Source organism: Jejuibacter sp. L23, from assembly GCF_050815825.1.
In the GTDB taxonomy this organism is placed as follows: Bacteria; Pseudomonadota; Gammaproteobacteria; order Enterobacterales; family Enterobacteriaceae; genus Jejubacter; species Jejubacter calystegiae.
The window spans coordinates 2,239,777-2,297,447 of record NZ_CP138199.1 but is presented as its reverse complement, the minus strand read 5'-3'; the positions used below and the strand labels follow the sequence as shown (position 1 = coordinate 2,297,447).

53 protein-coding genes, 1 other RNA gene and 12 pseudogenes (1 of these 66 running past the window's edge) are annotated in these 57,671 nt (G+C 50.5%); 9 read left to right on the top strand and 57 right to left on the bottom strand.

Going from position 1 to position 57,671, the window contains the following annotated elements:
* Both sufA and zigA read right to left on the bottom strand, forming a co-directional pair.
* Window positions 1-278, bottom strand: partial view of a Fe-S cluster assembly scaffold SufA gene (gene sufA / locus SCU88_RS10620; RefSeq protein WP_138097248.1) — the 5' portion only. The gene continues 100 nt to the left of window position 1, outside the view; the window shows 278 of its 378 coding nt (coding positions 1-278); it begins with the start codon at window positions 276-278; the stop codon falls past the left edge of the window.
* Window positions 279-599: 321 nt separating this feature from the next.
* Window positions 600-1,829: a zinc metallochaperone GTPase ZigA gene (gene zigA / locus SCU88_RS10615; RefSeq protein ID WP_175342177.1), complete on the bottom strand. Its 1,230-nt coding sequence runs from the start codon at window positions 1,827-1,829 to the stop codon at window positions 600-602.
* Between the two features lie 115 nt (window positions 1,830-1,944).
* Here zigA and SCU88_RS10610 point away from each other — a divergent pair, with 115 nt between their 5' ends.
* Genes SCU88_RS10610 through SCU88_RS10600 form a run of 3 tightly spaced genes read left to right on the top strand, consistent with a single transcriptional unit; the run spans window position 1,945 to window position 4,741 of the window.
* Window positions 1,945-2,952, top strand: coding sequence for an ABC transporter substrate-binding protein (locus SCU88_RS10610; protein ID WP_175342178.1), 1,008 nt, complete (start codon window positions 1,945-1,947; stop codon window positions 2,950-2,952).
* Window positions 2,949-3,968, top strand: coding sequence for an iron chelate uptake ABC transporter family permease subunit (locus tag SCU88_RS10605; RefSeq protein WP_175342179.1), 1,020 nt, complete (start codon window positions 2,949-2,951; stop codon window positions 3,966-3,968). Before SCU88_RS10610 ends, SCU88_RS10605 begins: the two co-directional genes overlap by 4 nt.
* Window positions 3,965-4,741, top strand: a complete 777-nt coding sequence (locus tag SCU88_RS10600; protein ID WP_175342180.1) for an ATP-binding cassette domain-containing protein — start codon at window positions 3,965-3,967, stop codon at window positions 4,739-4,741. The genes SCU88_RS10605 and SCU88_RS10600 overlap by 4 nt, the downstream gene beginning before the upstream one ends.
* 52 nt (window positions 4,742-4,793) lie before the next feature.
* On the opposite strand, the gene sra is transcribed toward SCU88_RS10600, so the two are convergent.
* The 3 genes from sra to ydiJ form a co-directional block, all read right to left on the bottom strand.
* Window positions 4,794-4,919 (bottom strand): stationary-phase-induced ribosome-associated protein, encoded by a 126-nt coding sequence (sra, locus tag SCU88_RS10595; RefSeq protein ID WP_138097244.1) that lies wholly within the window; start codon window positions 4,917-4,919, stop codon window positions 4,794-4,796.
* Between the two features lie 98 nt (window positions 4,920-5,017).
* Complete coding sequence (menI, locus tag SCU88_RS10590) at window positions 5,018-5,428, bottom strand: 1,4-dihydroxy-2-naphthoyl-CoA hydrolase (protein ID WP_138097243.1); 411 nt, start codon at window positions 5,426-5,428, stop codon at window positions 5,018-5,020.
* Complete coding sequence (gene ydiJ / locus SCU88_RS10585; RefSeq protein WP_138097242.1) at window positions 5,425-8,481, bottom strand: D-2-hydroxyglutarate dehydrogenase YdiJ; 3,057 nt, start codon at window positions 8,479-8,481, stop codon at window positions 5,425-5,427. Before ydiJ ends, menI begins: the two co-directional genes overlap by 4 nt.
* Window positions 8,482-8,683: 202 nt before the next feature.
* On the opposite strand from ydiJ, the gene ydiK reads away from it, so the two are divergent.
* Window positions 8,684-9,808, top strand: a complete 1,125-nt coding sequence (gene ydiK, locus SCU88_RS10580; protein ID WP_175342181.1) for an AI-2E family transporter YdiK — start codon at window positions 8,684-8,686, stop codon at window positions 9,806-9,808.
* Between the two features lie 176 nt (window positions 9,809-9,984).
* Window positions 9,985-10,091, top strand: an RNA gene (gene rprA, locus SCU88_RS10575) — antisense sRNA RprA.
* A gap of 63 nt (window positions 10,092-10,154) precedes the next feature.
* On the opposite strand, the gene SCU88_RS10570 is transcribed toward rprA, so the two are convergent.
* The 20 genes from SCU88_RS10570 to ppsA form a co-directional block, all read right to left on the bottom strand.
* Complete coding sequence (locus SCU88_RS10570) at window positions 10,155-12,533, bottom strand: glycoside hydrolase family 3 N-terminal domain-containing protein (RefSeq protein ID WP_175342182.1); 2,379 nt, start codon at window positions 12,531-12,533, stop codon at window positions 10,155-10,157.
* The gene (locus SCU88_RS10565; protein WP_175342183.1) at window positions 12,517-13,926 is read right to left on the bottom strand and encodes a glycoside-pentoside-hexuronide (GPH):cation symporter; all 1,410 of its coding nucleotides are present in this window, start codon (window positions 13,924-13,926) and stop codon (window positions 12,517-12,519) included. The genes SCU88_RS10570 and SCU88_RS10565 overlap by 17 nt, the downstream gene beginning before the upstream one ends.
* A gap of 235 nt (window positions 13,927-14,161) precedes the next feature.
* A complete protein-coding gene (locus SCU88_RS10560) occupies window positions 14,162-14,788 on the bottom strand; it encodes a transglycosylase SLT domain-containing protein (RefSeq protein ID WP_175342184.1) in 627 nt (208 codons plus the stop codon).
* A gap of 34 nt (window positions 14,789-14,822) precedes the next feature.
* Complete coding sequence (locus SCU88_RS10555) at window positions 14,823-15,425, bottom strand: hypothetical protein (RefSeq protein ID WP_175342185.1); 603 nt, start codon at window positions 15,423-15,425, stop codon at window positions 14,823-14,825.
* Between the two features lie 44 nt (window positions 15,426-15,469).
* Window positions 15,470-17,218: a VWA domain-containing protein gene (locus SCU88_RS10550; protein WP_175342186.1), complete on the bottom strand. Its 1,749-nt coding sequence runs from the start codon at window positions 17,216-17,218 to the stop codon at window positions 15,470-15,472.
* 34 nt (window positions 17,219-17,252) lie between these two features.
* Complete coding sequence (gene tadF / locus SCU88_RS10545) at window positions 17,253-17,873, bottom strand: tight adherence pilus pseudopilin TadF (protein ID WP_175342187.1); 621 nt, start codon at window positions 17,871-17,873, stop codon at window positions 17,253-17,255.
* Window positions 17,848-18,327 carry a hypothetical protein gene (locus SCU88_RS10540; protein WP_175342188.1) on the bottom strand — a complete coding sequence of 160 codons (480 nt, stop codon included), beginning with the start codon at window positions 18,325-18,327 and terminating at the stop codon, window positions 17,848-17,850. The genes tadF and SCU88_RS10540 overlap by 26 nt, the downstream gene beginning before the upstream one ends.
* Before the next feature lie 24 nt (window positions 18,328-18,351).
* Window positions 18,352-18,780, bottom strand: coding sequence for a prepilin peptidase (locus tag SCU88_RS10535; protein WP_175342189.1), 429 nt, complete (start codon window positions 18,778-18,780; stop codon window positions 18,352-18,354).
* A 58-nt stretch (window positions 18,781-18,838) separates the two neighbouring features.
* Complete coding sequence (locus SCU88_RS10530) at window positions 18,839-19,333, bottom strand: hypothetical protein (protein WP_175342190.1); 495 nt, start codon at window positions 19,331-19,333, stop codon at window positions 18,839-18,841.
* A 17-nt stretch (window positions 19,334-19,350) separates the two neighbouring features.
* Window positions 19,351-20,103 carry a roadblock/LC7 domain-containing protein gene (locus tag SCU88_RS10525; RefSeq protein ID WP_175342191.1) on the bottom strand — a complete coding sequence of 251 codons (753 nt, stop codon included), beginning with the start codon at window positions 20,101-20,103 and terminating at the stop codon, window positions 19,351-19,353.
* A 122-nt stretch (window positions 20,104-20,225) separates the two neighbouring features.
* Entirely contained in the window at window positions 20,226-20,588 is a 363-nt protein-coding gene (locus SCU88_RS10520) for a hypothetical protein (RefSeq protein WP_175342192.1), read from the bottom strand.
* 74 nt (window positions 20,589-20,662) lie between these two features.
* The gene (locus tag SCU88_RS10515) at window positions 20,663-21,949 is read right to left on the bottom strand and encodes a tetratricopeptide repeat protein (protein WP_175342193.1); all 1,287 of its coding nucleotides are present in this window, start codon (window positions 21,947-21,949) and stop codon (window positions 20,663-20,665) included.
* Complete coding sequence (locus SCU88_RS10510) at window positions 21,937-22,773, bottom strand: type II secretion system F family protein (protein ID WP_431810129.1); 837 nt, start codon at window positions 22,771-22,773, stop codon at window positions 21,937-21,939. The genes SCU88_RS10515 and SCU88_RS10510 overlap by 13 nt, the downstream gene beginning before the upstream one ends.
* A 7-nt stretch (window positions 22,774-22,780) precedes the next feature.
* Entirely contained in the window at window positions 22,781-23,686 is a 906-nt protein-coding gene (locus SCU88_RS10505) for a type II secretion system F family protein (RefSeq protein WP_175342195.1), read from the bottom strand.
* On the bottom strand, window positions 23,683-24,966 hold the full coding sequence (locus SCU88_RS10500) for an ATPase, T2SS/T4P/T4SS family (protein WP_175342196.1): 1,284 nt from the start codon (window positions 24,964-24,966) through the stop codon (window positions 23,683-23,685). Before SCU88_RS10500 ends, SCU88_RS10505 begins: the two co-directional genes overlap by 4 nt.
* Window positions 24,967-25,040: 74 nt before the next feature.
* Window positions 25,041-26,177 carry a hypothetical protein gene (locus SCU88_RS10495; protein WP_175342197.1) on the bottom strand — a complete coding sequence of 379 codons (1,137 nt, stop codon included), beginning with the start codon at window positions 26,175-26,177 and terminating at the stop codon, window positions 25,041-25,043.
* A 15-nt stretch (window positions 26,178-26,192) separates the two neighbouring features.
* Window positions 26,193-27,641, bottom strand: a complete 1,449-nt coding sequence (locus tag SCU88_RS10490; protein ID WP_431810128.1) for a type II and III secretion system protein family protein — start codon at window positions 27,639-27,641, stop codon at window positions 26,193-26,195.
* Between the two features lie 23 nt (window positions 27,642-27,664).
* Window positions 27,665-28,474, bottom strand: a complete 810-nt coding sequence (locus tag SCU88_RS10485; protein WP_175342198.1) for a hypothetical protein — start codon at window positions 28,472-28,474, stop codon at window positions 27,665-27,667.
* 126 nt (window positions 28,475-28,600) lie between these two features.
* Window positions 28,601-28,894 carry a Flp family type IVb pilin gene (locus SCU88_RS10480; protein WP_175342199.1) on the bottom strand — a complete coding sequence of 98 codons (294 nt, stop codon included), beginning with the start codon at window positions 28,892-28,894 and terminating at the stop codon, window positions 28,601-28,603.
* Between the two features lie 1,111 nt (window positions 28,895-30,005).
* Entirely contained in the window at window positions 30,006-32,384 is a 2,379-nt protein-coding gene (ppsA, locus tag SCU88_RS10475) for a phosphoenolpyruvate synthase (protein ID WP_175342200.1), read from the bottom strand.
* A gap of 330 nt (window positions 32,385-32,714) precedes the next feature.
* On the opposite strand from ppsA, the gene ppsR reads away from it, so the two are divergent.
* From ppsR to SCU88_RS10460, 3 genes are all read left to right on the top strand, one after another.
* Window positions 32,715-33,548, top strand: a complete 834-nt coding sequence (gene ppsR, locus SCU88_RS10470) for a posphoenolpyruvate synthetase regulatory kinase/phosphorylase PpsR (protein WP_138097237.1) — start codon at window positions 32,715-32,717, stop codon at window positions 33,546-33,548.
* A 207-nt stretch (window positions 33,549-33,755) separates the two neighbouring features.
* Window positions 33,756-34,802: a 3-deoxy-7-phosphoheptulonate synthase gene (locus SCU88_RS10465; RefSeq protein ID WP_175342201.1), complete on the top strand. Its 1,047-nt coding sequence runs from the start codon at window positions 33,756-33,758 to the stop codon at window positions 34,800-34,802.
* A 209-nt stretch (window positions 34,803-35,011) separates the two neighbouring features.
* Complete coding sequence (locus SCU88_RS10460) at window positions 35,012-36,058, top strand: 3-deoxy-7-phosphoheptulonate synthase (RefSeq protein WP_138097235.1); 1,047 nt, start codon at window positions 35,012-35,014, stop codon at window positions 36,056-36,058.
* Between the two features lie 33 nt (window positions 36,059-36,091).
* Here the strand turns inward: SCU88_RS10460 and SCU88_RS10455 are convergent, their stop codons facing one another.
* The 25 genes and pseudogenes from SCU88_RS10455 to SCU88_RS10335 form a co-directional block, all read right to left on the bottom strand.
* Window positions 36,092-37,537: a protein adenylyltransferase SelO family protein gene (locus SCU88_RS10455; protein WP_175342202.1), complete on the bottom strand. Its 1,446-nt coding sequence runs from the start codon at window positions 37,535-37,537 to the stop codon at window positions 36,092-36,094.
* Between the two features lie 81 nt (window positions 37,538-37,618).
* A complete protein-coding gene (locus tag SCU88_RS10450; RefSeq protein ID WP_138097233.1) occupies window positions 37,619-38,083 on the bottom strand; it encodes a C40 family peptidase in 465 nt (154 codons plus the stop codon).
* An 80-nt stretch (window positions 38,084-38,163) separates the two neighbouring features.
* The gene (btuD, locus tag SCU88_RS10445; RefSeq protein WP_175342203.1) at window positions 38,164-38,913 is read right to left on the bottom strand and encodes a vitamin B12 ABC transporter ATP-binding protein BtuD; all 750 of its coding nucleotides are present in this window, start codon (window positions 38,911-38,913) and stop codon (window positions 38,164-38,166) included.
* Window positions 38,910-39,461, bottom strand: coding sequence for a glutathione peroxidase (locus SCU88_RS10440; protein WP_175342204.1), 552 nt, complete (start codon window positions 39,459-39,461; stop codon window positions 38,910-38,912). The genes btuD and SCU88_RS10440 overlap by 4 nt, the downstream gene beginning before the upstream one ends.
* A gap of 17 nt (window positions 39,462-39,478) precedes the next feature.
* On the bottom strand, window positions 39,479-40,459 hold the full coding sequence (btuC, locus tag SCU88_RS10435) for a vitamin B12 ABC transporter permease BtuC (RefSeq protein ID WP_175342205.1): 981 nt from the start codon (window positions 40,457-40,459) through the stop codon (window positions 39,479-39,481).
* A gap of 363 nt (window positions 40,460-40,822) precedes the next feature.
* Window positions 40,823-41,515 carry a hypothetical protein gene (locus SCU88_RS10430; protein ID WP_175342206.1) on the bottom strand — a complete coding sequence of 231 codons (693 nt, stop codon included), beginning with the start codon at window positions 41,513-41,515 and terminating at the stop codon, window positions 40,823-40,825.
* A pseudogene (locus SCU88_RS10425) lies at window positions 41,515-42,588 on the bottom strand (RHS repeat domain-containing protein); the annotation flags it as partial. The pseudogene SCU88_RS10425 and the gene SCU88_RS10430, both read right to left, overlap by 1 nt.
* 254 nt (window positions 42,589-42,842) lie before the next feature.
* Window positions 42,843-43,094: a hypothetical protein gene (locus SCU88_RS10420; RefSeq protein WP_175342207.1), complete on the bottom strand. Its 252-nt coding sequence runs from the start codon at window positions 43,092-43,094 to the stop codon at window positions 42,843-42,845.
* 2 nt (window positions 43,095-43,096) lie between these two features.
* Entirely contained in the window at window positions 43,097-43,459 is a 363-nt protein-coding gene (locus SCU88_RS10415) for a hypothetical protein (protein ID WP_431810127.1), read from the bottom strand.
* A pseudogene (locus SCU88_RS10410) lies at window positions 43,432-43,585 on the bottom strand (RHS repeat-associated core domain-containing protein); the annotation flags it as partial. The pseudogene SCU88_RS10410 and the gene SCU88_RS10415, both read right to left, overlap by 28 nt.
* A gap of 66 nt (window positions 43,586-43,651) precedes the next feature.
* A complete protein-coding gene (locus SCU88_RS10405; RefSeq protein ID WP_175342208.1) occupies window positions 43,652-43,990 on the bottom strand; it encodes a hypothetical protein in 339 nt (112 codons plus the stop codon).
* 2 nt (window positions 43,991-43,992) lie between these two features.
* Window positions 43,993-44,940 (bottom strand): annotated as a pseudogene (locus tag SCU88_RS10400) (RHS repeat-associated core domain-containing protein); the annotation flags it as partial.
* A gap of 183 nt (window positions 44,941-45,123) precedes the next feature.
* The gene (locus tag SCU88_RS10395; RefSeq protein ID WP_175342210.1) at window positions 45,124-45,480 is read right to left on the bottom strand and encodes a hypothetical protein; all 357 of its coding nucleotides are present in this window, start codon (window positions 45,478-45,480) and stop codon (window positions 45,124-45,126) included.
* A 1-nt stretch (window position 45,481) separates the two neighbouring features.
* Window positions 45,482-46,495 (bottom strand): annotated as a pseudogene (locus SCU88_RS10390) (RHS repeat domain-containing protein); the annotation flags it as partial.
* A 412-nt stretch (window positions 46,496-46,907) separates the two neighbouring features.
* Window positions 46,908-47,516 (bottom strand): hypothetical protein, encoded by a 609-nt coding sequence (locus SCU88_RS10385; protein ID WP_175342211.1) that lies wholly within the window; start codon window positions 47,514-47,516, stop codon window positions 46,908-46,910.
* A 162-nt stretch (window positions 47,517-47,678) separates the two neighbouring features.
* On the bottom strand, window positions 47,679-48,062 hold the full coding sequence (locus SCU88_RS10380) for an Imm50 family immunity protein (protein ID WP_175342212.1): 384 nt from the start codon (window positions 48,060-48,062) through the stop codon (window positions 47,679-47,681).
* Between the two features lie 8 nt (window positions 48,063-48,070).
* Window positions 48,071-49,159, bottom strand: a pseudogene (locus SCU88_RS10375) (RHS repeat-associated core domain-containing protein); the annotation flags it as partial.
* A gap of 30 nt (window positions 49,160-49,189) precedes the next feature.
* Window positions 49,190-49,333, bottom strand: a pseudogene (locus tag SCU88_RS10370) (IS3 family transposase); the annotation flags it as partial.
* 235 nt (window positions 49,334-49,568) lie between these two features.
* A complete protein-coding gene (locus tag SCU88_RS10365) occupies window positions 49,569-50,048 on the bottom strand; it encodes a hypothetical protein (RefSeq protein ID WP_175342214.1) in 480 nt (159 codons plus the stop codon).
* A 268-nt stretch (window positions 50,049-50,316) separates the two neighbouring features.
* Window positions 50,317-50,745: a hypothetical protein gene (locus SCU88_RS10360; RefSeq protein WP_175342215.1), complete on the bottom strand. Its 429-nt coding sequence runs from the start codon at window positions 50,743-50,745 to the stop codon at window positions 50,317-50,319.
* 10 nt (window positions 50,746-50,755) lie between these two features.
* Window positions 50,756-51,415: pseudogene (locus SCU88_RS10355) on the bottom strand (RHS repeat-associated core domain-containing protein); the annotation flags it as partial.
* A 166-nt stretch (window positions 51,416-51,581) separates the two neighbouring features.
* A complete protein-coding gene (locus tag SCU88_RS10350; protein ID WP_175342216.1) occupies window positions 51,582-52,067 on the bottom strand; it encodes a hypothetical protein in 486 nt (161 codons plus the stop codon).
* Window positions 52,068-52,167: 100 nt separating this feature from the next.
* Window positions 52,168-52,418: pseudogene (locus SCU88_RS10345) on the bottom strand (iron chelate uptake ABC transporter family permease subunit); the annotation flags it as partial.
* A 239-nt stretch (window positions 52,419-52,657) separates the two neighbouring features.
* Window positions 52,658-52,975, bottom strand: coding sequence for a hypothetical protein (locus tag SCU88_RS10340; RefSeq protein ID WP_175342218.1), 318 nt, complete (start codon window positions 52,973-52,975; stop codon window positions 52,658-52,660).
* Window positions 52,976-52,978: 3 nt separating this feature from the next.
* Window positions 52,979-54,076 (bottom strand): annotated as a pseudogene (locus SCU88_RS10335) (RHS repeat domain-containing protein); the annotation flags it as partial.
* 119 nt (window positions 54,077-54,195) lie between these two features.
* Here SCU88_RS10335 and SCU88_RS10330 point away from each other — a divergent pair.
* Window positions 54,196-54,294: pseudogene (locus SCU88_RS10330) on the top strand (SymE family type I addiction module toxin); the annotation flags it as partial.
* A 60-nt stretch (window positions 54,295-54,354) separates the two neighbouring features.
* On the opposite strand, the gene SCU88_RS10325 reads toward SCU88_RS10330, so the two are convergent.
* From SCU88_RS10325 to SCU88_RS10295, 7 genes and pseudogenes are all read right to left on the bottom strand, one after another.
* A complete protein-coding gene (locus SCU88_RS10325; protein ID WP_175342335.1) occupies window positions 54,355-54,618 on the bottom strand; it encodes an immunity protein TriTu family protein in 264 nt (87 codons plus the stop codon).
* A complete protein-coding gene (locus tag SCU88_RS10320) occupies window positions 54,578-54,856 on the bottom strand; it encodes a hypothetical protein (RefSeq protein ID WP_431810126.1) in 279 nt (92 codons plus the stop codon). The genes SCU88_RS10325 and SCU88_RS10320 overlap by 41 nt, the downstream gene beginning before the upstream one ends.
* A complete protein-coding gene (locus SCU88_RS10315; protein ID WP_431810161.1) occupies window positions 54,813-54,926 on the bottom strand; it encodes a hypothetical protein in 114 nt (37 codons plus the stop codon). The genes SCU88_RS10320 and SCU88_RS10315 overlap by 44 nt, the downstream gene beginning before the upstream one ends.
* Before the next feature lie 27 nt (window positions 54,927-54,953).
* Window positions 54,954-55,093: pseudogene (locus SCU88_RS10310) on the bottom strand (RHS repeat-associated core domain-containing protein); the annotation flags it as partial.
* Window positions 55,094-55,852: 759 nt separating this feature from the next.
* Window positions 55,853-56,434 (bottom strand): hypothetical protein, encoded by a 582-nt coding sequence (locus SCU88_RS10305; protein WP_175342336.1) that lies wholly within the window; start codon window positions 56,432-56,434, stop codon window positions 55,853-55,855.
* Window positions 56,435-56,733: 299 nt separating this feature from the next.
* Window positions 56,734-57,180 (bottom strand): hypothetical protein, encoded by a 447-nt coding sequence (locus SCU88_RS10300; RefSeq protein ID WP_175342337.1) that lies wholly within the window; start codon window positions 57,178-57,180, stop codon window positions 56,734-56,736.
* Between the two features lie 347 nt (window positions 57,181-57,527).
* Window positions 57,528-57,646 (bottom strand): annotated as a pseudogene (locus SCU88_RS10295) (RHS repeat-associated core domain-containing protein); the annotation flags it as partial.
* Between the last annotated feature and the right edge of the window lie 25 nt (window positions 57,647-57,671).

The window sequence follows — 57,671 nt, the reverse complement described above, 5'->3', positions numbered from 1 at the left end:
TCCACTTCGGTACCGTCGATAAACGGCATCGCCTGGGTCGATACGTACAGCCGGGCGCCGTCGCGCTGATACAGGAGATCGTCAGCCTGGGGCTCGCTCACGGTATCCAGCACGTAGCCAAAACCCGCACAGCCGCTCTTTTTCACCCCCAACCGCAGGCCGAGTATGCCCGGCTCCCGTTGAGTTAACTGGCGAATCTGCTCCGCGGCCGCTGACGTCAGCGTCAGCCCCTGCCAGGCAAAGTCGCCGGGTTCAAATGTTCCTGCATGCAGTTCCATAGCTTCACCTCACTTTTGGCCCCATTAATGGGCCGATAACACTATGGTAGTGATAACGATTCTCACTTCAACCCAAGCTCCGCAGGGGCATTCACCGCTGGAGAGCTTTTACGGGGGTTTTTTATAAGGATAGACCCTGCAACCACGCTTGCCGTCATCACGACCTGCGTTCTATATAATTGATATCTATAGAATCAGTCACAATGCGCAAAAGGCTTTAGCAATCAGTGTTAAAGGTGCATAGGCAATGCCTATTTATCTGATAGCGGCAGAGGGAAATACAGACGCCGGAAAGATGAAGCGGCGTCTGAGGGGGGAATATCAGAGCGTTTCGGCAAACCAGGGGTCAAAGGGATCGCTGAACCGGCGCCAGGCTTCCGGCCCCATGACCATCCCATCATCGTTAAGCAGCGCGGCATCAAGCCGCTGCCGCAGCCCGTCCTCATCTATTTCACTGCCGATAAAGACCAGCTCCTGACGCGCATCGCCCACGCCATCCACCCAGTGACGGCGAATAAAATCCAGAGATTCCGGATCGGTCGGCCAGCGATTGCCCGGTACCGCCGCCCACCACATACCGCCCGGCTCCTGTCGCGCCACTCCGCCAGCCTGGGACCAGATACCGGCGTACATCGGGCGGCTCGCCAGCCAGAAATAGCCTTTGGAGCGAATCACGCCCGTAAGGTCATGCATCACCAGGTGATGGAAGCGTTTGGGATGAAACGGACGCCGCGCCCGCCAGACAAAACTGCTGATACCGTATTCTTCGGTTTCCGGAATATGCTCGCCCCGCAGCTCCTTAAGCCATCCCGGCGCCTGAGCGGCCTTGTCGAAATCGAACAGTCCGGTATCCAGCACATCTTCCAGCGCGACCTCACCGAAGCGGGTATACAGGATCCGCGCTTCCGGGTTCAGGGAGTGAAGAATCGCCACTATCTTACGTAACTGGCCTTCGCTGACCAGGTCGGTTTTATTCACCACCAGGACGTTGCAGAACTCAATCTGGTCAATCAGCAGATCCACCACCGTGCGGCTATCCTGATCTCCCAACGATTCACCGCGCGCATGCAGGCTTTCCCCTTCTTCGTAATCTCTCAGAAAGTTGCAGGCATCCACTACGGTGACCATGGTATCCAGCCGGGCGATATCCGCCAGGCAGTCGCCGTTTTCGTCGGCAAAGGTGAAGGTTTCCGCCACCGGTAGCGGTTCCGATATCCCGGTAGATTCAATCAACAGATAATCAAAGCGCCCTTCTCTGGCCAGCCGGTTAACCTCCAGCAGCAGATCCTCGCGTAGCGTGCAGCAGATACAGCCGTTGCTCATCTCTACCAGCTTTTCGTCGGTGCGCGACAGCGCCGCTTCGCCGCCCCTGACCAGTCCGGCATCGATATTCACTTCCGACATATCGTTCACAATCAGCGCCACGCGCAGCTGTTCGCGGTTGTTGAGGATATGGTTAAGCAGTGTGGTCTTACCCGCGCCGAGAAATCCCGACAGTACGGTAACAGGGAGTTTTTTCGCCTCACGGCGTCTGGTGAACGGCTCTGACATGGTGGCAACCCCTTATATCATTAAAAGTGAAGGTCTATTCTTTGCTGGTTTTGTTATGTTATAACATCAACAAATTAATTTTCCAGCCCCCGTTTTCAGGGGATAAGGGATACCCATGTTCAGAAAATCACTGCGATTACTGCCCGCACTGCTCTGCCTGACGGGCAGCGTTTATGCGCAAAGCCACGCGACACACTATCCGCTGACGGTGGAAAACTGCGGCCGTTCGCAGACCTTCCACCAGTCGCCGCAACGGGTGGTTACGCTTGGGCAACACGAAACCGAGCTGCTGCTGGCGCTGGGGTTAGGCAAGAGCATTGTCGGTACTGCGGTCTGGTTTGGCCGCCTGCCTCCGGCGCTGGCACCTGCAGGCCAGGGGCTGAAACGACTGGCGGATAACGCGCCAGGATTCGAAGCTGTCGCCGCCCAACGCCCCGATCTGGTGCTGGCGCAGTACAGTTGGCACCTGGGCCCCCGTGGCGAAGTCGCAACCCGGAAGCGCTTCGAAGATCTGGGTATCCACACCTGGGTAGCGCCGGCCGACTGTGTCGGTAAAGCCGTCACCGCCGACTCTAACGGCGACGGCGCCCGCACTACCCCCTTTACCCTGGAGAGCATTAACCGCGAGATCGACGAACTGGCGCGCATTTTTAACGTTACCGAACGGGGCCAGGCGCTGCGACACCAGCTTAAGCAACGTATTGGGCATGCCCGCCAGCAGGCAGCGCGCCCCGGCTCCGCCCCTCTTAAGGTAGTGTACTGGTTTTCCAGCCCCCGCCTGAACGGCGATCCCTGGGTCGCGGGCAGCGATGGCGCGCCGGGCTGGATCAGCCGCACCCTGGGCCTGCAAAATATTATCGATTCCCGGGAGGAGTGGCCGGCGGTCACCTGGGAGCATATTGCCCGCTCCCGGCCCGATATTATTGTTATCGCCAGTATGGAACGTCGACTCTATCCTGCCGATAACGCCGCGGCAAAAATCGCCTTTCTGAAAAAGGATCCGGTCACCCGGGAGATACCGGCAGTGAAACAGGGCCGTATCATCGTGGTTCCCGCCATGTCGCTGAACCCTTCATTGCGTAACGTCGATGCCGTGGAACAGATCGGTAAACAGCTCCCATGATGAAAAATCGTAACGCCCTGCTGATTCTGAGCGGCGCCCTCAGCCTTCCGCTAATGATGGTGGTCACCGCGGCCAGCGGCGATATGCCGATCGCTCCCGCTGACGTCGTGAGGGCCATCGCCAACGGCCTGGGCATCGGCCACTACCGCTTGTCGCCCATCGATGAAGGGATCGTCTGGCAGTACCGCATGAGCCGCGCGCTGATGGCGGCCTGTAGCGGCGGCGGCCTGGCGCTATGTGGCCTGATACTGCAAACCCTGCTGCGCAATCCCCTTGCGGAGCCGTGGCTACTGGGGATCTCGGCGGGCGCCTCCACCGGCGCGGTATGTATTATGCTGCTGGGCGTGGGCGGCGGGCTGCTCGGCGTCAGTGGTGGCGCCTTTCTCGGCGCCTGCTGCGCCTTCGGGCTGATTATGCTGTTGGCGGGAGGCCTGCGCGATGACGCCACGCGCATCATTCTGGCGGGCGTGGCGGGAACCCAGCTATTTAACGCGCTGACGGCCTGGGTGGTCAGCACCTCCGCCAATGCCGAGCAGTCACGCGGCGTCATGTTCTGGCTAATGGGTAGCCTGAGCGGGGTTCGCTGGCCGGAAGCGCTACTGGGGCTGGCAACCGCAGCGGCAGGTCTGGTCATCGCCCTGTGCTATGCCCGCTCGCTGGACGCCTTTGCCTTCGGCGAAGAGGTAGCCGCCACGCTCGGCATTCCGGTGATCCGGCTACGGGTCGTGCTGCTACTGGTCACCGCGCTGGTGACCGCCACGATCGTCAGCGCTATCGGCGCCGTGGGTTTCGTAGGGCTGGTTATTCCCCACGTGGCCAGAATGCTGACCCGTACCAGCCACCTGACGCTCATCCCCATCGTTTTTCTGATGGGCAGCCACTTTATGATTCTGGCCGATCTGGCATCACGTAGCCTGATCGCCCACCAGGTGCTGCCCGTCGGCGTGGTCACCGCCCTGATCGGCGCGCCGGCCTTCGCCATCATCCTGTACCGCACCCGGGAGAAGCCCCAATGAGACTCTGTGTCGAACGTCTGAGCGTAACGCTGAAAGGCCGTGCCATTCTGCGCGATGTGGCGTTTAGCGCCGCGCCGGGCCAGGCTGTCGGACTGCTGGGGCCAAACGGCTCCGGGAAGTCGACCCTGCTACGCTGCCTGGCCGGGCTAATAACCACGCACCCGCCATGCATTACCCTGGGCGCGACCCCGATGGCTGCGTTCCCGCACCGCGCCCTCGCCCGTCGGCTGGCCTTTGTTCCCCAGCACGCCAGCGCCGATCCCGACCTGCGAGTCGAACAGATCGTCCGCCTGGGCCGCACGCCGCATCGCGGCGCGTTTTCCGCCTGGCGCCGTGAGGATAGTGAAGCTGTGGAACGGGCTATTCGAATGACGCAGCTACAGGCGTTGGCCTATCGTCCGTGGCGTCAGCTATCCGGCGGCGAACGTCAGCGCTGCCAGATTGCCCGGGCGCTGGCGCAAAAGCCGCAGCTGTTATTACTGGATGAACCGACCAATCACCTTGATATCCGCCACCAGCTGGCGCTGATGCAGTTGATTCAGGAACTGCCGATCACGGTGATTATCGCCCTGCACGATCTCAACCTGGCTGCCCGCTACTGCCAGCATCTGGTATTGCTGAATCACGGCGCCGTAACTGCGCAGGGAGAACCCGAGCGGGTGCTGACGCCCGGCAACATTGCCCGTGCCTGGCAGGTGGAGGCCCGGGTGGAGCACCGCCCATCCGACGGCATGATGATTCATTTTCTGCCATCCCAGCCACAGGCCGGATAGCCGCCCAACAAAAAGCCCGCCGAATGGCGGGCTCAGGCTAAGGTTTGGAGGCTTATTTTCTGCCGCCTGCCTTACGGGCGACACTTTCGGTGCCATCCTCGCCGACGCGGACTTTGTACTTGTTCGAGGTCCAGTGGTCCATTTTCAGTAACTTACGGGCCTGACGATTGGTTTTCATTCATCATTCTCCTGCGTGGTTGATCTGAAAAAAGCCACTCAAGTGTGCAACATCCAGGCAACATTAGCAACCACCTCCGGCGATTTTGTGACCAGAATTCAGACCAGTGCCGTAGTCAGGCGCGCGCTACAGCACAGGCGCCCGGCCTCATCGGCGATCTCTATCTGCCACACCTGATGACGCCGCCCCAGATGTAGCGCCCGACAGCTGCCGCGCACCAGACCTTCCCGTACCGCCCGCAGATGGTTGGCGTTAACCTCCAGCCCCACCACCTTCTGCTCCCCCTCAGTACAAAGCCAGCCGGCCACCGACCCCAGGGTTTCCGCCAGCACCACCGAGGCGCCGCCGTGCAGCAGACCGAACGGCTGACGCGTGCGCTCATCCACCGGCATGGTGGCCTCGAGCACCTCATCGCCAAGGTGAACAAAGCGGATGCCGAGCAGCCCCACCATGTTGCCATTCCCCATCGCGTTCAGCGCCTCCAGCGAGGCTTCGCGTCGCCAAATCATCCCATTATCTCCAACAGAGCCTGCAACGGATGCCGAATGCCGCTGCCCTCCACGCGTTTAACCTGGCTGCGACAGGAATAGCCGGTCGCCAGGCAGCGGTTACGCGGTAACTTTTGCAGCGCCTGATGCCATGAAAGTTCATAAATCCCCAGCGAATTCGCCAGGTTGCTGGTTTCATGACCGTAGGTACCCGCCATGCCGCAGCAACCCACGCTGACGCTTTCGAGCTGCGCCCCCATCTGGCGGAAAATGGCCCCCCACTGCGCCGCCGCGCCGGGTAGCGCCGTCGATTCGGTACAGTGGCCGAACAGATACCAGGATTCACCGCAGGGCGCCAGTGCCTCTCGGGTCTTCAGCGCTGCGGTCAACCATTCATGCACCAGCAGGACCTGAAAGTCGCCGCGCTCTTCCCCCAGAGTCTGACGATACTCGTCGCGATAGCAGAGCACCAGCGCCGGATCGACCCCCACCATCGGCATGCCGAGTTGCGCGATACGATTAAGAAAATCGGCGGTCTTACGGGCGGTACGGGCAAAGCGCTGCAGGAAGCCCTTAATATGTTGCGCCTTACCGTTAGGTGAAAACGGCAACACCACCGGCTGCCAGCCCAGTTTTTCCGCCAGGCGCACCAGATCCGCCACCACCCGGGCATCATAGTAGCTGGTGAAGGGATCCTGGACTATCAGCAGCGTACGGCTGCGCTCCTCTACGCTGAGTTTTTCCAGCTGCTCCAGGGTCATTCCCGCCGAGCGATGTCCCACCAGTTGCTGCTGCAGAGAAGGCACCGATAGCGCAGGCAGATCCACCATACCAATGCGGTGACGCGCCAGATTGCGCACCCAGGGCTGGCCCATAAAGAAGTTAAAGGTACGCGGCGCCCGCGCCATAAGCGGCGCATAGCTTTCCACCGTCGCCACCAGGTGGTCACGCACCGGCCTCAGGTAACGGGTGTGATAAAGTTGCAGGAAACGGGAGCGAAATTCCGGAACGTCGATTTTGATCGGACACTGAGTGGAGCAGGCTTTACAGGCCAGGCAGCCCGACATCGCCGTTTTTACCTCGTGCGAAAAATCATACTCGCCCTTCTTTGCATGCCAGGTGTTACGGGTGCGCTCGATCAGGCTACGCAGCGTGGCGCGCTTGCCCGGCAGCTCTTTTTCCAGCGCCAGCGGATCGACGCCGCGCTCGGCCAGCAGACGTAGCCACTCCCGCACCAGGGTAGCGCGCCCTTTCGGAGAATGAATGCGCTGGCGGGTGATTTTCATCGAAGGGCACATCGGGCTCTTCGCATCAAAGTTAAAGCACAGGCCGTTGCCGTTACACTCCAGCGCGCCGCGCCAGGAGGTGCGTACCGCCAGCGGGATCTGGCGATCCCAAGTGCCGCGTTTTACCGCGTCCACCTTCATCATCGGCTCGTCCACCCCAAGCGGCGGGCAGATTTTACCGGGGTTCAACCGGTTATCCGGGTCGAAGGCGGCCTTGATACGGCGCAGCTCTTCATACAGGGTTTCGCCGAAGAAATCCGGGCTGTATTCGGCCCTAAAGCCTTTGCCATGTTCGCCCCACAGCAGACCGCCGTAGCGGGAGGTCAACGCGACCACCTCATCGGAAAGGTGCTTCATCAGCAACTCCTGCTGGGGATCGCACATATCCAGCGCCGGGCGTACGTGCAGCACCCCGGCATCTACGTGACCAAACATTCCATAGCTCAGGCCATGACTGTCGAGCAGTGCGCGAAATTCAACAATATAGTCCGCCAGATTTTCCGGCGGCACGCAGGTATCTTCCGCGAAAGGGATAGGCTTGGCCTGCCCCGGCGCATTACCCAACAGGCCGACCGCCTTCTTACGCATGGCGTAGATACGTTCGATATCGGCAAGATCGCAGCACAACTGCCAGCCGATCACTCCGCCTTCCCCCGCCGCCATCAGCGCGTCGAGCCGTTGACACAGTTGCTCAACCTGGCGGTCGATCTGGGCCTCATCATCACCGGCAAATTCGACGATATTCAGGCCCAGCAGGGTTTTATCCGGCACGTCGGTAATCAGCGCGCTCACCGAGTGCCAGACGATATCCTGACGCGCCAGATTCAGCACCTTCGAATCCACGGTCTCCACCGACAGCGCCTTTGCCTCGACCATAAAGGGGGCGTTACGCAACGCTGAGTCGAAGGAGTCATACTTGACGTTCACCAGACGGCGCACTTTAGGCAGCGGTGTGATATCCAGCTTCGCTTCGGTGATAAAGGCCAGGGTGCCCTCGGAGCCGGTCAGAATCCGGGTCAGATCGACGCGGGTCAGATCGTCATTGAACACATGACGCAGATCGTAACCGGTCAGGAAACGGTTAAGGGGCGGGAATTTGTCGAGGATCAGCTGGCGCTGGCTGCGGCAGCGTTCCAGCACGGTACGATAAATGCGCCCGGTTCGGGTCTCATCGTGCCCAAGCTCTTCCGCCAGCGCCGTGGGCATAGACCGGGTGTCGAGAATTTCGCCCCCCAGCAGTATCGCACGCACGCCCAAAACGTGATCGGAGGTTTTACCATAAACCAGCGAGCCCTGCCCGGAAGCATCGGTGTTAATCATGCCCCCCAGGGTAGCGCGGTTACTGGTGGAAAGCTCCGGTGAGAAAAAGTAGCCAAAGGGCTTCAGGTACTGATTAAGCTGATCCTTAATGACCCCGGCTTCGACCCGCACCCAGCCCTGCTCGGGATTAATCTCGATAATGCGGTTCATATAGCGCGACATATCGACAATGATGCCGCGGTTCAGGGACTGACCGTTGGTGCCGGTTCCTCCGCCGCGCGGAGTAAATATCAGACTCTTAAAGCGGCTATCGTCCGCCAGGCGGGCAATCAGCGCCACATCGGCGGTCGAGCGAGGAAACAGCACCGCATCCGGCATTAGCTGGTAAACGCTATTGTCGGTGGCCATCGTCAACCTGTCGGCATAGCTGGTGGTGGTATCGCCGGTATAGCCCTGTTGTTCCAGTTCCTGCAGAAAGCTGAGCACCAGTTGCACGAGGCCCGGTGCCTGAGAAATCTCTGGGATCATTAGTGGTGACCCTGTCTGTACATTGAGTGTTGTGAGTTATGTTTGCGCAGCCGCAGCCCTAGGTTGTATCACATTTTTTCCATCCGCGCTGCCGCCTGACAGGATAATGAGACTGTGCAAACTGGCTGAAATACATCATCATTATGTTAACCGCTCTTTTATTACAGTGCCCGCTGCCCGGGTGAAGAAAGGATACTCGTTTATGGTTATGAATCGACGGCCCGTGGATGTGCCTCAGATCCTGCTGTCCGTACTGTTTTTAATGGTGATGATCGTCGCCTGTCTGTGGATTGTGCAGCCCTTTATTCTGGGCTTTGCCTGGGCTGGTACGGTGGTTATCGCCACCTGGCCGCTGCTGATTAAGCTCCAGAAACTGCTGTGGGGACGGCGCTCGCTGGCCGTTCTGGTCATGATGCTGATTTTGATTCTGGTCTTTGTGCTGCCCTTCGCTCTGCTGGTCAATAGCGTAGTGGAAAGCAGCGGCCCGCTGGTGCACTGGGCGACGAGTGGCCATATGACGCTGCCAACCCTGGAGTGGCTGAAATCTATTCCGATGGCGGGCGATAAGCTCTATACCAGCTGGAATACCCTGGTGGAAAGCGGCGGCCATGCCATCATGGACAAGGTCCGTCCCTATATTGGCACCACCACCACCTGGTTTATTGGCCAGGCGGCCCATATCGGTCGCTTCCTGATGCACTGCGGCCTGATGCTGCTATTTAGCGTACTGCTTTACTGGCGCGGCGAACAGGTGGCTTACGGTTTGCGCCACTTTGCCTGCCGGCTGGCGGCGCGACGCGGCGATGCGGCGGTGATTCTGGCGGCCCAGGCCGTTCGTGCCGTCGCGCTGGGCGTGGTGGTTACCGCGCTGGTCCAGGGGGTGCTGGGCGGCGTTGGTCTGGCGCTCTCCGGCATTCCCTACGCCACCCTGCTGGCGGTTGTGATGATCCTCTCGTGCCTGATTCAGTTGGGTCCGCTGCCGGTGCTGATACCAGCCATTATCTGGCTCTACTGGAGCGGCGATACCACCTGGGGCACCGTATTGCTGGTGTGGAGCTGCGTGGTGGGCACCTTGGACAACGTGCTGCGTCCGGTCCTGATACGTATGGGCGCCGACCTGCCAATGGTGCTGATTCTCTCCGGGGTTATCGGTGGCATGATCGCCTTCGGCATGATCGGCCTGTTTATCGGTCCGGTGGTGCTGGCAGTTTCCTGGCGAGTGTACTCAGTCTGGGTCAGCGAAGCGCCACTGCCTGATGAGGATCCCGACAAGGTGGTGGAGATTCTGGAAGAGCCAGAACAAGAAGAGCCGTCTGCCGCTCAGTAACCTTAGGAAAAGGCGGGGAAAACCCGCCTATTGGTTAGAATATCTTATCTAATACGCGCACAATTTAATCAATTACCATCAGATTTATCTAATGCGAACCCGGATTTCTTCAAATTGATTAACGATTGAGAGGAATCCGATCGACGCCATCCCAGGCACTGCCTACTATTAGCCGCATATTATAGATCAACGCATTGATTTATAAGCATGGAAATCCCCTGAGTGAAACAACGAATTGCTGTGTGTAGTCTTTGCCCATCTCTTACGGTGGGCTTTTTTTTACCCGAATACACACGATGGTGGCGCGGTCCGCCGTCACCGCGCACACCACAACATTCCTTAACCGTTAAGCGAGCACCTCACACCGACTGAGCATCCGCCAGCGACTGGCGGGATGGCGTATATCACCCTCCAGATGTACTCTGACGCGCTGGCGAATATCGCCGCTGGAGGCGCCGACCATGATCTCAAAGGTTCCCGGCTCCACCACCCGTTCACCGTCCTGCCCGGTAAAGCTGAGCATATCTACGGGGATGGTAAAACGTAGCACCGCTTGTTCGTCAGGGGCCAGATGCACCCGCCCGAACGCCTTAAGCTCCATGACCGGACGCGCCAGCGACGCCAGTTCATCACGCACGTAAAGCTGCACCACTTCGCTGCCGGCGACGCTACCGCTGTTGCGTACCGTCAACTGAGCGACTATCTCGCTCGCCTCGTCATTCGCCACCCGTTCAGCGGCCAGGGTCAGTTCGCCGTAGTCGAAGGTGGTCCAGCTTTTACCATAACCAAAGGGATAACGGGCGCCGAAGTGAAATGCCAGCGGCGTACCGCCGCTCTTTAGCTTGTGGTTGTAGTAGTAAGGCATAGCGCCAGCGCTCTTCGGCGCCGACACCACCAGCCGCCCCTGCGGCTCCGCCGCGCCGGTCAGTACATCGGCAATGGCATAGCCCCCCTCCTGGCCCGGCGCCCAGACCATCAACAGTGCGGCAACCCGGCCTTCATAGCCGTTCAGATGGTAAGGCCGCCCGCCGGTCATCACCACCACCACCGGGGTACCGCTCCCGACCAACGCTTCCAGTAGCTGCTGCTGAACGCCGGGCAGCGCCAGGCTGTCGGTATCCGACCCTTCACCAACCGTACCGCTCTGGAACAGTCCGGCCAGATCGCCGACGCACAGCACCACCACATCACTGCTTTTCGCCAGCGTCACGGCCTGCGGAATTAACGAGGTATCCAGGGAGACCGGCGACTGCTGCTGGGGTTTGTCGGCGCTTTCACCCGGAAATACCGGCGCTCCTGCCATGCGCTGCTCAATAATATGGCAGCCTTTGGCATAGCTGACCTGGGCTTCCCCCAGCGTTTCACGCAGCGCCTGCAGCGGTGTGGTCACCTGGGGCGCCTGATCCAGCCAGTCACTGATAATCAGATGCACCGGAAAGCTGTAGCCGCTAAGCAAAGCCAGCGGATCGTCAGCCGTCGGTCCAATCACCGCTATCCGGGGCCTGTTGCGCAGCGGCAGAATGCCGTTATTTTCCAGCAGCGTCATCGAGCGGGTCGCCACCTCCCGCGCCAGGCGACGGCTCTCGTCCGACTGCAGTGCAATGGCGTTCTCGTCGACATAAGGCTGTTCGAACAGCCCCAGCCGGAACTTTTCGGTCAGAATACGGGCCACTATCTGATCCACCTTTTCCTGGCTTATCAGCCCGTACTCCAGCGCTTCGCCCAGATGCCGCGCACAGTCATCCTTCGGCAGTTCGATATCCAGTCCGGCATTCCAGGCCAGCGCGGCGGACTCAGCCGGCCCCGCCGACACGCCATGGTGCTGATGGAGCAGACTGACGCCGCCGTAATCCGCGACGATCAGTCCATCAAATCCCCAGCGTTCACGCAGTACTTCCGTCAGAAGAAAAGCATCCGAGTGAGCGGGTTGATTATCGATATCGTGATAGGCTGGCATCACCGATCCGGCATTCGCCAGTTTCACCGCCATCTCAAAAGGCAACAGGAAGGTATCATTCAGCTCGCGAAAGCCAATGTGTACCGGAGCATGATTGCGGGCCCCTTCACTAAACGAGTGGCCGACATAATGCTTCAGGGTCGCCAGCAGGGAGCGATCCGGTCCCTGTAAGCCCTGGACATAGCGGGTCGCCATCACGCCCACCAGCCAGGGATCCTCACCGAAGGTCTCCTCGGTACGGCCCCAGCGCACATCACGGGAGACATCCAGCACCGGCGCCAGCCCCTGGTGGCAGCCCACGGCGCGGGCTTCGGCGCCGATTGCGGCGGCCACGGCTTCCACCAGCGACGGGTCCCAGCTTGAAGCGTAATTCAGCGGCGAAGGAAACAGGGTCGCCTCCTTGCACAGCAGCCCCACCAGGCACTCTTCGTGAAACATTGCCGGGATACCAAGCCGGGTCTCCTCCACCAGGGTTTTCTGGAGCCGGTTGGCGGCGCGAACCCCATCCCTGGGGCTAACGATATGGGTTCCCAGTGGCCGGGTTATCTGCCCGACGCCCAGCTTCAGACGTTCCTGTAATGCCGCCTGTTCGCTGACGCCGGCGAAGGTATCGCTCAAATCGGTACGTTCACGGTGCTGACCGTCCGGCGACAAAATCAGCCAGAAGGCGTGCATCTGAGCGAATTTCTCCTCCGCCGTCATACGCGCCAGCAGATCGGCGACGCGTTCAGCGACAGGGCGAGCGGGATCCTTATAGATTGCGGTCATGCGTTAGCTCCTGGGTTACGGGTAGAGGTGACGCTGTCTCTGCGTCCGTCTGACGTCGGGCAGCCAGCAGATCGGCGATATCGGCCACCCGACGACTGTTGAGCTGGTAGAAACAGAGCAGAAGCGCCATGGATAAAAACAGCGCGGCAGGAATCAGCGTGAAGAGTCCATTAATGGTGGTCAGCACCAGAGGCGTTTGCTGCAGGGTATTGGGCAGATAATCCACCATCCCCAGTACCCATCCCACTACCGCACCGCCCAGCGCCAGCCCCATTTTGATGGCGAACAGCGCGCTGGAGAAGACCAGCCCGTCCAGCCGACGGCCGGTACGCTGCTCTTCGTAGTCGACCACATCGGAAAACATGCTCCACTGCAGCGGCGTGGTAAGATTCTGAATAAAACTGAAGATGAGATTCAGGGCGAAAATAAGCCACAGCGCCGTCGGGGGTAAAAAGAAGATGGAGCCGCCGATCGCCACAAAACATAAAATCGTCCACTGATAGGAGCGCACCCGATCAAATCTACCGAGCAGCCTCTCTGAGAGTAGCGCCCCCAGCATCGAAGCCACCATTCCCGAAACAATAAAGGCAAACACCAGCTCCGGACGCAGTAAAACATATTTTACGTAGTAGAGCGTGGCAGAGCCGCGGGTCACCACCGCGGTCAGCAGCAAAATATTAAACACAAAAACGATCCGCCACTGCGAATTAGCCACCAGCAGTTTGATATCGCCCCATATCGAACCACTGGAGTCGTTGCGCGGAGAATAGCGTTCCCGGGTCATGGCAAAGCAGCAGAAAAAGAGCGCAACCCCCAGCAGCCCCATCAGCCCCATGGCGAAGAAGTAACCCTCTTGCGCATTGCCCTGCCCCAGCCAGGCCACCAGCGGCAACGCAATCACGGTGACGACCAGTCCGCCGACAAACGATAACGCAAAGCGCCAGGATTGAAGTGAATGACGCTCGCGCGGATCCAGCGTCAGGGCGCCGGGCATGGCGCAGTAAGGGACATTAATGGCAGAATAGACCACACTTAACAGCGCGTAGGTGGCGCAGGCGTAAAGGGTTTTCCCGGTTGTACCGAGATCGGGCACATAGAAGGTGATCATACAGCTCACCCCGAACGGAATGGCAAACCACAACAGCCAGGGACGAAAGCGTCCGTAACGGGTTCGGGTGCGATCCACCATCGCGCCGATACAGGGATCCAGGCAGGCATCCAGCGCCCGTACCACCAGAAACATGGTGCCCATCACCGCGGCGGAAAGACCAAAGACATCGGTGTAAAAATAAGCCAGAAACAGCGTGGCCGTCTGCCAGACCAGCGCGCTGGCCATATCCCCCAGGCCATAGCCAATCTTGTCCCGGGTGGTTAATACTGAAACGGTCGTCATCGATTTTGTGCCTTATTCCATCAGCCAAAACGTTGCGACGTACCGCTCAGATATTCTGCCCGTCGCCCACTAAACGACCTTCAGTATTGTAAATCCCCCACCAGCCAACAATTGTCAAAATTGACAGCCGGATTATGTTTTTTATTTTTAGCGCGTAATTGTGATGATCCGCAAAATAGAACGATAACAAACTGTCTTTGCTAAAAAAACGACTAGCACGGGGAGCAGCCATCGTTCAGTTGCCCCGTAACTCCCGGACGCCCGTAGCGCCTGTCGCGCCATTCAGTCGCGATATCTTCCCCTGCCCCATTTCGGCTTTACGCGACTGTGGAGGTTTCCGGGGAGCGGCATTTGGAATAACGGTTATCGGGAGCGTCGCTTTCGCGACCGGAGAAGGCTCTACCGCCATGATTTTATCAACATAGCTTTGCTGCATTTTACCTTCCGGCTGGAATCCCCGGCTAAAGTTACCGCTGTAATAGCAGGAGTAGGCCGCCTTTAGCGCCTGTTCAGGTTCAGCGATCCTCTTGCTGGCCCGCTGTAAACAGTCGCTGAATATCAACGCCGTCACGCGGATATTGCTACAGGGCTCAAACGCCGTTTCGTAATCAAGATCGTAACGCTTGAGATTGTGACGATTGATCTGCCCCAGCCCCATAGAGAAATTCCAGCCACCGAGGTGTAAATAACGGGCTGTAGCAATGGCTTCGTCCCTGGTGACAGGTTGGCGCGCGAGACGCCCCCCGACCACGCCTATCGCCAGGGGATTAAATCCCGATTCTACGGTAACGATACGTTCCAGAACCTGTAACGTCACTTCAGAGCCGGTACACTGATGAACTAAAGTCGGAAAATCCAGCATCTTTACACTCCAGTTGCCAGGCCTTTCGATATCATTACACCCCCTCCAGTTCAGACAGGTTGCGTGAGAATCGCCACAGCAAATAGAGCGAGAGCTCATTGTTAATCCGCGTTCTGAGTTTTAAACGCCGTGATATCTGATAGTCGTTTTTTGTCATTGCGGCTGAATCCGGTTCTCCGTTTATCATATGACTCCAGCGCTCAAGTATATGTCTGTCGTTGCGAGTAAAAGCCACTGTTCCCTTTGATCTGTTATGAAAAACGGGAGTATCCCCTTTAATAATAGACAACAGTTCATCCTGCGTGATACTGGCGGATAGCAAGGCACAATTTTTACTTAACAGCAGCGGTCCATTCAGAATCTTCAGTCCAAAGATATCGGAAAATAGCAATATTTTTATGGGTACACGATATCCATTACGCACTAGAAATTTCAGCAGGTATTGAAGTCGGCAAAATGTAAGAGTACCAATAATTAATATTTCATCATAACATTGGCTACCAAATCGAATACGGCGCCGGGCCTCCGGAATATCTAAAACCTCGACTTCCTCATCGTCCTCGAAGAAGTCAAATAATATTTCACTCAAGGCCACAAAACGGAAATAATGCCTGTCATCAACAATAATTAATCGCATAAGAAAACTCCCTTTTCTGATCGCTGGTTAAGTAGATAACATTATCAATCACCTTTGTTTATATAGGACAAACTCCCATCCTGGGCGATGGCAAGCAGCACCTCCATTAAATCTTTATAGTTACTGGCAACAATGGATTTATCTGTCCCAACACAATTATCTGCCCAAAAACGCATTCTGTTGCTATCGTTAACGAGAGACAGGTAATATATTTCAGCGGAATTAGTCACCCCACCGGAGTAATCAACCAGACCTTTTTTTATTACACTACAGAGATTCATTCCGTCGTTCTTACTACCAATGAGCTTGTTTCTTAACGCAAGCGGCCCCGAAGAAGTTGTTCCGCTCTCTTCACCATCAGTTAGCATAATAATAACTTTTTTTTCATTGACTCCCTTCGCAATCACCGGCACTGCTCTGAGCAACCCATTAACAGAGTCCGTATAACCCGTGCCGTGCATAGTCATATCCTGGATTTTACTCAACTCCTCAACATCCCGGGTCAACTCTATAACATGGAAAGATGGCTGCCCTTTGGGGTCACTAAACTTAGAAGCGGTATAACTGGAAGCAGCATCACACATGTATGCGAAAGGCCTGTTGACGGATGTAGCATAAAGATGAGTAAAAGTGGTTACCGCGCCATCGTTAAAGAGATAATCTCCGGCCAGAGTTCCTTCAACATCAATAGTATCAATATTAACGATATTATAATGCCTATTTGCCTTATTGATTAAGGCAGCGAACCTCTCATATTCATCAATGAATTTCTTGCTATGCATTGATGCCTTATCAAAAATACCTATTTCCGGTTCAGTCTCACAACTATATGGGTAACGCCCTACTGTTCTTCCACTATTTCCATTTTTAATGCAGAATCGAGTCCGCATCGCACTCAATGTCAGGATGGGAGTATAGCTATACCCCACTATATATTGATGAAATATATGGCGATAATAATCAGCATCGTATGCAGCAAGTTTATAATTTGCATACGGATAACTTCTCATATTTTTATTATACCAGTAAGCATAATCAACTTGATACTCAGGCTTAAGCCTGGCCGCAAATGAACAACCAAGCTGAGCCCCACCGCGAAAATTCTTTGACGAAACAGTGACCGGTGTACCAATCGAATAGGGAACCATTCCTATGGTATTCTTTACATTATCATCATTAACCGGAAGGGCTTCTTTTACAAAGGCATCAAGGATTTTCTTTACAAGATTAAGACGAGCACCTCTCATTGACGACGAAAAATCAATAACAAAAAGAAAATCCGTGCCTTTATTAATAACGTTCATTGTTTTACGAATAATACCGGCATTGCTATCAGCAGATATCGTCACCTCGGGACTAAACCCTGAGCCACCGATATTCCTGGCGTATGGCAAAATTCTGGTTTTAATGTTCACTAATGATGATGCAGCACTATAATCAACATAGTCAAGAATGGCGTTATTGCCCGCTCGCTTAACGGCATTGACTTTAATTTTCAAATCATTATCAGAAAGCACCACCCTATCTCCCAGATAATATGAAATATATTTCCTCATAACTGACTTATTATAGCTAACATCTTCAACGGTAGCGTTACGATTATCGGTTAATGCAATCGCCAGCACACTCTGATTAATACTGTCCATTAGCCTGGCTCTCTTACTATTGAAATTAGCGCCATCCATTGCCAGGGAATAAAAGACTATCAACGCTGGAAAAACAAATGCAAACATTACGGTCACCGCTCCGGAGTCATCGGCGACTTTTTTTATTAGCTGGTTATTTAATTTCATGCTGCGTACCTGAATATAGTGTGGACAATCACCCTTAGCTAACACGTGGGACGACAACATTGCTGACAGAGAGATCGCCAACAGTAAAACCAATAAGATTCCCAAGCTGCATAAACAGACTGCTCTTCCCCTTCACGCAAAGTGTCACCTGATAAACTGGAAGCCAGCGCCCCTCGTCAGCACTCCAGGCTGATAGTTGAACAATATTGCCAACTGCAGGTTTATTTACCTGACAGCCTCCTTTTGACTTAGTAAAAGTATCTGTCTTTGCAACCTGAAGCACCTTATTATTATCAGAAAAATAGACTGCATCGATTGTGACAGAATAATCCCTGCCTGCAACCCGGCTATTTTTCATTAATTTTTCCGCCAGGTTAAATAACTCCTCGGCATTATCATCGCTAATCTCCTCCTGACCAGAGTATAATACATTGCGTTCTCGTAGCACTGTTGAAATCGAGTTATTTACTCGTTCAATCCGACTTTTATCAAGAAACACCACACTCCAGTCACTTAGAAATGCGCATAGCATAAAGAACACAATAAAGTAGCCCGCTGCTTCAACGGAGACGATACCAGACTCACTCTTTCTGAATGACGAAAACAAATTAATACTGAGGGTTGCTATTTTATTTATTATCTGTATCACTAACACGATGCGACTCCTGAACCAGTAATACATTGCGTGTTAAATCAATAGTCGGTAGCAATGGTGTAAACATCATAAACAATGTACTATATTTCACGTTAACGCTATAGAGCGCCAGGGGGTTATCTGCACTACCACTACATGTGCCAGCAAGAACCTCACTAATGTTGCGACAAAAATCTACTGCGACAGTCACTTCTACATCCTTGCCAAACAGCGGCCAACGATTAATGCGCCCTGCCAACTCTCTATTAAAAAAGTTCTGGTAATTACCCTGTGACTGTGCCGCTGATTGTGCCGATTCAGCAAGAATAAGATCAACGGCGGATGAAATATACGACACACGGCACATCTCAGCAATAAACAATATCGAAGCAAAAAAAGGGATAAATACCACAGAAAATTCTATCGCAGTGACCGCGCGGGTTTCAGATATAAATCCAGCAATGAATTTAAACACCGACAACTCCTGATAATAAATAACTCAGCGAAATACAAACAGAAGGAAGTAACCTCCAGCGATGGCAATGCCATAGGGAACAGATGCGTTTCTTCCTCGCCCTCTTATCCGATAATATAGCCATGCCACTAAAGATACGGGTACACCGACAAAGCCTGAGAGCAGTAAAAAGTCAAGGCCAGTCTGCGAGGGTAACCCCAACGCCAGAGCGCTCGCTAACTTTATATCTCCGGCCCCAATAACCCCCGCTGACGAGAGAAAAAAACCAACGATTAAAATACAACCCGCCACTGTCAGGGATATCGCCCCTTCATTCAGAAATGCTGCAATGAGTGAAAGCACCATGACTGACAGCGTAATGGTATTACTTATCCGGCGTTCAACAATATCGGTATAGCAAGCATAAAGTAATAACATGCTAATGATAACAAACAGAACAATATTGTAATCCACCCTCCCTCCCTGATAAGCCATTTATACTGCCCCAATAAACACCTTCAATATAAAGGGATTAACGTTTCTTTTTCTTTCTTTTTTTTCCCTTTACTACAGTTGAAGCTGGCGATGGAAACACCTTTCCCCTCATATTATCGGATACAGCGAGAAGCCCCTTCCTCTGTTCGTCATCGGATTGAGAGATTGCAGAGGCAACCTCATGCCCTTGATCAAACTGTTTATGGAGAAGGGAAAAATAGTGGCATAAATGCTCACCAATTTTTTCATCTCTGTCGTACAGAACCGGAGCAACAGAAATCACACCGCTCGCAATATCCATCCCGGTAAGTTCAGCAGCCAAAGGCAGAAGCGTATGGATCTCTCCAGCGTTAAAACCAGAATCCATAACCAGCCTGTCACTCACAGCCTGCAACTGTTCACAATAATGCTGCAGACGTATCTCTACCAGTTCGTTCCGATCGGCCATAACCGGATCCAGAGAAATGAATCCGCTAGTCATATCCGCACCACAAAGTTTAATAGCAGATGGCACCCATATATGGCGATTCATGATCCCCCCCAATCTGGTTAGCTGATATCAGCAACTGCTGTACAGATACCCAGGATTTCATCGTTCAACTGACGCAGCAGCCAGAACAGTTTTCCCAGTAGTTCTCCCGTCCGGGCCATGACCATCAAACTTAGTTCCAGGTCCCCCGTAGTCACTTTATGGATAAAGACATATCCATACTCGCCTTCCAACATGAGCACATTCTGCCCACCGGCATCCATCTCAGAAAGCATGTTCCCCGACAGAGCGAGCATTGAACCGGACATGATGGCCAGGCGCTGGATATTTTCTTTATTTTCGCCATTCACCACTGACGCAATATCGCTACCATCCGCAGTCGCCACCAGTATGCTCTCAAACTGCGGATATGTTTCCTGCCATTGATTCAGCATCTGCTGCATCTTATGCGTCAGTATCTCGGATGCCATCGGTGTTTCTGAACGCTCTTCGTGACTCTCAACCGGTTCCGCCAGTACCTCGGATGCCATCGGTGTTTCTGAACGCTCTTCGTGACCTTCAACCGGTTCCACATCCACAGAGTAAAGCGGCTCAAGGGTAACTTCTCTGGCAGAGATATCCGTCATGCTGTCTGATGCAGCCACCGGACTGTCGCTACGCCGTTCACCAGTATTGATAATACTGTCTGTAGCCTCTGCTACGATTTCACCGCTGAACAACGCAACTGTGTCTTCTGATATTTTTTCAACTTTGTTATCCGCCTGCTCTCTTCTAAGTTCATCAAGCGGGAAAGGGAGTGTTGTCAGTGCCATATAATCCTCCATAATTAATTTTCTGACATGGCGTACTACTGTGAACCATGTCATCAGTAAGACGTTGCCCACACTAAATCTTTACTGTTATACCAATTGATTTATCGGCATTCGGGCTAATTTTAAATACTGTCAATCAGGCCATCAATATCAGAGACCTTACGCCGGGCCAGAGCCAGATTCCCCCTCGATGAGTCCAGAACCAGATAAATAAATATACCACTGACTTTACTTAACGGACGTAAAATATGGTATTGTTTCTTTAATGTGATAAGAATATCGATAATCTCATCGTTATTTCTTAACAGGCTGGCAGTTTTCATCTCTGCGCGTACCAGCTGAGAACTACCAGCCGCAGCAATCTCAATATCGATACCCCGTCCCACTGATGCCAACAGCATACCGCTGTGACTATCCACCAGGGCAGCGCTTATCGCACCATCCAGCTCCAAAACATTATTCAAAATCAAAGACAGATCGGCCATTGTTATTCCTGTTAGGTTATTTTTGACAAAGTCACTCTTACTGACTGCGTTGTGTTCAACAGCCCGCTGCTTAACTAACCATGATAAAGATCAAATACCAGTCGCTCCTGGTTTTTTCCACTTTTGGCAATCCTGAATGTTTTGGTGCGCGTAATTTCCTTGTTGAAATCAATCTCCATCATCACAGTAACATCATTTTTCTGATAGAAATTTACTTTTTTCACATCAGAATTTCTAAGCGCTATGGCCTTCCCCACCCGCAACAAAAAATCATTCAACTTGATATTGTCAAGCTCGAAAACTCGCTTATTTTTTTGCGTCGACTTCAGCTCTCGATAATTGACTGCATAAGCGGATTCCAGCGTAATACGGAAATGATTGGTATGCTGCCCGGAACGAATGGCCGATATTTCACGCAAATTCCCAGTAACCGAGAGGACTGCATTTTCACTAACAACGCTCTTTTTTGCCACTTCAGTTTTTCCGTCTGGCAGCGTAATCTCTGAATTTTCCTTGAGCGAGGCTGATATCGATACCGGAGGCCTCTGCCGATGAGATTCAGTAACCACTGGCTCAGTGGCGGAAGGCATTTCCTTCAATGCGGTCCTATTATAGTGGCGCTGTAGCTGTTGCTGCGGACGCGGTGCCAGTGTGACCAAAGACTCCAGTATTCCTGAACGATTCTGATACATTTTATCCTGCCTCAGGATATTTTCTGCTCCCTGAAAATCCTGCAGCTTTACCAGTGCAAAGACCAGATTGTGCAGCGTCTTCTGACTGGTGTCTCCCCGGGTATAAAGCGGCATCAGGTAGTCTCTGGCAGCAGCATAGTTTTCCTGGAGAATGGCCAGCATGGCCATATTGTTCAGGACAATATTGTCACTTACAAATCGAGAGCGGGCCTCTTTAAATGCCTGCAAGGCGGCGGGGTAATCCCCTGTCTGGGCCAGTAAAATACCCTGTATATTGTGCGCTTCACCGCTTTTCGGATCCAGCTTCAGTGCCTGACGAATCGCGGCCAGTGCATCCAATAACTCTCCTGACTCCAGTAGATTCTTGCTCTCAAGAATCAGCGTTTTCTCGTCCGGATTATCCGCCAATAGCGGACTTAGATAGTGGCGTGAGGACTCATAATCTTCGACCTGATAATAGAGTTCCGCCAACTTATAACGCACAGCCGGATCCTCGCGACGATTCAGTTTACCCCGATAAAGCTGGATCATCCCCTGATAGTTATTTACTTTTGAAAGAATAAACTCCTTCTGCCGTTCATCAACGCTGCCATCATCCGAGTAATTATTATGACAGCCAGTAGCCATGACACAGAACAACAACGGAAGTAATTTAATTATTTTCCCCATAGTGATGCCATCCCTATTAATCCTGGCCCAGCAATGATCAGCAAAAGTGGTAGCATAATAAATCCGATCATTGGTAGCGTCATTTTTGCCGACAGGCTGGCTACCTTCTCCTCTACAGCCAATAGCTGAATAGCACGCATCTCTTTAGAGAGATCATTTAATACCAGATAAATGGATGAACCATGCTTAATACTTTGCTGAAGCGTCGTACATAGCATGCCTACTTCACTGGCCGGAACCTCTTCATACAACTGCTCCAGTGCAGCATTGATGCCGCTGACCTCACTCTTTAACATCACTCTTTCCAGCATCGTTGCGATATCAGGGTTAATATCAGAAGTATTCTCTGAAATATAGCGCAAAGAATTTTCCACCGTCATTCCTGATTGCACACAAACCGCCATAACATCAATAATAAAGGGTAAATCACGGCAGATACTTTTCACCCGCCGCTTAATAACATTTCGTTTTATTTGATCCGGCAATATAATAACCAGTGCTACAACCGCGAGAATAGCCAGCATTAGAACATCGCCACCCATAGCATACAGGCCGGATTTATCAATATAATAGATTGCATAACTCATTAGTACAATAGTAATAAATTTAGCAATGATATTTTTATCCAACAAGTCGCTAAATTGAACCATTTTGCTGTTTTTTTTCATCAACCGTTCGGTCGGATCAATGATCCTGGTATTCACCGAACGGCTAACGTTTAACTCAAGCCGTTTGCGCACCGTATCACGTCGAACCTGCTGTAACATCTGGTAACCGACGCCAGCGAGCCCAAGCACCAGCAGTAGTGATAATATATATATCATAACCCACCTAAATTTTGTTCATCATCATCCAGACTATAAGCAAACCAAACAAAATACTTCCGATGGCATAATAAAATATCAGCTGACCCGTGGAGTGATGTAGCAGAATATCGACACTATCTGGAGATGTATATTGCAAAAACAAAAAAAAGATCACTGGTATTATCGCCAGTATTTTTACCGACATTCTGGCTTCTGACGTCATGGCGTATCTCTTACGTTCCATAATTTTACTATCAGAGATTAGTACACCAAGCCTTTCCATCACCATTTTTATTTGACCTCCGCCTTTCATATTAACAAGAACGGTGACAATAAAAAAATAGTATTCCCGGTAAGGTAGTCTTTCCCAGGAGTCCATAAACACCTGCTGTGGCTCCTCACCAATTTCCAGTCGTTGGGCAACCTGACGAAACTCCTTACCCAAAAGCCCCCCCAACTTTTCACCACAGTGCTCAATTCCCTGCATCACCGAGTTCCCCCCGCGTAGCGAACTGGTAACGATGCTAATTGCCTCAGAGAATGAAGTTTCAAACTCCTGACGCATCTTTTTTTTACTTCTCAGATAGAGCGCATATAGAGTTATAATAAAGACCATTGGAAAAACTATAATGGCATTAAAGTTCAGGTAGTTACTGTTTATATAAGCAGCAGCCAACTGAATTAGTACAACGACAATGCTATGCGTCATAAAAACACTTCTCTCATGCCCTACCAAATGTGCGCGAATATCCTTCCCAGCATTACGAATATGACGCCCCAAAGGGTAGCGATTGATTTTTCTATTTAGTATCTGACGGGAATCTTGCACATCAGCAATCTGTAGCCGACTCATCCGCCGCCGCTGCCGCTGCCAGAGTAAAAGTTGAACAAGGCCTAAAAAGATAAGGAGCCCGGACAGGATAAATATCATTTCTGATGCCCCCCAAATAACTGCTTAAGCGGTTCGAACAGTCCATGCATCAGAGCATGGCGGTAAACGATCGAGCGCTGCAGCAGCCCAAATGAGGTAAATTTACCATCAATTCTTCCGTTTTCGTTGCGCTCTCCGCTGGCTGTAAAGCTAAAAATATCCTGCAGAACGATATTATCGCCTTCCATACCCATCACTTCGGTAATATTTAATACCTTACGTGAACCATCCGGCAAACGGGAAACCTGAACGATCAGATGCACGGCGGAAGCGATATTGCGGCGAATCGCGCTAAGCGGTAAGGCCGCGCTGGACATCATGACCATACTCTCAAGGCGGGCGAGTGCATCACGCGGGGAGTTAGCATGGAGCGTAGACATTGAGCCATCATGGCCGGTATTCATCGCCTGCAGCATCTCAAAAGCTTCTTCACCGCGGCACTCGCCAACGATGATACGATCGGGGCGCATACGTAATGCATTCACCACCAGATGGCGCATAGTAACCAGTCCCTGATTTTCCGAACTGGCCATACGCGTTTCCAGCCGTACCACATGAGGCTGCTGTAGCCGAAGCTCCGCGGCATCTTCCAGCGTCAGAACTCGTTCATTCTCGCCAATATACTGTGACATTGCGTTGAGCAGCGTGGTTTTTCCAGACCCCGTACCACCAGACACGATAATATTTATCCGGCAGCGGCTGGCAATAACCAGAAAATTGGCCATAAGTTCATTCATACTGCCAAATTCGATCAACTCCGCCAGAGTCTTCTTCCCTTTACCAAATTTTCGGATTGAAATCGAAGTGCCATCCAGGGCAATCGGTGAGATCACCACATTAAGTCGGCTACCGTCAGGCATCCGTGAATCAACCAAAGGTTGTGAATCATCAATTCGGCGCCCTACCCTGGCAACCAGGCGCCGGGCAATATCCGTAAGCTGAGCATTATTAACAAATTTCTTATCCGATAGTTCCAGTTGACCAAAGCGTTCAACAAATATCTGGGAAGGACCATTCACCAGAATATCGGAAATGGAGTCATCCTCCATCAGATCGCGTAATGGTCCATATCCAGATATTTCATCCGCAACCAGTTCGCATAATTCAGTGGCATTGCGCGCGGCAAGATATTGACCGCTCTCGGTTAATACCTGCGCCAACACGCCACCGATCTCTTTGATCAGTGCATCTCTGTCAGTCTTTAACGCATCGATTCGCTCCAGGTCAACATTTTTCAATATTTGTTCACGTAATGCGAGCAAGAATGATGAATCAATCATATTTGCAGCCACTCTTTAATAAGCAATTATTATAACCCAATGCTCAAACCATCATTTAAATAACAGCCAAACTGTCATTTCAACTTACGCCGCAACCTCCCAAAAATATTAGTTAGCGTAGGAGTTTCAATTATATCCTTACCTGTTAACAAAGCGGCAAGGTGATACAAAGGCGAATTCGTATCAGATTCCTGTTGATTGGGGTTATAGGGATTAACGATTAATTCCTCGCAGCCCAAATACTCTTTAATATCTATATTTTTCAGCTCATTACCTGTCGGAGGATGATTTTCATTAAGGCAAATCAAGATTCGGGCAACCCGGCCGGGACGGCTGTTCTCGATGCGCAGGTTTTCATCCAAAATTTTCTTTGCTGTCCGAATGGAAGATAGTTCCCGGGTAATCACCAGCACAATGGTGTTTGACATAGAGATCACCATCTCTAACTGCTCAATAGGCTGATAATGCAACATATGATCAAAAAAGATCAGGTTGTATTGTTCAAAGCGGATATCGTTATAGTTCCACATACTACCGTGAGGCTCCTGAATAACAGACAAGTGCTCACTAATTGGTAAACTGGCACCGTCCGACGGCAGCGTTTTCCCCAGTAATAAATCCAGATCCCGGCTGCCACTGGCACCCTGAATCAACAACACCGGAATTCGGGTCAGCATACCAACATAATGAAACAATCGGTTGGCGACCGTTGTTGTCCCTGCTCCACCTTTACACCCCAGCACGCTAATTTTTACTGATGGGCTTGACGCACGCATTGCCGCTTTGCCTTCAATGCACCCCATCAACTGCGTTAGCTGGGACCCTATATGAAGGTAGGGAAGACGGATATCACGCATCAGCTGTTGAGCGAAGGCAATAGAGTCATTGTCACCAACAATCAATATGTGCGACTGAACAGAGACCAATACGGTGATATGCTCACCAATCTTTCTGATATCGGAGGAAGCACCAATATCAACAATAACATTCTCTGCGCTATCAAGACCGTCAACACTCGGCGTCGTAAATAAATCAGCCTCCAGCTCAACAATATTTTTAATATTATTCATCCGCAAATAACTGGAGATTTCAGATAAAATATGAGCACGCGCCGACATAATAACCACAGACTTTCGGGAGTCATTTTTTTTACTCCGCTGCACAACCTTTTCAGTCATTGCACCTGTTTTAGCGCCAGAGAACAGATTCATATTCCTCACTCCAAATCATTTTGCAAAACCGCCCTGTTCCATAAACATATTGGCATCATTGGATAAACGGTTTTCCCGCATATCCTTATCGATTCCAACATTCAGGAATAGCTGTTCAATCGTACTTCGTCTGTAGATGGGTAAACGAATTCGTTTAGATGATGCCGGCACCGGCTTCACCAGATTAACCGTCGCAAAAACAACCAGCTCGCGTTTATTCCTTTCGGTATGTGCACTACGTGCAAGAGCCCCCAGAATCGGAATATCTCCCAGGAAGGGAATTTTTGTCAGAGCTTCCTTATCTTCCTCACTCAATAGCCCGCCGATGATGAAGCTATCACCATCGGCCAATTCGATAGTCGAACTGGAGCGGCGGGTACGCATGGTAGGAATATGATAATCATTATAGCCATAACTTCCGCTAGCGCTGCTTAATTCATTAAGAACCGCCAGGCGAATCTTATGCTGGCTATTGACTTTAGCTGCAATGTTGAGGCGGATTCCATACTCTTTATACTCAACCGTCACTGTGTCATTATCACGAATCATAATGGGAATCTCACCGCCGACCAAAAAACTCGCCTGCTCACCAGACAGCACCGTCAGATTTGGTTGCGCCAGTACTTTAGCAACTGAATCATTTTTTATGGCATTAATCACTGTGCTAATATTTGCTGCGTCAAACCCACCTTTAAAACCCAGCAAATTGAACATACCAGAACTATTGATTACAGAGCCTCTATTAATAATGCTATCCAGCGTCAGGCTGCTCCAGTCAATGCCCAGACTGTCGGAAAACTCTTTACTTACCTCAACCACGGTTAATTTTACATTGACCTGATTCGACGCAGGCGTTTTTAGTCGATTAATAATATTACTGTAACTATAGCCTCTAACAAATAGTTCATCACCACTGCCTTTTTCGCCTTCTGCCGATCTCAATTCCATTATTCTCTTTTCACTGTCTGTTCCTACCAAACTGCCGACCAGCTGGTGAACATTATCCAGCGTCTCTTCATCCGGAACTTCTCCTGACAAGATATAGGTTGCCTTTTCACCATCGACAAAGCGTGTAATCTGGACTTTACTGCCTGGATATGCTTCCTCTACGCGCAGATGCAAATCACCAAGAAAGGGGTCAACACTTATCTGAGAGGAAATTAAAGTTCGGGCCTTTTTACCATAGACCACCAGACTGGTATCACCCCGTTTTTTTGCATACAGCACCACGCTCTTACTTCCTACGATCCGGTAATCGGCAACTTCCGGATTAGAAATAAAAACCGTTGTAATTGGCTCCGCAAGCTGCAATGTCTTCGATTGTCCGGGCTTCATATAGGTTTGGCTGGCAGAGGCGGAAAAACATGCCAAAAAAGCTAGCGCCAGTAAAGGCTGAACCTTTTTGCAACAATTCAGAAAAAACATAATGACATCCACAGTTGTTATTGTATGAATATTTTTCATGACAAATCCACCGGCAATAAGATTCAACCCCTTAATTCATTTACCAGAGCTGGTGTTGGCATGGTGAATAGCGCATCATCGTTGACTGGCCAGGTGCTGTTATCTTCAGTCACATTAGAAACGGATTGATTTCCATTACCAGGAAAAACAAGTATCCGCGCATTATTTACTCTCAAGGTATTAATTATTTTCACATCACTGCGTTTAAGATCAAGCACCAATTCATTAATTTTATTTTTGTTTCGTTCATTAGCACTCTCAGCAGCGCGAATAGCCAGAATCCGCTTATTGGCCAGTAGCGGCTTCAAACGACTACTGCTAAAAGAGACAGATGGAGAAACGACCCGGTTAGATTCTGAAGCAAAACCATATTCCAGATAAATATCAACATATTGCCCCGGTACCACATTACGCATAAGGTAGCTATCTTTCTCATCCAGTGGCAATGGATAAACAACGTTTCCAGGCTTTATTGATGCAGCCAGATACTCATCGCTACCGGGTACAGCTAGCGCACTGAGAGGAATATAACTGCCTGCCGAAACAGCATTTTTTAACAAATAGTTGACTGGGCTCACACCTGACATACTAAACTGTTTATCACTCCCGCCCTTAACGATAGCGATATTTTTAATACTAAAGTCATCTGCCGTAAGTATGCCTCCGGCGGCCAGATCGCGTGTAGCAACAGCAACGGCGATAGACTCATGAAGAATATCTGGTTGTATACTCTGTTGCGGAGCAGGTTCAGGTTCCTGACCTGTATAAAGAAATAACCCAAGAGCACCGAAAATAATCATTGCTATAGAGATGAAAAGCGCTTTTTTGTTCATTGCCGTCCCTGTTCTCAGCACAAAAAATAATATTAGATATAAAAGCAATACTAAAGGGAAGATATCAAACCGGCCCCTTCCCTTTAACAGGAATAAAAACTGTTTTATTTACTTATACGTCACAACTTATGATCCACCACCACCACCACTGGTGGTATTATCAATAGAGCTTGTCACCGAATCCTGAACCGTTTTAAAAATCTCAGTCAGCATCGCTTTAACAGGCGAGTCATCTTTCTTCCCAAAGATAATCGCAACGACCGCAGCCACTCCCCCTACGACAATGGCATATTCTACTGCAGTAACACCCTTTTCACTTTTTACAAATTTACCTACTCTAGTCCCAAAGCTATGAATAGCCTCCGTTGCTTTCACATATAAAAGTGTCGAACCATTATCGATCGATTCTAAAACAGCCATAGTTAACAACTCCTTTGTTGAGATAAATATTAATTACCGCCTTTTTTTTTTACAAGTCAATCTTGCTTATGTCTAAGTTTAATTATCATTCAATCGGCACTTATTGATAGAAAAAACCAATCGATAAACAGAAATTTATCGATGATATGCGATGAAAATTCTTAATTGAAAAATAAAAACAAATTATATCAATGGCATATAATGGGGAGAAATTCACAGCAACTTAGTAGATTAAGTAGTGAATATGGACAATGAATTATTAGAAACTAATAGCAATAAAGACAAAAACAGCATATCAGGTAAAAAAAACAAGAAAAAATAGATAATAAAACCACAAACTCAATAAAAACCATTAAGAATAAACAAAAAATACCGATAAACCAGAGATAATCTGTTAAAGGAAAAATCCTAATATCTTTTTTTGTCATTAAATCTTAAAAAACGATATGGTTAATAATCTTTTGCCGAATTATTTTTTCCTTAAAAAAAGGATTTTGTCGAATATTCTCAGTTCAATTGAAGGTACTCCTTAATGATTTATTAAAACAGCCGAAGCCGTGCTGATATCAGCAACAGACACCGGCCATACGTTTATCCGGGCCACTATACTCCCGTTGCCCTATTCAGGGGTTCGCTTCCAGTTATTAACAAAAAAAGTTCCTTGCGGATTAGCGTGGAATGTCGAGAGCGTAAGCTGAAAACTTGCGGAATACGATGATGTGGTAAACCGTTCTGTTCACTTGCGGTGACGGCTTCTCTGTTGATTCACAGCCAGACCAGAGGCTCGCCCGCCGGCTCCCGGACCACCTCGCCCTGTCACTCCTCCAGCCTTCAGTGAACGCACCGGCGTTTTTTAAGCTGGGACAAAAAACCACCGTCTCTGGCAGACTGTTGATGACAAGTTTAACATCGGAAACAGACAGCTGGTCGTGAGTAGTCCAGCCTGAAAATGGCCTTAAAGAGAACGAAACCTTCTCCTGCTCTACATATTCATCCAGAATAATAGACTAACCGTCGGTCACTTCTGTTTCACGACGATTCGCGATGAACCAAAAAAAACCCCGGCACAATCCACTATACCGGGGCTATCATTTCAGTGTAACCGCTTTTTTTAGTGCTTAAGCTCGGCCAGACTCAGCCAGGTCTGCACCACGGTATCGGGGTTCAGGGAGAGGCTGTCGATGCCCTCTTCCATCAGCCAGGCGGCGAAATCTTCATGATCCGATGGTCCCTGCCCGCAAATACCCACATATTTCCCCTGTTTCTTCGCCGCGCGAATCGCCATGGAGAGCAGCGCCTTCACCGCCTCGTTACGCTCATCGAACAGTTCGGAAACCACGCCGGAGTCGCGATCCAGCCCCAGCGCCAGCTGCGTCATATCGTTCGAGCCGATAGAGAAGCCGTCGAAGTGTTCCAGGAACTGCTCCGCCAGCAACGCGTTGGAAGGGATCTCGCACATCATGATCACCTTCAACCCATTCTCGCCGCGCTTCAGTCCCTGTCGCGCCAGCTCATCAACCACGGCCCGCGCCTGATCGACGGTACGCACGAAGGGCACCATAATTTCGACGTTGGTCAGCCCCATCTCGTTACGCACCCGCTTCACCGCTTCGCACTCCAGCGCGAAACAGTCACGGAAGCTGTCCGCCACGTAGCGGCCGGCGCCGCGGAAGCCAAGCATCGGGTTCTCTTCATCCGGCTCATAGCGTTCGCCGCCCACCAGGTTGGCATATTCGTTGGACTTAAAGTCCGACAGCCGCACAATCACGCGCTTCGGCCAGAAGGCGGCACCCAGAGTGGCAATGCCTTCAGTCAGACGACCGACGTAAAACTCAACCGGTGAGTCGTAGCCCTTCATCATTTCGCGGATCTCATTCTGCAGCGCTGGCTCCTGCTGGTCGAACTCCAACAGCGCCCGCGGATGCACGCCGATCATCCGGTTGATAATAAATTCCAGCCGCGCCAGTCCGACCCCTTCGTTAGGCAGGCAGGCGAAATCAAAGGCGCGATCCGGGTTGCCCACGTTCATCATCACCTTCAGCGGTAGATCCGGCATTGTTTCAACGCTGGAGCTCTTCACGCTGAAGTCCAGCAGTTCGGCATAAACGTAGCCGGTATCCCCTTCGGCGCAGGAGACCGTGACCTGCTGCCCGTCCTGCATGCGTTCAGTCGCATCACCGCAGCCCACCACTGCCGGGATCCCCAGCTCGCGGGCGATAATCGCCGCATGGCAGGTACGGCCACCTCGGTTGGTGACGATGGCCGCCGCTTTCTTCATGATCGGCTCCCAGTCCGGGTCGGTCATATCGGTGACCAGCACGTCTCCCGGCTGGATGCGGTTCATCTCACTGATATCCTGGATGACCTTGACGTTGCCTGCCCCAATACGGTGGCCGATAGCGCGCCCTTCGGCGATGATCTTGCCCTGGGAGTGCAGCGTGTAGCGCTCCATCACCTGGCCGCGTGAACGCACGGTTTCCGGGCGGGCCTGAACGATAAACAGCTTGCCGGTATGGCCATCTTTGGCCCATTCGATATCCATCGGCCGGCCATAGTGTTTTTCAATCTGTACCGCCTGTTTCGCCAGCTCTTCTACCTCTTCCTGAGTGATACAGAAACGGTCGCGATCCGCCGCCGGAACATCTTCAATACGTACCTGTTTGCCGTGCTCCTGGGTATCGGCATACACCATGCGAATCTTTTTCGATCCCATGGTCCGGCGCACGATGGCCGGTCGCCCGGCTTCCAGCGTCGGCTTATGCACGTAAAACTCATCCGGGTTCACTGCGCCCTGCACCACCATTTCACCCAGCCCCCAGGCGCCGGTAATAAAGACCACCTGATCGAAGCCGGATTCGGTATCGATGGAGAACATCACGCCAGAGGCGGCCAGGTCGGAACGCACCATGCGCTGAACCCCGGCGGACAGCGCCACGCCGCGGTGATCGTAGCCCTGGTGAACGCGGTAAGAGATAGCGCGATCGTTAAACAGCGAAGCAAATACGTGCTTCACCGCCACCAGCACGGCGTCGAAGCCCTGAACGTTAAGAAAGGTTTCCTGCTGACCGGCGAACGAAGCGTCCGGCATATCTTCTGCAGTGGCGGAGGAGCGTACCGCGAAAGAGGCCTGTGCATCATCGGCGGACAGTTGCTGGTAAGCCTCGCGAATCGCCTGCTCCAGCTCCGGCTGGAAAGGCGTGTCGATAATCCACTGACGAATCTGCGCACCGGCGCGCGCCAGCTCATCCACGTCGTCAATATTGGTTTTGTCCAGCAGCTCGTAAATACGCTGATTCACGCCGCGGCTGTCCAGAAACTGGTTAAAGGCTTGTGCGGTGGTGGCAAAACCGTTGGGTACGGAAACGCCCATACCGGAGAGATTAGTAATCATTTCGCCCAGGGAGGCGTTTTTTCCCCCAACCCGGTCGACATCATTCATACCGAGTTGGTTATACCAGAGCACCAGAGGTGACGAGCCATTATTGGACATCGAAACAATCCTTTTGTGGAATGGGAATAGAGACCAGAAACGTCTAACTCGGTTTTTAGCCTGGCATATTTGTCCTCCGGGGAAAAACGGTGAATCGTTCAAGCCACAAAAAAAGATGATTTTTTCGGATAGATACCTGATTAAGCTAAACCGTTGATTATCAATCCAATCATTATTTGCATCGGGCTTTTCTTAAAATTGACAGAAATGAATTCCGGTTTTCATAAAAAATAAAAACGGCATTTCAGTTTATTCCATTAAGACTATTTCACTCGCTATTGATTTGATTTAATTTATACTTCTGTCTCTTTTGATTTACAGGAAGCCGCCATGGACAACTACGCTGACCGCCACGTTTTCTATATTTCAGACGGCACCGCCATTACCGCAGAGGTACTGGGCCATGCGGTGATGTCGCAGTTCCCGGTCACCATCAACAGCATTGCGCTGCCTTTTGTTGAAACCGAAAGCCGGGCCCGGGCGGTGAAGGAACAGATCGATGCGCTCTGGCAGCAGACCGGCGTAAGACCACTGGTCTTCTATTCCATCGTGCTACCGGAAATTCGCGCCATCATTCTGGAATGCGAAGGCTTCTGTCAGGATATTGTCCAGGCACTGGTGGGGCCGTTACAGCAGGAACTTAAGCTCGATCCCACCCCCATTGCCCATCGAACCCACGGACTGAATCCCGGCAATATTACCCAGTATGACGCGCGCATTGCCGCCATTGATTACACTCTGGCCCACGACGACGGCGTCTCTATGCGCAATCTCGATCAGGCCCAGGTGATTCTGTTGGGGGTTTCACGCTGTGGAAAAACGCCCACCAGCCTCTATCTGGCGATGCAGTACGGCATTCGCGCCGCCAACTACCCCTTTATTGCCGACGATATGGACAACCTGCAACTTCCGGCGGCGCTGCGACCGCTGCAGCATAAGCTGTTCGGCCTGACCATTAATGCCGAGCGACTGGCGGCTATTCGGGAAGAGCGCCGTGAGAACAGCCGCTACGCTTCGATGCGTCAGTGCCGGATGGAAGTGGCGGAGGTGGAAGCGCTGTATCGCAAGCATCAAATCCACTATCTCAACAGCACCAATTACTCGGTTGAAGAGATCGCTACCCGAATCATGGATATTATGGGCCTCAGCCGCCGGATGTACTGAGCCCCCGGCCCCGAATTCCGGGGCATTATCCCCCTTCCCCTCTCGAACCATCAAACTAGTACACGGATGCAACATTCTGTGTTATGGTTGCGCACAACTGGCAGATAAACCTGATTGCACGCTTGAATTCAGCATCAATTGGTTTATCGTGATCGCCATCACTTCCCGGCAGTTCCGCCGCAGCGAAGCACCCAATTTGAGACACCAATGAATAAAACAGACGAGTTGCGCACCGCGCACATCGACCGCCTGGTGACGCCTGCCGAACTGGCGCAGCGCCACCCCCTGACACAGGAAACCGCAGCCCAGGTTACCGCGGCCCGGCAGCGTATCGCCCGTATCCTGAACGGCGAAGACCCGCGCCTGCTGGTCATTATCGGTCCCTGCTCCATTCACGATCCCGAAGCGGCTCTCGACTACGCCCGGCGTATTCAGGCCATGCGCGAACGTTACCAGTCGCGGCTGGAGATCGTGATGCGCACCTATTTTGAAAAACCGCGCACCGTGGTGGGCTGGAAGGGGCTGATTTCCGATCCCGATCTGAACGGCAGCTACCGCATTAATCACGGTATTGAGGTGGCGCGCCGCCTGCTGCTGGAGGTCAATGCCCTTGGGGTTCCCACCGCCACTGAATTTCTGGATATGGTGATCGGCCAGTTTATTGCCGACTTGATTAGCTGGGGTGCCATCGGCGCGCGTACCACCGAAAGCCAGGTGCATCGCGAAATGGCCTCTGCCCTTTCCTGCCCGGTCGGCTTCAAGAACGGTACCGACGGCAATACCCGCATTGCGGTGGACGCCATTCGCGCCTCCAGGGTCAGCCATATGTTTCTGTCGCCGGACAAAAATGGCCAGATGACCATCTACCAGACCAGCGGCAACCCCTGGGGTCATATCATTATGCGCGGCGGTAAAAGCCCCAATTATCACGCCGCTGATATCACCGCCGCCGCGGAGCGCCTGCGCGAATTCAGCCTGCCGGAACAGCTGGTGGTGGATTTCAGCCACGGCAACTGCCAGAAGCAGCACCGTCGCCAGCTGGAGGTCTGTGAGTCCGTTTGCGAGCAGATTCGTCATGGCTCACGCGCCATCGCCGGCGTAATGGCGGAAAGTTTCCTTGAAGAGGGAAGCCAAGCGATTGAACCCGGAAAAGCGCTGGTGCGCGGCCAGTCCATTACCGACCCCTGCCTGAACTGGGAACAGAGCGAACGGCTACTGGAGATGCTGGCCCGGGCGGTGGACAGCCGCTTCTGATCCCCCCTGCGCAGGCATTTGCCTGCGCATCATTCCTTCATCCTCCGCCGTAGCGCTCAACTTTCCCGCATTTCACAAAATTATCACAAATAACGCTTGCCGCTCCCGCAATCGCAGATGATAATAATTATCATTGTGTAATTGATTATCATTTGTCATGAAGATGAATAAAACGCCATTCACCTCCTTCCAGGATCCCGAGATATCCCATGAATAAGACTGATGAACTGCGCAGCGCGCGCATCGACAGACTCATCGCGCCTGCCGAGCTGGCCGCCCGTCATCCGGTTAGCCCCGCCGTTGCGCAGCACATTGATGCCGCGCGTCAGCGTATCGCCCGAATCCTGAACGGCGAAGATCCGCGCCTGCTGGTGATCATTGGCCCCTGCTCCATTCACGATCCCGAAGCGGCTCTCGACTATGCCCGACGGCTCCAGCCGCTACGCGAACGCTATCAGTCACGGCTGGAGATCGTAATGCGCACCTATTTCGAAAAGCCGCGCACCGTAGTGGGCTGGAAGGGGCTGATTTCCGACCCCGATCTGAACGGCAGTTGCCGTATTAATCACGGTATCGAAGTGGCACGCCGTCTGCTGCTGGAGGTCAATGCCCTTGGGGTTCCCACCGCCACCGAATTCCTGGATATGGTGATCGGCCAGTTTATTGCCGATCTGGTGAGCTGGGGCGCCATTGGCGCACGTACTACCGAAAGTCAGATTCACCGGGAAATGGCCTCCGCCCTCTCCTGCCCGGTAGGGTTTAAAAATGGTACCGACGGCAATACCCGTATTGCCGTGGACGCCATTCGCGCCTCCAGGGTCAGCCATATGTTTCTGTCGCCGGACAAAAATGGCCAGATGACCATCTACCAGACCAGCGGCAACCCCTGGGGTCATATCATTATGCGCGGCGGCAAAACGCCCAATTACCATCCCGGGGATATCGCTGCGGCCACAGAACAGCTGCGTAAATTCGGCCTGCCGGAACATCTGGTGGTGGATTTCAGCCATGCCAACTGCCAGAAGCAGCACCGCCGTCAACTGGAGGTCTGCGAATCAATCTGCGCCCAGATCCGCGACGGTTCGCGGGCGGTTGCGGGCGTAATGGCGGAAAGCTTCCTGGAAGAGGGAAACCAGACCATTAAACCCGGGAAACCGCTGGTGCACGGCCAGTCCATTACCGACCCCTGCCTGAGCTGGCAACAGAGCGAACAGCTGCTGGAGATGCTGGCCCGGGCGGTGGACAGCCGTTTCTGAGCTATAGCGCGGCCAGGCGACTGCGTCCCGGATTTAGCTGGAGCAGCTCACTTCCAGCCGCTTGCCCCAGTCCGGCGGACGCTGTACGTAGTCATCGTCCCGGTCATCAAAGGGGCGACTCAGGGCCGCCAGTAACCGTTCGAACTCGCGGGGATCGTCCTGCTCCGCCTGTTCGATGGCACGCTGCGCCAGCCAGTTACGCAGCACCAGCGCCGGATTAGCGGCGCGCATGGTCGTGCGCCGCGCTTCATCGCTGACTTCATCCTGCACCAGCCGCGCCCGGTAGCGGCTGAACCAGTCGTCAAACGCCTGTCTGTCGATAAACTCGTCGCGCAACGGAGACGTCGCCTGTTGCTGCTGAGTTTCGCTCAGCAGCCGGAAGGTGCGGGTATAGTCGCTGCCCTCTTTTTCCATCAGCGCCAGCAGCCCGGACAGCAGTTCGTTATCGCCCGCCAGTGGCGTCATCAACCCCAGCTTGTCGCGCATCAGGCGTCCGTACTCGCTCATCAGCGCTGCCTGATAGCCATCCAGCGCATCATTGAGCTGAGCCGCTGGCACCAGCGGCGACAGGGACTGCCCCAGTCGTTGCAGGTTCCACAACCCCACGGCGGGTTGATTATCGAAGGCGTAGCGCCCCTGCCAGTCCGAATGGTTACAGATAAAGCCGGGTTGATAGTCATCCAGAAAGCCGTATGGGCCGTAGTCGATAGTCAGCCCGATAAGCGACATATTGTCAGTATTCATCACCCCGTGGGCAAAGCCCACGCACTGCCAACGGGCGATCAGCCGCCCGGTGCGGGCCACCACATCCCGGAACATCAGCAGGTAGCGATCCGCCTCCTGAGCCAGCTGCGGCCAGTGGCGTTCAATAGCGTAATCCGCCAGTTGGCGCACCTTTTCCGGCTCGCGACGGTAGTAAAAATGTTCGAAATGACCAAAGCGCAGATGACTTTCGGCAATACGCATCAGCATGGCCCCGTGTTCGGGCTGTTCGCGCCAGACCGGAGTATCGCTGGTGACCACCGTCAGGGCGCGGGTGGTGGGGATACCAAGATGGTGCAGCGCCTCTGACGCCAGCGCCTCGCGAATGGTAGATCGCACCACCGCCCGGCCATCCCCCATACGCGAATAGGGCGTCAGCCCGGCCCCCTTCAGATGCCAGTCATAACGACGACCGTCCGCCAGCCGCTGTTCGCCCAGCAGAATGCCGCGCCCGTCGCCGAGCTGCCCGGCCCAGACGCCGAACTGATGGCCGCTATAGACCTGGGCCAGCGGCTGCATACCGGCCAGCAGTGATTCACCGCCCCACACGCCTGCATCGGGCCCGGTAAAGTATTGCGGATCCAGCGCCAGCTCCGCCGCCAGCGCCGGGTTATGCCAGAGCAGGCGAGCGTTATCCAGCGGTGTGGGGTTCAGGGCGCTGTAAAAGCCCGCCAGCTGGTCATGCCAGCTATTATCGAAATGGGGGTTATGAGTCATGGAGCCTCCTGCCGCCAGTGTAGTGGCAGAGAGGCGCTTTAACCACGGAGTTTACGCAGGGTTATTGGCGGGTTACCGGCTCTACAGGCGGCGGGCCTGCCAGAACTTCTTACGCCAGTAAACGTTATCAAGAGAGGAGCGGATCACGCCGCGACTGGTGGAGGCGTGGATAAACTGGTTGTCGGTATCGTAAATGCCCACGTGCAGCCCGTTATCGCCGCCGCCGGTTTTAAAGAACACCAGATCGCCGGGCAGTAGCTCTTCTTTATCGATACGGGTGCCGATTTCCGCCTGAGTGCGGGTTTCACGCGGCAGCTGCATTTCGAAGCGATCGCGGAAGGTCATTGCCACAAAGCCGGAACAGTCAACGCCGCTGCGACTCATTCCGCCATAGCGATAGGGCGTGCCGCGCCAGTTATTGAGCTGTTCATTAAGCTCAGCGATAACGGTGATGGAGTCCGACAGGCGGGGATTAGGCGGCGGCGCCTGATGATGCCCACAGCCCGCAAGGGTTAAGATTGCCACTAACAGTAACCACAGCCGCATTTTCAGGCAATTCCTCTGGCCTCGTTAATTTCGGCCTAATGTAGCCCTGAAAACCCAAGGCTGGCAAGTGGTTACCACTATCAATGACGGGTTAACAGGAGATTTGTGCCTTCAACCTCCAGGCAACGAAAGGGTAAACCGTAAACCGATTCCAGCCGCGAAGGGGTCAGCACGCTTTCCGGCGCCCCCGAAGCCGCCAGACGACCGTTGTGCAACAGCCATACCCGCCCGGCGTGGCGCAGGCTGTGATTAAGGTCGTGGCCGCTCATGACCACGGCCACGCCGCTGCGGCACAGTTTGTTCAGCAGCCTGTCCAGCGCCGCCTGCTGGGCAACGTCCAGGCTGTTCATCGGTTCATCAAGCAGCAGCAACTGCCCATGAGGGTTAGTGTTGGGGTCTATCTGCAACAGCACCGCTGCCAGCCGGGCGCGCTGCCATTCACCGCCGGAAAGCGCCGACACCGGGCGCGTCAGTTTATCGCTCAGCCACAGGGATTCGGCGACAGTCAGCATCGCCGCTTCTTCCTGCCCCGCTTTCTGATGGAGTTGCAGATAGTGCCATAGCGGCATGGCGAAAGGCGGCATCTGCTGCTGGCACAGTATTGCCCGCCGCGCCGCCAGCGCCGGTGCAGACCACGCGGCCAGCGGCTGCCCGGCGAAATCGATATTCCCCTGCCCCTGCTCCAGCCCGGCCATCAGCGCCAGCAGCGAACTTTTTCCGACGCCGTTGGGCCCCAGCAGATGCAGTAACTCCCCGGGCTGAACTTGCGCATTGATAGGGCCGACCCTTCCCGCCAGCGCAACGTCCTGCAGTTGCAGCAATGCGGTCATTCGCGGGTCAGCGCCTGTTGCAGGTCGTGAAGCAGTTGTGGATCTTCAGGCGAGGTATCCGGCGTATAGCGCTGAATCACCTGACCGTCGCGCCCCACCAGAAACTTTTCGAAGTTCCACAGAATATCGCCCTGCTGTTGCGCGCCGCGCCCTTTGTCTTCCATCTTACTGGTAAAGTCGCTGCCGTCCGGCGCCACGGCCTGGGGGGCGGCGGCAATCAGCTTTTGATAGAGCGCATGGCGCCCCGGGCCGTTGACCTCGATCTTGCTGAACAGCGGAAAGGTTACGCCATAATTGGTGCTACAGAAGGCTTTGATCTCATGTTCGTCGCCCGGCTCCTGCCCCAGGAACTGGTTACAGGGAAAGCCCAGCACGCTAAAGCCCTGCATCTGCCTGGTTTTATAGAGCGCTTCCAACTGCTGATACTGCGGCGTCAGCCCACACTTCGAGGCCACGTTGACGATCAGCAGCACATCGCCCTGCCAGCGCGTCAGAAGGGTCTTTTCGCCCTCAATCGTCGTCACTTCGGTATTCAGAATATCCTGCATAGCATCCTCGATATTGGTTATGATCTGGCCCTTAATAATAGCCACACAAACAGCGGCGCGCCCAGGGTAGAGGTTACCACTCCTATCGGCAGTTCGGCGGAGCTGAGCGCCTGGCGTGCCACGATATCCGCCAGCAGCAGCACGCCGCCCCCGGCCAGCGCGCTTCCCGGCAGCAGAACCCGGTGATCGGTCAGCCCGCACAGCCGCAGGATATGCGGCACCACCAGGCCAACAAAGCCGATAGCGCCAGCCAGCGCCACGCTGACTCCCACCAGCCAGCCGGTGGCGCTGACCAGCAGGTTACGCCACAGCCAGATGGGCAGCCCCAACTGACGGGCGGAGGCCTCGCCCAGCGCCAGCAGATTCAGCGGCGACGGGCGGATGCACAGCCAGACAAGCACCGGCAGCAGCGCCAGCATCAACCAGCCCTGCTCCCAGCCGACGCCGCCAAAGCCGCCCATCATCCAGTACATTAGTTGACGCAGGTCGACGCTGGTAGAAAAGTAGACCGCCCAGGTCATCAGGGCGCTACAGATAATGCCCAGCGCCACTCCGGCCAGCAGCAGGCGGCTGGTGGAAAGCCGACGACGGGCAAAACGCAACAGAATTAGGGTAATCAACAGCGCGCCGGCAATGGCGAGCAGCCCCAGACCCCAGCCAGGCAGCATACCGCCACCCAGCAATACGCCGCCAACCAGCGCCACCCCGGCGCCATTAGCGACGCCCAGTAATCCCGGCTCCGCCAGCGGATTCGCGAACAGCGCCTGCATCACCGTTCCACTCACCGCCAGCGCCGCCCCCACCAGCACCACGGCCAGAGTACGCGGCAGACGAATTTCGCCAACGAACAGCCGACCGGCATCGCTAAACCAGGCGCCTGGCCCGATCCACTGCTCCCCGGCACACAGACTCAGGGCCGCAGCGCACAGCAGCAGCAGCGCCAGCCCGCACAGCCAGCGGCGCTCGCGACGACGTTGTTGGACAATAAATGGCAGCATAGAACGGCTTATCCTGATGGCACAGGGGGTTGAGTTTACGGGGAGTTTGGTTGGGTGGGAAGGGATGAAGGAGATCCAGTACGTGACCAGCAAGAAGGCTTGTCCCTCCTTGCAATCATGCAGCATGACTCAATTTTTAGGCTATAGAGTGGTAAAGAGCCCTACGCTCGGATCGTAGTAGCGGAACAGGTCGTGGTTCAGTTCAGTCCAGTAAAGAAGTTTTTATTTCATTAATAAAAAACACCGAAATTAGTTCTAACATTCGCCTATCAGCCGGTACTCAACCGGTGTCAGTTTATTCAGGGATTTATGAGATCGCTCACTATTGTATTCCGTCAGCCCATGCCCTGTGATTACTAAGTTTCATTCCCCACGACGAGATTTCAAAAAACTCAATTGGTTATCGAATTTCAAAGGGTAAATGTGAGTACAATTTTTAATGATTTTATCAAACCCCTCGGAGTGACATTCCTTTATAAAACCATCTTTAACTATACTATTATTTTTAACAGTATTGACAGCTATGGCGAATCTATCTCCATCAATAGTCTCCCCCATAAAAAGCCTACAAACATCACATATAGAATTATCAAAATAATTCTCGATGATACTTTTAGGTGATGTATTGATATTACTGCATCCATTACGTAAAAGAATATTTACTGATGTTTTTTTATACATGGCATCACATAGTATAGACATGCTTTCCTCTTGTATTTTGTTTTCAATGCTAACATAATCAAAAAATAACTCACCATTAAAAAAAGGAGCTCCCTCTTTTATTTTAATATATTTCTTCAGCTCTGGGGTATTTATTTTACCAACCCCTCTTTTTATTTTTTTTATTTTCGATCTCACTAAAGTCGGATAAAAATCATCTTCTAAAAAAACAATATCCCTTATATTAAACGAATTGGAAAAGCAGGTTATTTCTTCAATAAACGTCCCCTGTTCCAAAGGAGAATACAACCAAACGAAAACCTCATCATCGGAATTGGATTTAACACCAATGATTTCCAACGTTTTTTTAGCATCTATGACTAATTTTTTTTCCATCAAAAGCACCTGTTTCCTTTGTATTTGTTAGTGTTTCTTACCTTTCCGCTTTCATATGAAAAGTGCTCACCTTTCTGCCCATGGTAATGAGGATATTCATGTGTATTATTATCTGTAAACACATGCCCCTGGTGATGGACCTTCACTCGCCCTATCTCAGTTCCATTTTGCATGATTCTTTCCTCATGTAGAACACCTGAGTTTTGCCTGGAAATTTCAGATTGGGAAATATCTTCTATTACCTGAACCTGATAAGCCTGAGATGTAGGAATACCAGCTCCGCGCATTGCTTCTCTTCGAGCGGCACGAGATGTTTCAAATGTCTTATCTCCCGACAACTGTATTCTACGAGTACTCAACCCCAACGGATCCACCCACCCCAGCGGATTCGGCGCATACTGGTACAGATTCAGCCCGCCGTTTAACCCTATCGGATCCTGAGTGGTAAAACGCCCCACGCCCGGGTCGTAGTAGCGGAACAGGTTGTAGTGCAGACCGGTTTCACTATCGGCGTACTGCCCGGCATAGCGCAGCGGCTGGTTGATGGTCGGTTTGCCCTGCCGCAGCGCCCAGCTTTCCGCCGTCTGGTGGCTGACTTCGCCAAAGCTGCCGTACTGGCCGCTCCAGCGCACGGCGCCATCGGCGTCGGTGACTTCCAGCGGCGCGCCGTTAAGATCGGCAGTAAACCAGTAGCATTCCCCGTCCTGTGCCTGAGCAGGGTGATCGACCCGCGCCAGCGGGCTCCAGGTCTCGTTCGGATCGTACAGATAAGTGGCGCATCGCTCCCCTTCCCGGCTTTGCAGCAGACGCCAGCCTTCCCACAGGAAACGGGTTTCCACCGTGCCGCGTTGAGTGGTGACCGTTTTCGCAATACGGCGCCCCAGGGCATCGTAGCGGTAACGGGCGGTGAATTTTCCTTCCGGCCCGGTGCCGCTGGCAGAAATCAGTCGGTTATCGGCATCGTAGCTATAGTGCTGCTGATGCAGACCGTGACGACGCTGAATCAGATTGCCACACGCGTCATAACGAAAGAACAGGTTTTGCCACTGGCCCAGCCGGTTATTGCTTACCGGCTATGGCGTCGCGCTCCAGAATATGTACAAGGTCGGCTATGTCAGTATCCGCCATGAGAGCCGCAGGGATATCACCACCACCCGCTATTCACGCAGCCCCAACCTGCACCTCAAGGGGGACTGGCCAGGGAAGCGGGGTTTGATACCGGATGTCCAAGATCGAAGCCGGTTGCCTGATCCTGGTGACGGAGCAGGCAACGGACGGCTAAAGCAAAAAACTGGAAGGATCAGGGGCTCTCGCCGGCTTAATGCGATCAGGAACGGTTTAATTCAATTATCCATTCTTTAAAATCCTCCTCAGTATATAAATAATTTCTATCTGAGGATGGTAAATCTACCGCGCCTAATATCTCCAGGTAGTTAGAGATCACTGGATCAGATATTCTTAAAGAATCATCATTATAAATATCAAACGCCCAATCAGATACAGCCTTCCTATCTTCAAATCCTGATAGTAAACTTTGTATTTTTTTGATTAAGTCACTTTTTCTAGGGATTTCTCTCATATTTACCTTCGCCCCATATATTTACCATTCGAACCAAATATGTGGTGATTCTTTTCGTGCATTACAGGCTTTGGTGCAACGCTTCTTACACGTCCTGAATGGTCTACGGTTTCATACAATGTTCTTTTATTACCCGTCGCAGGATCCCACTCTCTTACCAATCTTGCCCCTTGCATTTCTCCAGGCGTTCTAGATGGTTTTATATCTCCATAAAAACGATAACGCCCATTCTCAAGGCTTTTAATGCCACCTGAACCATATTTTTCAGCTTGCCCATAGATATCTTTTAATTTCTGATAGTTAGCAGAATTATGAGCATCATTTCCCTTTACTGAAGAACAACTCGACAACCCCAACGGATCCACCCACCCCAGCGGATTCGGCGCATACTGATACAGGTTCAACCCGTCGTTTAACCCTATCGGGTCCTGCGTGGTAAAGCGTCCCACGCCCGGGTCGTAGTAGCGGAACAGGTTATAGTGCAGCCCGGTAAAGAATTTTTTATTTCATTAATTAAAAAATGCCGAAAAGGTATCCCTTTCCGGCCAACAATGGTTCTAACATTCGCCTGTTTTCATGAAGCGCTCAAGATTTTCAATGAAAACATCTTTCTTTTTCGTTTTTTTGATGTCTAAAACACTTACATTCTTGATCTTACCCTTTTTATCATATTCATTCTTCTGTAGAACAAGGATGAACTCACCACCTGGCACACCTTCAGGTTCATATCTTGAATCAAAACTCAACCCCATAAGCTTGTTATCTGCGCTAATCAAAGTCGAGCCATAATAATAATCGATGTACTCTTCATCAGGCTCAACTTCATAAAGGTTATTTATTCCGATATTCCATCCAGAAGGAAACCTAATTCTTTGAAGCTCTGCATTTTTAGCCATAATCACCTCACACCATTCATATATTTACTCACTTGGGTCGGAGATGCAGGGAAACTATGAATAATTGGCACCCCTGTATTCGTCATTTCTATCCTAACCCAGTCAGTTAATTGTCCACTGTTATACCCTACTGCCCCGGTAGGGTTTTTATAGAACATAAAACGAGTGCCACCATGTTCAAATACATTACCATTTCTGACCGCATCATAAGCTGCCTGTTTTTCAAACCCAGCAACCTTACTTGCATATCCTGGCAAATATGATGCCTCTGGATCCCCTTTTCGAGCCCCCTTACCTAAACTAAGTGATTTAGCTTCTTCAGCTGTTTTAGCCTGAGTATGTTTCACTGCATGATAACTTCCCGGCCTTTGAGCATTATATATGTCAGTTCTTAAACTCTTACGATTATAGTAACCATCATGAGCACACGCAGTAAGCCCCAACGGATCCACCCACCCCAGCGGATTCGGCGCATACTGGTACAGGTTCAGCCCGCCCTGCAGCCCTATCGGATCCTGAGTGGTAAAACGCCCCACGCCCGGGTCGTAGTAGCGGAACAGGTTGTAGTGCAGACCCGTTTCACTATCGGCGTACTGCCCGGCATAGCGCAGCGGCTGGTTGATGGTCGGTTTGCCCTGCCGCAGCGCCCAGCTTTCCGCCGTCTGGTGGCTGACTTCGCCAAAGCTGCCGTACTGGCCGCTCCAGCGCACGGCGCCATCAGCGTCGGTGACTTCCAGCGGCGCGCCGTTAAGATCGGCAGTGAACCAGTAGCATTCCCCGTCCTGTGCCTGAGCAGGGTGATCGACCCGCGCCAGCGGGCTCCAGGTCTCGTTCGGATCGTACAGATAAGTGGCGCATCGCTCCCCTTCCCGGCTTTGCAGCAGAAGGAAACGGATTTCCACCGTGCCGCGCCGGGTGGTAACCGCTTTCGCAATTCGGCGTCCCAGGGCCAACATAAATTTAGGATGCCTGGATAGTTAACCAGAGTTTTTGAATACAGATTTACTGTTATTCAAACCAAAGACACAGTGACATATTAAAAATAAAAATTGAATATGATGTATGCACAAGTAAAATACAGTATCAGTATAATTTTTCACCCTTTAGCGATCAGTGTATTATGAATATTCATACTATTCACCACTATATTCTATAGTCGCTTCCAGAGCACTCCGCAACCAATCCCAGAAATTATCAAACTCAAGTACGTTTTCATAACCTTCGCTGGAAAAATCATGTATAATTATTATCTTACCGCCCTTATTTTTTTCCCAACAAGCTATATCGTCGCAGTCCTCTCTTCTTGCAAAAGGGAGCAGTTCTCTGTTTGGGTAGCGTTTCTTCACTCCGTTATAACGAGTACGAAGTCTATCGCTTTCCATAATAATCCATGGATCAAAATCCAAAAGCCCCTGACTAACAATTCTCATAAAATCAGATGGATAGGAAAACCAATCTGGCAGTTCATTTTTTGTCAGCAACTGTTTCATATTAATCAATAGATCCTATAATCGTTGAACCATTTGGATACCCGTATCTGTATCCAGAAGCCTGCTTTCCGATGCGAAGGAGTATTGCCTCCTCCCATGTTGAAAGAACGCCTTTTTTAGTCGTAAAACGCTCAACAAATTCTTCCGGTAATGGACTAGCCCCTTCATGAATGCGGGCTTGCACTTTTATATTAGCCCTGGAGGCGGCTAAAATGCGAGTGTTATCGATGGTGGTTAATTTTCCATCACTCATTCTAACTACATCCACTGGCTCCCCTGCCCAGCCCTTAGTTTTCATACTATGTGTTAATTCTGCCGCCCCATTAACAGAACTCTGGCTAAACCGGATATCCTTGGGGTTTATTGCTTTGCTTCCTGTATTACACGCAGCTAACCCCAACGGATCCACCCACCCCAGCGGATTCGGCGCATACTGATACAGGTTCAGCCCGCCGTTTAACCCTATCGGATCCTGAGTGGTAAAACGCCCCACGCCCGGGTCGTAGTAGCGGAACAGGTTGTAGTGCAGACCAGTTTCACTGTCGGCGTACTGTCCGGCGTAGCGCAGCGGCTGGTTGATGGTCGGTTCGCCCTGGCGCAGCGCCCAGCTTTCCGCGGTCTGGTGGCTGACTTCGCCAAAGCGGCCATACTGGCCGCTCCAGCGCACGGCGCCATCGGCGTCGGTGACTTCCAGCGGCGCGCCGTTAAGATCGGCAGTAAACCAGTAGCATTCCCCGTCCTGTGCCTGAGCAGGGTGATCGAGTCGCGCCAGCGGGCTCCAGGTTTCGTTCGGATCGTACAGATAAGTGGCGCAACGCTCCCCTTCCCGGCTTTGCAGCAGACGCCAGCCTTCCCACAGGAAACGGGTTTCCACCGTGCCGCGTTGGGTGGTAACCGCTTTCGCAATACGATGCCCCAGGGCATCGTAGCGGTAACGGGCGGTGAATTTTCCTTCCGGCCCGGTGCCGCTGGCAGAAATCAGTCGGTTATCGGCATCGTACCCGAAATGGAGCTCACCGTGCAGGTATCGCTACGCTGGCCAGTTTGCCACATCCACTGTAGCGGTACGGGCGGTCACGGGTTGCTATCCTCAAAAAATAAAAGAGTTATCTTTTCAAGTTGGTATTGGGAACTATCTTTATTTCAAAAAAATCGATGCTGTATAAGGCATTTTCTCTATCTTAAACCCACCCAGTAAAAAATTATTTATTATTCAGGCCCAAAATCAAACAATCAGAAATATAGTTTTCATCTAATAAAAAACTCTAAAAGGCTTTAGCGCCGAATAAAAAACACCATGAGATATCCCTACCTGCTGAATGATAAATCCACTCGCATTTTTTTAAATATCCATTTAGACATTCTCTCCCATCCATTTGGCACTCCCCTTGCAATAGTCCGTTCTACGTCCCACCTTCCAGCGCTATCTATTGTTTTTCACTTAGTTCATCAATAGAATTTAGCTCCATACAATCAACACCGATAACGCTCGCACATTTATTTATCTCGTTCCAAACGGACAAATCAAAAATCAACATGGATTGCCCTGCCTCTGGCATGAAAAACCTACTAAGGAAAAAGTCCGCATTGGTATTTATTAATTCATTTATTTTTAACACATCGAATCTGTCATCAACTTGAATATTATACAAACAAGGTTTTTCAACAATCGCAACTGGCATCATCCCTTTTCTTTCTCTAAGTTTATTCTTTAACTCAATGGACGAGAACCCGGAATAGCTATTTAACAAATCATTATTAATTAAAGAATCGCCATATAAATATAATCCATTTATATCAATGCGTTCCGTTTTCTTGACGCCATGGCTTGTATAGAGCGAAATCTCCTTGCCAAAAACACAGGATAAAATATAAGACGCATTTTCTGTGAAAAAACCAAATTCCCCACAATCACTTTCATCAACATAATACTGATAACATACACAATATGGTAGGGACGCTAAATCATTATCACCAAAAAAAACTTCTCCCATCCATTCCTCATAAGGAAATTTAACTATTCTTTCTGTAATCATACGTTTTCTCACCAAGTAAAAATAACAGTATTCCTCTCAAATTTAATCAGGCAGCAAAATAGCTGCCACACAGATTAATTACGGGTTATTAAATTACCTTTCCATTCAAGGCTAGTCGCAAAACACCAAAACAGAGCCAATAAACACTGACACATACAAACCCTAATTAGACAAATAAACCGACGGCCCCATAAACCTTACATCACCGCATTCAAAAGAAATAGCCAAATTATCTCCATTCAGAGATACCCGATATAACAAACCCACTTTCTCAATTTTAATATTTGCAAGCATGCGCGTACCTACATCATTAAAACTCAGCTGAGTCACGCCACTACAATTAATGCCTGCGCGACATTTATTATAGTCATTCCCCCATTTTTTTGGAGGGTTATCTGGGAGCGACCCAACCAGATCGAACTCAATTAGTATCGACGGCCCGTCTCGCTCAATCTTTACAGAAAAAACATCCACCATTGACATTTTCAATGGTTTTGAAAAAACTTTTCCCAGTAAAATCGTTCCATCTAGATCATTCCAGTTCATATATCACCTCAATAACTATAATGTTCCAGCGTTCCCAGTACACTGCCAGTTCTGGTGTTTTCGCTTGGACGAACATTAAAGTGCGCCCCCTGATTACCTACGCTGTCAGGAGAATAATGACCAGCAGCATGATCCTGTATGATTACTTTTTTCCCACCAGCTGTAGAAAATTGATACTCCCTTGTCCAAATAATATCTCCAGAGTCTGTCAAGATATTATCACCATTAGAATTTGTCATTCTAACGCTTTTGTATTCGCCTTCAAAACCAGTTTTTGGATTAAACACCTTATCAGGCCTTTGGCCCATAGGTATTCCAGCATCTCTTTTTGCAGCTCTAAACGCAGCATTCCTGGACGCAAATTGTGTGGAACAACTACTCAACCCCAACGGATCCACCCACCCCAGCGGATTCGGCGCATACTGGTACAGGTTCAGCCCACCATTTAACCCAATAGGATCCTGAGTGGTAAAACGTCCCACGCCCGGGTCGTAGTAGCGGAACAGGTTGTAGTGCAGACCGGTTTCACTATCAGCGTACTGCCCGGCATAGCGCAGCGGCTGGTTGATGGTCGGTTTGCCCTGCCGCAGCGCCCAGCTTTCCGCCGTCTGGTGGCTGACTTCGCCAAAGCTGCCGTACTGGCCGCTCCAGCGCACGGCGCCGTCGGCGTCGGTGACTTCCAGCGGCGCGCCGTTAAGAGCGGCAGTGAACCAGTAGCATTCCCCGTCCTGTGCCTGAGCAGGGTGCTCGACCCGCGCCAGCGGACTCCAGGTTTCGTTCGGATCGTACAGATAAGTGGCGCATCGCTCCCCTTCCCGGCTTTGCAGCAGACGCCAGCCTTCCCACAGGAAACGGGTTTCCACCGTGCCGCGTTGAGTGGTAACCGCTTTCGCAATACGTCGCCCCAGGGCATCGTAGCGGTAACGGGCGGTGAATTTTCCTTCCGGCCCGGTGCCGCTGGCAGCAATCAGTCGGTTATCGGCATCGTAGCTATAGTGCTGCTGATGCAGACCGTGACGACGCTGAATCAGATTGCCGCGCGCGTCATAACGAAAGAACAGGTTTTGCCACTGGCCAAGCCGGTTATTAACTACCGGCTGCGGCATCGGATTCCAGCAGATGCAACAACGTTTGCTACGCCAGTTGTAGAGCTGAGATCCATAAAGACTAAGTTCCCGGGCAACAGCAGCAACACCAATGTGTTAGGGCTTCGTTGCGGAACTCCGACGAATATTACGTGGCTTCTTACTGGCTGATACTGGTTTTGTCATGTGAGCGAGCTCTGGTTGAGAGTTTACTCACTTAGTCACGTGTCCACTATTGGTGGGTAAGATCACCTCACTAAAGTACTATTTAGATCTATCCATTATGATCGTTTCACAACCAGATCCACGAAAATTTTTGCTACTGATTCTGCGGGAGTTTTCTTAATCCATTGCGCTAAAGCATAGACATTATATTTTCTTCCAGAAAAGTAAACTACTTCCCCCCAGTGCAAAACAAAAATCATTTCCTATTCAAGTCCCAGAATGAATAATCAGAAACATAGATCTCATTTAACTCTAAATCATGTGGTATATGACTTATATAGTCAGCAATTTCATTATAGGGTGAAGGCAATGTCAATGCCATACCGTAGTCGTCATCAATAATAATAGTACCATTTAATATTTTTTGATTACTTGTCAAAGCCACCAGCTCCCCCATAGTCATTCCTGAGTAGATTTTATCTTTATATTTTCCTTTATAAGCCTCATTACACCCCACAGATAAAATCTTCCCATCAGCAGTAGTAGAAAAAACTATTACACCATTATTTAAACTATATCCGAACATTTTCTCATTCGAAGGGTAAGGAATTGCATATTCTTTCACAACAACATTGAAATATCCATAAATCTCAGAAGAATAACAATCAACATATTGATTAATTTCAATACCCCCCAATGATGTATAGCTTTTTATATCTGCATAAATATCAATCATATCATCCACCGCTCATCAATACACCGTCAACATAGACAGGCGAATCGTTAATAAGATCGTAATTTTTAAACCCTTCGCGGCCTATTCTTCCTAATACTTCATCAGCACCTTTACCATTCGCCTTATAAACTTTCCAATAATCATTACCATGGATATTTGATTGAGATGGGGAGCCTCCTCTGAATATATTAATAAAGTCATGCCACAGGATCCTGGTTTATTTATAATTAGTGAATTCTATTTCAGTGCAGGTTCAAGAAAAAAAGAATCATATCATTTCTTCATAAAATGATATCGTATATTCATCATCACTAAATGCTAGTATTTTTCTTGGTGATTTAACAAACAAAATTAAGTCATTATTCCCATTCAAAGAGCAAATGCTTTTTATAAAAAGCATCCCATCAAATATTTTAAATCTTACAAAATAGTATTCATTAGCATCTATAAAAACCTCCCTACCAATTATACTGCTCAGGCATTCCATCTGCCATTTTATAACTCCATCACCAATCAATTTCAGGCAAACCTCCTGCGTAGGTTTAATTTCTCGCTGGTAACCAAAAATTTTTTTTATTTTTTCACAATATTTATCAAAATCCCCTCTCTCATGCTCAATGAAGTCTATATCACTTACACCCTCTACATCTTCAAAAAATGCCACCACCTTATTCAAGGCTATTTTTTTCTTTAACACTTCTTTTCCATTAGTAGTCATAATATATATGATGGCCTCCTGAACTATCTGCTGGAACTTTACCATCGCGTTCTGTTTTAAAATCATAAGAGTAAGGAGATGTTTTTGCTTTTCCTGCATGGAAATGAGCATCACCTATTTTATTCCGTGGATCACTAGTATGTTCCACAACCACAACTTTGTGTCCTTCAGCATTCCTGTACTGATAAAAATTACCAAACTCAGCGGGATTCTCTGAATAAACGTAATTACTATAGCCTTGTCTTTGGCGATTATTACCAACCTGCCAGTGGCTTTCGTGCTGCTGAGACCGAGGTATACCCGCCGTATCTTTTGCTTTATTCATTGCCATACGGCGATTACGTCCTGCTTTAATCGGACAACTACTCAACCCCAACGGATCCACCCACCCCAGCGGATTCGGCGCATACTGATATAAATTCAGCCCGCCGTTTAACCCTATCGGATCCTGAGAGGTAAAACGCCCCACGCCCGGGTCGTAGTAGCGGAACAGGTTGTAGTGCAGACCCGTTTCACTATCGGCGTACTGCCCGGCATAGCGCAGCGGCTGGTTGATGGTCGGTTTACCCTGCCGCAGCGCCCAGCTTTCCGCCGTCTGGTGGCTGACTTCGCCAAAGCTGCCGTACTGGCCGCTCCAGCGCACGGCGCCATCGGCGATAAATTAGTAGCACCCGTTGGTGATCGATAGACATCTTATGATAAAGGCTGCCTTGCTCCTGCTGTAGAGAGTAAACGCTTCTTTTATACAAGATACCTTCACTCTTACCAGGAATAGGAATCGATTATCAGCTAAAATATTCTGTCAACTCAACTCATTAAAATTTATTGTTCTTTTTATATTCATTCCACTCATTTTGCGTTTTAAATGATGTTCTATAATTACATACGATCCCCCCTACACAATTCCAATGGTCATAAGCAGCATCGATATGTTCTCGTTCATTTCCATAAGGAATTGCCTGCCCAGTACGTTCAAAAAACCATTGCTGCAGTGCCTTTGTAACTTTTCCTTCTGGTTTACTTTGTTTCCCATCGATTAGCTTCTCAGGAGCAAGAAACCATGAGCACAATAATGACTTATCATTTACAGGGGAAGTAAATGTGACTATCAGATACAATTTCCCAAAAGTTTCTTTTTTATCAAAAATAATCCTTCTATAAGAAACGATCTCTCCGAGTTCATTTTTAATCCATTCTTCCCAATCTTTTTCAGTCGGTATCAATTCTATTTTAGTTACATCACTGTTCAACCTGATACTTTCCATTAGATATATAGAACCATCACTAGCAATGTTAATCATGTTAAAACCCCAATTCAAATGGATGGCCAATAGGTTCAAGTACTCCTTTATAATTTGATAAAAAGAACTGAGTTCCACCTCCGGTACCGAATCCTTTAGTTGGATCTTGTGCTAGCGCCTGCATCACCGTTCCACTCACCGCCAGCGCCGCCCCACCAGCACCACGGCCAGAGTACGCGGCAGACGAATTTCGCCGACGAACAGCCGATCGGCATCGCTAAACCAGGCGCCAGGCCCGATCCACTGCTCCCCGGCGCACAGACTCAGAGCCGCAGCGCACAGCAGCAGCAGTGCCAGCCCGCACAGCCAGCGGCGCTCGCGACGACGTTGTTGGACAATAAATGGCAGCATAGAACGGCTTATCCTGATGGCACAGGGGGTTGATTTTACGGGGAGTTTGGGTGGGTGGGAAGGGATGGAATAAACGCCCCTAATAATTCAATACAACTAACTGAATGGTAGAGAACACTAACTCTACAGAGCTATGAGTATTTAGTGGTATCAAAAAACAGTATTTCCCTCAGATTTAATCAGGCAGCAAAATTGCTGCCACACAGATTAATTACGGGTTATAAAAATGCCCTTTCAACCTAGTCTCTGTAGGGGAACAAATACTGCTCAAGCACTTCTTTTTTAATTTTCTCATCCAGAACCCCCTCTTCAGATTCTGAACGCTTAATCTTATTTATCGCTATTTTTTTGTTAGCTTCTGGAAGAACAGAAAAAACCTTACCCCACTCATCTTCATATCCATACATTGCCAGAAGCTTACTCAATGACGAATTTATTATCGGGCTGCTACAATATAATAACGAATCAGTATCCTCACACTCAAACTTCAAATAAAGAATGGCTTTAATCAAAGCATTTACTTCACTCCTGTCAAGTTCTATTTTTTCAATTTTCATTATTTAACACCCCCTTACTTTAACCTGATTATCGGTCAATTTCAATCTAGTTTCATAATCCAAACTCGACAAGGATGAGTAAGGATTTTTACCAGAATATAACACATCATTAAGCTTTAATCTCCCGCTGTGTATATATTCCAGGCGAGATGATAGATTGATGTTAGCCCTCTGAGCTTCATCAGTTTTAAAGATTATAGAGTAATCCCCACGACCAGCATATCTTGGGTTATTAATCAACAAATCTCGCATCACGTCATCAGGAGACATTAATATATCCGTTATATAAACCTTTCCTTTTGCATTAGGTTCAAGAACACCAGACTTCATTATACTGTCAAACCCTGCTTTATCAGTATAATGAATAAATATATTTTCTCCGCTCAACCCCAACGGATCCACCCACCCCAGCGGATTCGGCGCATACTGATACAGATTCAGCCCGCCGTTTAACCCTATTGGATCCTGAGTGGTAAAACGTCCCACGCCCGGGTCGTAGTAGCGGAACAGGTTGTAGTGCAGACCGGTTTCACTATCGGCGTACTGCCCGGCATAGCGCAGCGGCTGGTTGATGGTCGGTTTGCCCTGCCGCAGCGCCCAGCTTTCCGCCGTCTGGTGGCTGACTTCGCCAAAGCTGCCGTACTGGCCGCTCCAGCGCACGGCGCCATCGGCGTCGGTGACTTCCAGCGGCGCGCCGTTAAGATCGGCAGTAAACCAGTAGCATTCCCCGTCCTGTGCCTGAGCAGGGTGATCGACCCGCGCCAGCGGACTCCAGGTTTCGTTCGGATCGTACAGATAAGTGGCGCATCGCTCCCCTTCCCGGCTTTGTAGCAGACGCCAGCCTTCCCACAGGAAACGGGTTTCCACCGTGCCGCGTTGGGTGGTAACCGCTTTCGCAATACGGCGCCCCAGGGCATCGTAGCGGTAACGGGCAGTGAATTTTCCTTCCGGCCCGGTGCCGCTGGCAGAAATCAGTCGGTTATCGGCATCATAGCTATAGTGCTGCTGATGCAGACCGTGACGACGCTGAATCAGATTGCCGAGCGCGTCATAACGGAAGAACAGGTTTTGCCACTGGCCAAGCCGGTTATTAACTACCGGCTGCGGCATCGGATTCCAGCAGATGCAACAACGTTTGCTACGCCAGTTGTAGAGCTGAGATCCATAAGGACTAAGTTCCCGGGCAACAGCAGCAACACCAATGTGTTAGGGCCTCGTTGCTGCACCTCAAGGGGGACTGGCTCAGGGAAGCGGGGTTTGAGACCGGATGTCCGGTGACGGTAAAGATCGAAGCGGGTTGCCTGATCCTGGCGACGGAGCAGGCAACGGACGGCTAAAACAAAAAGCCGGAAGGATCGGGAAGATCTTTTCGGCTTTATTTAACCTAAAAGAGCACTGAACTCTTTAAAAGCATCTAGTACCTCGTTCATTTCAGATAACTCTCTTCTGTCATTAATAATATATTGCCCGGTATTAACGTCCATTACTTCAAGAATACATGACTTATCATCCCATACAGTAAAGCGAGCAATCTTATTTTCACTTTCAAAATCAACAACTAAACTATCAGTAAAGTCATTTTTATTGATTTTAATCTCATAGTCACCACGAGATAAAATCCAATTTTTTACATCCTGGAGCATTTTTTATTCCGGTATCAGTTTTATGGGCTTTAATTTCTATTCTATTCGCTGACGGCATTTCAGGAACAGGTAAACCTTTACGCTTCGCTAAACGCCCCTCAAGAGAATCAGGTCCAACGATTTTTGCCCAACCATCATTAGTTTTAATCAGTGAATTTTCTGGCACATCAAACTCAACATACATTGTACCCGGTTTAGCTTGGACCAAAAGCTTCAATATTTGCAGGGTAAGCCACATGAGTAGTGCCAGTGGTACTTTGCACAACTCGCCCACTGTCTACCATCTGTTTATACTCGGAATCCCCCATCAAACGACCAACAGTAGCATTCGTTAGCCCCTGCGGATTCCGCGCATACTGATACAGGTTCAACCCGCCGTTTAACCCTATCGGGTCCTGAGTGGTAAAGCGTCCCACACCCGGGTCGTAGTAGCGAAATAGGTTGTATGCAGACCGGTTTCACTATCGGCGTAGCACAGCGGCTGGTTGATGGTCGCTTTGACTTGCCGCAGCGCCCAGCTTTCCGCGGTCTGGTGGCTGGCTTCGCCAAAGCTGCCGTACTAGCCGCTCCATCGCACTCATCATCAACCTCGGTAGATTATATGGATTTATAAGCCTGTTCAGCTTCTATAATCACTTCTCCTAATTCAGTGTCGAAAGGCCATTGATCTACGATAACTCGGACTATACCCAACTCTCTATTATTTTGGGATGGGATATTATCTGAGGTTATATCTTTCAAAGCCACCTCAAAAATCCGTATAAATTTTAATATTTTCACTGGAGAGCTTACAGACAATACTGGCATATTTTTGTAACAACAACTTCGTTGAGTCTATCAAGCGCCATTATTGTTTTTCCGCTGTTTTAGCTTTATTGTTCATGTTCATAAACCCATTAATTCATCAGGATTAGTGAGGTATTTTTGTATTTATCCATCAGGTAATCCAATCCCCTGAGCTGATACCCGTCCTTCAAGAAGGACCGAGCTGGCTCTAATCTGAAATCAAGCTGAACGGGATACAACAGTGAGTGACCTCATGGATCCATGAATAACCTGACGCCGCTAGAGTACTGGTTGATAGATGAAAACCCAGAAATCTCAAAAATGCGAGGAACTAAAACGGGTGTACTTACAAAAGCTCTACTCAGCATGAATTTATCTCTATAAAAGAATACAAAAAATCGATAAATCAAGGAATTAACAGAGAAAATTATCTGTTAACCTCTTATTTTCACCCAAAGAAAAAATGAAACATATTTTTTGAATACTCATCCGAAAGATGTTCTTCTGATTTTCTTTCAATTCTTTCCAAATAATCTAATTTGTAATTAAAATCATCATCAGTGGTCTCACATTGAAAATCTATTTCTTCTATTTTGACCAAGTCATGAAAAACACTCAAAAAATCTTTTAGCGAATCCGCTAGCTTTATATTTTTCTTCTGAACACTACCGTAAACCTGAGAGTTACCATCAGCTATATCACAGAAAATGACGTCATCATTCCGATTTGCAAAAATAATATAATTTTCGCTCCAGTTAGGGTCTATATTATTATTTTGACCTATCCAGCGCCATCCAGACAATGCCTTGACTAAATTCTGTCCAGAAATCAACTCCAGAAAAAGATCCCCTCCAAACGCAGGGTTATCTATCATTTCCAAGTGCTCATAAAAATAAAGAAGCTCTCCTTTTAGGGGTAACGCTAGCTTATCGCCAGACAATTTTGTTGATGTATACTTGAGTTCACCTAAACTCTGAGGGCTATTATTAAAGCAATCAACAAAATTATGTAGTACTTCATCAATATTCATACTATTCATCCTTAGTTATGGACAAGTGCCTCGAGCCCTTTGTGTTGCTGCACGATCAATCAATCTACCGCCACGTATTGCAACTCTAAGTTTTCTTTTAATGTTATGTGCATATCTTGCCACCTTTACTCGTCATATATTTTATCCCTGAAATCCCCCCATTGTGTAGGTTCCACTCAGTAATCTGCAACAGTGAGAATCCCTTACTCATCTTGAAAAGGCAATTTATTTTCACATATCATCCGTTTCATAATAATAGATTTCATTTAATCTATTATTATAATCCCCCGCAAATAATATCAGTATTTCATAAAATTACAGAAGATATCTCCAGAATCATAATCACTCTGAATCTGAAATGAAAAATCAGTGCTTATAACTCTTATTTCATCACTGACCATTTTATCAAAATCATACTTACCATTAAAGATAACACCGGACCTCATGAAGCATATCCCACAATTTTTCCAATCCTTGTCAATTAGCAGGTAAAAATCTGTATTGCATACTTCCTCCGTGATAAATGCACATAAATCATTGGTGTTTTTCATATCCAAAATAGTTTCATCTACAACGGACATGTGTTTTATTTTGTTAATTATTAAATCTGACTCCTCCAAACTCAATAATGTTAAATCGTTGCAATTAACATCTGTAAGATTAGTAATCTTCCCAAAATAACTATCCATGTTTATTTTTCCTTGCACCTTTCGAAAAAGGAGACTTCTCTTATATTCAAGCATCATGATTAACATGCTCCTGTGGATTTTTTTATAATATGCTTTACCATTTCTCAATTGCGGTCGACCATATTTATGGTTCCTGGGATCACCATAGTCATCAATCTTGACCTTTCCAGTCTCTCAGTGCGGCTTATCTGGATGACTAACATCCATTGTTTGTTCCTGCACTGACGCCATACCCCCGCTTCCTCCTGGCTTTGTAATTTTATAGGAATACTCACGACCAGAACTTTTACGTAACTGGCTTACAGGCTGTTGACTTGTGGGAATCCCCGCCTGCCTCATTGCATCTCTACGGGCAGATCTCGAAGAGGTGAAGGGATTATCTTCACTTCCCCAATAGGCTCATTACTCAACCCCAACGGATCCACCCACCCCAGCGGATTCGGCACATACTGATACAGGTTCAGCCCACCTGCCAGCCTATCGGATCCTGAGTGGTAAAGCGTCCCACGACCGGATCGTAGTAGCTTTGGAAAAGCTCACCGTCCCCG

Bases quoted from the DNA above. Each gene is read 5' to 3' on its own strand.
- zigA (WP_175342177.1), bottom strand. From the start codon at position 1,829: ATGTCAGAGCCGTTCACCAGACGCCGTGAGGCGAAAAAACTCCCTGTT.
- SCU88_RS10510 (WP_431810129.1), bottom strand. From the start codon at position 22,773: ATGATATATATATTATCACTACTGCTGGTGCTTGGGCTCGCTGGCGTC.
- SCU88_RS10600 (WP_175342180.1), top strand. From the start codon at position 3,965: ATGAGACTCTGTGTCGAACGTCTGAGCGTAACGCTGAAAGGCCGTGCC.
- ydiJ (WP_138097242.1), bottom strand. From the start codon at position 8,481: ATGATCCCAGAGATTTCTCAGGCACCGGGCCTCGTGCAACTGGTGCTC.
- SCU88_RS10490 (WP_431810128.1), bottom strand. From the start codon at position 27,641: ATGAAAAATATTCATACAATAACAACTGTGGATGTCATTATGTTTTTT.
- SCU88_RS10605 (WP_175342179.1), top strand. From the start codon at position 2,949: ATGATGAAAAATCGTAACGCCCTGCTGATTCTGAGCGGCGCCCTCAGC.
- SCU88_RS10610 (WP_175342178.1), top strand. From the start codon at position 1,945: ATGTTCAGAAAATCACTGCGATTACTGCCCGCACTGCTCTGCCTGACG.
- SCU88_RS10555 (WP_175342185.1), bottom strand. From the start codon at position 15,425: ATGCGATTAATTATTGTTGATGACAGGCATTATTTCCGTTTTGTGGCC.
- SCU88_RS10505 (WP_175342195.1), bottom strand. From the start codon at position 23,686: ATGATATTTATCCTGTCCGGGCTCCTTATCTTTTTAGGCCTTGTTCAA.
- SCU88_RS10460 (WP_138097235.1), top strand. From the start codon at position 35,012: ATGAATAAGACTGATGAACTGCGCAGCGCGCGCATCGACAGACTCATC.
- ydiK (WP_175342181.1), top strand. From the start codon at position 8,684: ATGGTTATGAATCGACGGCCCGTGGATGTGCCTCAGATCCTGCTGTCC.
- SCU88_RS10300 (WP_175342337.1), bottom strand. From the start codon at position 57,180: ATGATGCTTGAATATAAGAGAAGTCTCCTTTTTCGAAAGGTGCAAGGA.
- SCU88_RS10325 (WP_175342335.1), bottom strand. From the start codon at position 54,618: ATGCTCCAGGATGTAAAAAATTGGATTTTATCTCGTGGTGACTATGAG.
- SCU88_RS10565 (WP_175342183.1), bottom strand. From the start codon at position 13,926: ATGACGACCGTTTCAGTATTAACCACCCGGGACAAGATTGGCTATGGC.
- SCU88_RS10405 (WP_175342208.1), bottom strand. From the start codon at position 43,990: ATGGCTAAAAATGCAGAGCTTCAAAGAATTAGGTTTCCTTCTGGATGG.
- SCU88_RS10465 (WP_175342201.1), top strand. From the start codon at position 33,756: ATGAATAAAACAGACGAGTTGCGCACCGCGCACATCGACCGCCTGGTG.
- menI (WP_138097243.1), bottom strand. From the start codon at position 5,428: ATGATTTGGCGACGCGAAGCCTCGCTGGAGGCGCTGAACGCGATGGGG.
- SCU88_RS10450 (WP_138097233.1), bottom strand. From the start codon at position 38,083: ATGCGGCTGTGGTTACTGTTAGTGGCAATCTTAACCCTTGCGGGCTGT.
- SCU88_RS10500 (WP_175342196.1), bottom strand. From the start codon at position 24,966: ATGATTGATTCATCATTCTTGCTCGCATTACGTGAACAAATATTGAAA.
- SCU88_RS10380 (WP_175342212.1), bottom strand. From the start codon at position 48,062: ATGAACTGGAATGATCTAGATGGAACGATTTTACTGGGAAAAGTTTTT.
- SCU88_RS10480 (WP_175342199.1), bottom strand. From the start codon at position 28,894: ATGGCTGTTTTAGAATCGATCGATAATGGTTCGACACTTTTATATGTG.
- SCU88_RS10550 (WP_175342186.1), bottom strand. From the start codon at position 17,218: ATGAAATTAAATAACCAGCTAATAAAAAAAGTCGCCGATGACTCCGGA.
- SCU88_RS10570 (WP_175342182.1), bottom strand. From the start codon at position 12,533: ATGACCGCAATCTATAAGGATCCCGCTCGCCCTGTCGCTGAACGCGTC.
- SCU88_RS10440 (WP_175342204.1), bottom strand. From the start codon at position 39,461: ATGCAGGATATTCTGAATACCGAAGTGACGACGATTGAGGGCGAAAAG.
- SCU88_RS10385 (WP_175342211.1), bottom strand. From the start codon at position 47,516: ATGATTACAGAAAGAATAGTTAAATTTCCTTATGAGGAATGGATGGGA.
- SCU88_RS10560 (WP_175342184.1), bottom strand. From the start codon at position 14,788: ATGCTGGATTTTCCGACTTTAGTTCATCAGTGTACCGGCTCTGAAGTG.
- SCU88_RS10515 (WP_175342193.1), bottom strand. From the start codon at position 21,949: ATGGGGAAAATAATTAAATTACTTCCGTTGTTGTTCTGTGTCATGGCT.
- ppsR (WP_138097237.1), top strand. From the start codon at position 32,715: ATGGACAACTACGCTGACCGCCACGTTTTCTATATTTCAGACGGCACC.
- SCU88_RS10320 (WP_431810126.1), bottom strand. From the start codon at position 54,856: ATGTGGCTTACCCTGCAAATATTGAAGCTTTTGGTCCAAGCTAAACCG.
- btuD (WP_175342203.1), bottom strand. From the start codon at position 38,913: ATGACCGCATTGCTGCAACTGCAGGACGTTGCGCTGGCGGGAAGGGTC.
- SCU88_RS10365 (WP_175342214.1), bottom strand. From the start codon at position 50,048: ATGATTGATATTTATGCAGATATAAAAAGCTATACATCATTGGGGGGT.
- ppsA (WP_175342200.1), bottom strand. From the start codon at position 32,384: ATGTCCAATAATGGCTCGTCACCTCTGGTGCTCTGGTATAACCAACTC.
- SCU88_RS10305 (WP_175342336.1), bottom strand. From the start codon at position 56,434: ATGAATATTGATGAAGTACTACATAATTTTGTTGATTGCTTTAATAAT.
- SCU88_RS10495 (WP_175342197.1), bottom strand. From the start codon at position 26,177: ATGAATCTGTTCTCTGGCGCTAAAACAGGTGCAATGACTGAAAAGGTT.
- SCU88_RS10420 (WP_175342207.1), bottom strand. From the start codon at position 43,094: ATGAGAGAAATCCCTAGAAAAAGTGACTTAATCAAAAAAATACAAAGT.
- SCU88_RS10340 (WP_175342218.1), bottom strand. From the start codon at position 52,975: ATGAAAATTGAAAAAATAGAACTTGACAGGAGTGAAGTAAATGCTTTG.
- SCU88_RS10315 (WP_431810161.1), bottom strand. From the start codon at position 54,926: ATGGGGGATTCCGAGTATAAACAGATGGTAGACAGTGGGCGAGTTGTG.
- SCU88_RS10455 (WP_175342202.1), bottom strand. From the start codon at position 37,537: ATGACTCATAACCCCCATTTCGATAATAGCTGGCATGACCAGCTGGCG.
- SCU88_RS10525 (WP_175342191.1), bottom strand. From the start codon at position 20,103: ATGGCACTGACAACACTCCCTTTCCCGCTTGATGAACTTAGAAGAGAG.
- SCU88_RS10430 (WP_175342206.1), bottom strand. From the start codon at position 41,515: ATGGAAAAAAAATTAGTCATAGATGCTAAAAAAACGTTGGAAATCATT.
- btuC (WP_175342205.1), bottom strand. From the start codon at position 40,459: ATGCTGCCATTTATTGTCCAACAACGTCGTCGCGAGCGCCGCTGGCTG.
- SCU88_RS10350 (WP_175342216.1), bottom strand. From the start codon at position 52,067: ATGATTAACATTGCTAGTGATGGTTCTATATATCTAATGGAAAGTATC.
- SCU88_RS10395 (WP_175342210.1), bottom strand. From the start codon at position 45,480: ATGAAACAGTTGCTGACAAAAAATGAACTGCCAGATTGGTTTTCCTAT.
- SCU88_RS10520 (WP_175342192.1), bottom strand. From the start codon at position 20,588: ATGGCCGATCTGTCTTTGATTTTGAATAATGTTTTGGAGCTGGATGGT.
- SCU88_RS10485 (WP_175342198.1), bottom strand. From the start codon at position 28,474: ATGAACAAAAAAGCGCTTTTCATCTCTATAGCAATGATTATTTTCGGT.
- sra (WP_138097244.1), bottom strand. From the start codon at position 4,919: ATGAAAACCAATCGTCAGGCCCGTAAGTTACTGAAAATGGACCACTGG.
- SCU88_RS10530 (WP_175342190.1), bottom strand. From the start codon at position 19,333: ATGAATCGCCATATATGGGTGCCATCTGCTATTAAACTTTGTGGTGCG.